At 55.7% G+C, this 49,309-nt stretch carries 50 protein-coding genes (1 of these 50 running past the window's edge); 20 read left to right on the plus strand and 30 right to left on the minus strand.

Features of this window, described 5'->3' with window-relative positions; all coding sequences use genetic code 11:
* Positions 1 to 933, plus strand: the 3' portion of a protein-coding gene (locus tag GOW93_RS15910; protein ID WP_170386437.1) for a tyrosine-type recombinase/integrase. It extends 123 nt beyond the left edge of the window; only the last 933 of its 1,056 coding nucleotides appear in the window; its start codon lies off the left edge, out of view; its stop codon occupies positions 931 to 933.
* 25 nt (positions 934 to 958) lie between these two features.
* On the opposite strand, the gene GOW93_RS15915 is transcribed toward GOW93_RS15910, so the two are convergent.
* Both GOW93_RS15915 and GOW93_RS15920 read right to left on the minus strand, forming a co-directional pair.
* Positions 959 to 2,026 (minus strand): ParB/RepB/Spo0J family partition protein, encoded by a 1,068-nt coding sequence (locus GOW93_RS15915; RefSeq protein ID WP_170386440.1) that lies wholly within the window; start codon positions 2,024 to 2,026, stop codon positions 959 to 961.
* On the minus strand, positions 2,019 to 3,404 hold the full coding sequence (locus GOW93_RS15920) for an AAA family ATPase (RefSeq protein ID WP_170386444.1): 1,386 nt from the start codon (positions 3,402 to 3,404) through the stop codon (positions 2,019 to 2,021). The genes GOW93_RS15915 and GOW93_RS15920 overlap by 8 nt, the downstream gene beginning before the upstream one ends.
* Before the next feature lie 580 nt (positions 3,405 to 3,984).
* Between GOW93_RS15920 and GOW93_RS15925 the strand changes: the two genes are divergently transcribed.
* Positions 3,985 to 5,256, plus strand: coding sequence for a replication initiation protein (locus GOW93_RS15925; protein ID WP_170386447.1), 1,272 nt, complete (start codon positions 3,985 to 3,987; stop codon positions 5,254 to 5,256).
* A 509-nt stretch (positions 5,257 to 5,765) separates the two neighbouring features.
* Positions 5,766 to 6,992: an ATP-binding protein gene (locus GOW93_RS15930; protein ID WP_170386450.1), complete on the plus strand. Its 1,227-nt coding sequence runs from the start codon at positions 5,766 to 5,768 to the stop codon at positions 6,990 to 6,992.
* 407 nt (positions 6,993 to 7,399) lie between these two features.
* Here GOW93_RS15930 and GOW93_RS15935 read toward each other — a convergent pair whose 3' ends face one another.
* From GOW93_RS15935 to GOW93_RS15965, 7 genes are all read right to left on the minus strand, one after another.
* Entirely contained in the window at positions 7,400 to 9,400 is a 2,001-nt protein-coding gene (locus tag GOW93_RS15935) for a cation:proton antiporter domain-containing protein (protein WP_170386453.1), read from the minus strand.
* A gap of 3 nt (positions 9,401 to 9,403) precedes the next feature.
* The gene (locus GOW93_RS15940; protein WP_170386455.1) at positions 9,404 to 10,012 is read right to left on the minus strand and encodes an NAD(P)H-dependent oxidoreductase; all 609 of its coding nucleotides are present in this window, start codon (positions 10,010 to 10,012) and stop codon (positions 9,404 to 9,406) included.
* Positions 10,013 to 10,176: 164 nt separating this feature from the next.
* Positions 10,177 to 11,028 carry a 2OG-Fe(II) oxygenase family protein gene (locus GOW93_RS15945; RefSeq protein ID WP_217354805.1) on the minus strand — a complete coding sequence of 284 codons (852 nt, stop codon included), beginning with the start codon at positions 11,026 to 11,028 and terminating at the stop codon, positions 10,177 to 10,179.
* Between the two features lie 201 nt (positions 11,029 to 11,229).
* Positions 11,230 to 11,637, minus strand: a complete 408-nt coding sequence (locus GOW93_RS15950) for a nuclear transport factor 2 family protein (protein WP_170386461.1) — start codon at positions 11,635 to 11,637, stop codon at positions 11,230 to 11,232.
* Positions 11,637 to 12,482, minus strand: a complete 846-nt coding sequence (locus tag GOW93_RS15955; protein ID WP_170386464.1) for an enoyl-CoA hydratase/isomerase family protein — start codon at positions 12,480 to 12,482, stop codon at positions 11,637 to 11,639. Before GOW93_RS15955 ends, GOW93_RS15950 begins: the two co-directional genes overlap by 1 nt.
* A 205-nt stretch (positions 12,483 to 12,687) precedes the next feature.
* Complete coding sequence (locus GOW93_RS15960) at positions 12,688 to 13,989, minus strand: adenylate/guanylate cyclase domain-containing protein (RefSeq protein ID WP_170386467.1); 1,302 nt, start codon at positions 13,987 to 13,989, stop codon at positions 12,688 to 12,690.
* Positions 13,990 to 14,095: 106 nt separating this feature from the next.
* Positions 14,096 to 15,082: a zinc-dependent alcohol dehydrogenase family protein gene (locus GOW93_RS15965; protein WP_170386469.1), complete on the minus strand. Its 987-nt coding sequence runs from the start codon at positions 15,080 to 15,082 to the stop codon at positions 14,096 to 14,098.
* A gap of 324 nt (positions 15,083 to 15,406) precedes the next feature.
* Between GOW93_RS15965 and GOW93_RS15970 the strand changes: the two genes are divergently transcribed.
* From GOW93_RS15970 to lpdA, 11 genes are all read left to right on the plus strand, one after another.
* Positions 15,407 to 16,393, plus strand: a complete 987-nt coding sequence (locus tag GOW93_RS15970; protein ID WP_170386471.1) for a thiamine pyrophosphate-dependent dehydrogenase E1 component subunit alpha — start codon at positions 15,407 to 15,409, stop codon at positions 16,391 to 16,393.
* Between the two features lie 16 nt (positions 16,394 to 16,409).
* Positions 16,410 to 17,429 (plus strand): alpha-ketoacid dehydrogenase subunit beta, encoded by a 1,020-nt coding sequence (locus tag GOW93_RS15975; RefSeq protein ID WP_170386474.1) that lies wholly within the window; start codon positions 16,410 to 16,412, stop codon positions 17,427 to 17,429.
* Positions 17,430 to 17,500: 71 nt separating this feature from the next.
* Complete coding sequence (locus GOW93_RS15980; protein ID WP_170334855.1) at positions 17,501 to 17,734, plus strand: biotin/lipoyl-containing protein; 234 nt, start codon at positions 17,501 to 17,503, stop codon at positions 17,732 to 17,734.
* The gene (locus GOW93_RS15985) at positions 17,731 to 18,411 is read left to right on the plus strand and encodes a 2-oxo acid dehydrogenase subunit E2 (protein WP_170386478.1); all 681 of its coding nucleotides are present in this window, start codon (positions 17,731 to 17,733) and stop codon (positions 18,409 to 18,411) included. The genes GOW93_RS15980 and GOW93_RS15985 overlap by 4 nt, the downstream gene beginning before the upstream one ends.
* Positions 18,408 to 19,118 carry a lipoyl protein ligase domain-containing protein gene (locus GOW93_RS15990; protein ID WP_170386481.1) on the plus strand — a complete coding sequence of 237 codons (711 nt, stop codon included), beginning with the start codon at positions 18,408 to 18,410 and terminating at the stop codon, positions 19,116 to 19,118. The genes GOW93_RS15985 and GOW93_RS15990 overlap by 4 nt, the downstream gene beginning before the upstream one ends.
* A gap of 53 nt (positions 19,119 to 19,171) precedes the next feature.
* The gene (locus GOW93_RS15995; protein WP_170386483.1) at positions 19,172 to 19,534 is read left to right on the plus strand and encodes a putative quinol monooxygenase; all 363 of its coding nucleotides are present in this window, start codon (positions 19,172 to 19,174) and stop codon (positions 19,532 to 19,534) included.
* Between the two features lie 97 nt (positions 19,535 to 19,631).
* A complete protein-coding gene (locus GOW93_RS16000; protein WP_170386486.1) occupies positions 19,632 to 20,225 on the plus strand; it encodes a gluconate 2-dehydrogenase subunit 3 family protein in 594 nt (197 codons plus the stop codon).
* Positions 20,226 to 20,244: 19 nt separating this feature from the next.
* A complete protein-coding gene (locus GOW93_RS16005) occupies positions 20,245 to 21,825 on the plus strand; it encodes a GMC family oxidoreductase (RefSeq protein ID WP_170386488.1) in 1,581 nt (526 codons plus the stop codon).
* A 123-nt stretch (positions 21,826 to 21,948) separates the two neighbouring features.
* On the plus strand, positions 21,949 to 22,539 hold the full coding sequence (locus GOW93_RS16010) for a VOC family protein (RefSeq protein ID WP_170386491.1): 591 nt from the start codon (positions 21,949 to 21,951) through the stop codon (positions 22,537 to 22,539).
* 65 nt (positions 22,540 to 22,604) lie between these two features.
* Positions 22,605 to 23,879: a HupE/UreJ family protein gene (locus GOW93_RS16015; RefSeq protein WP_170386494.1), complete on the plus strand. Its 1,275-nt coding sequence runs from the start codon at positions 22,605 to 22,607 to the stop codon at positions 23,877 to 23,879.
* 23 nt (positions 23,880 to 23,902) lie between these two features.
* The gene (gene lpdA, locus GOW93_RS16020; protein WP_170386497.1) at positions 23,903 to 25,297 is read left to right on the plus strand and encodes a dihydrolipoyl dehydrogenase; all 1,395 of its coding nucleotides are present in this window, start codon (positions 23,903 to 23,905) and stop codon (positions 25,295 to 25,297) included.
* 51 nt (positions 25,298 to 25,348) lie between these two features.
* Here the strand turns inward: lpdA and GOW93_RS16025 are convergent, their stop codons facing one another.
* From GOW93_RS16025 to GOW93_RS16035, 3 genes are all read right to left on the minus strand, one after another.
* Positions 25,349 to 27,232 (minus strand): sigma-54-dependent Fis family transcriptional regulator, encoded by a 1,884-nt coding sequence (locus tag GOW93_RS16025; RefSeq protein WP_170386499.1) that lies wholly within the window; start codon positions 27,230 to 27,232, stop codon positions 25,349 to 25,351.
* 92 nt (positions 27,233 to 27,324) lie between these two features.
* Positions 27,325 to 28,266, minus strand: coding sequence for an SDR family NAD(P)-dependent oxidoreductase (locus GOW93_RS16030; RefSeq protein WP_254443623.1), 942 nt, complete (start codon positions 28,264 to 28,266; stop codon positions 27,325 to 27,327).
* Entirely contained in the window at positions 28,253 to 29,032 is a 780-nt protein-coding gene (locus GOW93_RS16035) for a CmcJ/NvfI family oxidoreductase (protein WP_170386502.1), read from the minus strand. Before GOW93_RS16035 ends, GOW93_RS16030 begins: the two co-directional genes overlap by 14 nt.
* Positions 29,033 to 29,191: 159 nt before the next feature.
* Here GOW93_RS16035 and GOW93_RS16040 point away from each other — a divergent pair, with 159 nt between their 5' ends.
* Positions 29,192 to 30,100: a LysR family transcriptional regulator gene (locus GOW93_RS16040; RefSeq protein ID WP_170386593.1), complete on the plus strand. Its 909-nt coding sequence runs from the start codon at positions 29,192 to 29,194 to the stop codon at positions 30,098 to 30,100.
* Positions 30,101 to 30,612: 512 nt separating this feature from the next.
* On the opposite strand, the gene GOW93_RS16045 is transcribed toward GOW93_RS16040, so the two are convergent.
* The 11 genes from GOW93_RS16045 to GOW93_RS16095 all read right to left on the minus strand — a co-directional run bounded on the left by GOW93_RS16045 (position 30,613) and on the right by GOW93_RS16095 (position 39,587).
* Complete coding sequence (locus GOW93_RS16045; protein ID WP_170386505.1) at positions 30,613 to 31,008, minus strand: methylglyoxal synthase; 396 nt, start codon at positions 31,006 to 31,008, stop codon at positions 30,613 to 30,615.
* A complete protein-coding gene (locus GOW93_RS16050; RefSeq protein WP_170386507.1) occupies positions 30,986 to 31,513 on the minus strand; it encodes a 2,4'-dihydroxyacetophenone dioxygenase family protein in 528 nt (175 codons plus the stop codon). Before GOW93_RS16050 ends, GOW93_RS16045 begins: the two co-directional genes overlap by 23 nt.
* Before the next feature lie 12 nt (positions 31,514 to 31,525).
* The gene (locus GOW93_RS16055; RefSeq protein WP_170386510.1) at positions 31,526 to 32,230 is read right to left on the minus strand and encodes an SDR family NAD(P)-dependent oxidoreductase; all 705 of its coding nucleotides are present in this window, start codon (positions 32,228 to 32,230) and stop codon (positions 31,526 to 31,528) included.
* A gap of 3 nt (positions 32,231 to 32,233) precedes the next feature.
* Complete coding sequence (locus GOW93_RS16060) at positions 32,234 to 33,151, minus strand: sugar kinase (protein WP_170386512.1); 918 nt, start codon at positions 33,149 to 33,151, stop codon at positions 32,234 to 32,236.
* Between the two features lie 61 nt (positions 33,152 to 33,212).
* Entirely contained in the window at positions 33,213 to 34,403 is a 1,191-nt protein-coding gene (locus GOW93_RS16065) for an L-dopachrome tautomerase-related protein (protein WP_170386515.1), read from the minus strand.
* 67 nt (positions 34,404 to 34,470) lie between these two features.
* Positions 34,471 to 35,121 (minus strand): RraA family protein, encoded by a 651-nt coding sequence (locus tag GOW93_RS16070; RefSeq protein WP_170386518.1) that lies wholly within the window; start codon positions 35,119 to 35,121, stop codon positions 34,471 to 34,473.
* Positions 35,118 to 35,777: a bifunctional 4-hydroxy-2-oxoglutarate aldolase/2-dehydro-3-deoxy-phosphogluconate aldolase gene (locus GOW93_RS16075; RefSeq protein ID WP_170386522.1), complete on the minus strand. Its 660-nt coding sequence runs from the start codon at positions 35,775 to 35,777 to the stop codon at positions 35,118 to 35,120. The genes GOW93_RS16070 and GOW93_RS16075 overlap by 4 nt, the downstream gene beginning before the upstream one ends.
* Positions 35,771 to 36,739: a C-terminal binding protein gene (locus tag GOW93_RS16080; protein WP_170386524.1), complete on the minus strand. Its 969-nt coding sequence runs from the start codon at positions 36,737 to 36,739 to the stop codon at positions 35,771 to 35,773. Before GOW93_RS16080 ends, GOW93_RS16075 begins: the two co-directional genes overlap by 7 nt.
* 21 nt (positions 36,740 to 36,760) lie before the next feature.
* Entirely contained in the window at positions 36,761 to 37,771 is a 1,011-nt protein-coding gene (locus tag GOW93_RS16085) for a DctP family TRAP transporter solute-binding subunit (RefSeq protein ID WP_217354807.1), read from the minus strand.
* Positions 37,772 to 37,790: 19 nt separating this feature from the next.
* Positions 37,791 to 39,077, minus strand: coding sequence for a TRAP transporter large permease (locus GOW93_RS16090; RefSeq protein ID WP_170386526.1), 1,287 nt, complete (start codon positions 39,075 to 39,077; stop codon positions 37,791 to 37,793).
* A 3-nt stretch (positions 39,078 to 39,080) separates the two neighbouring features.
* Positions 39,081 to 39,587: a TRAP transporter small permease gene (locus tag GOW93_RS16095; RefSeq protein WP_170386529.1), complete on the minus strand. Its 507-nt coding sequence runs from the start codon at positions 39,585 to 39,587 to the stop codon at positions 39,081 to 39,083.
* A gap of 124 nt (positions 39,588 to 39,711) precedes the next feature.
* Here GOW93_RS16095 and GOW93_RS16100 point away from each other — a divergent pair, with 124 nt between their 5' ends.
* Entirely contained in the window at positions 39,712 to 40,392 is a 681-nt protein-coding gene (locus tag GOW93_RS16100; RefSeq protein ID WP_170386532.1) for a GntR family transcriptional regulator, read from the plus strand.
* Between the two features lie 483 nt (positions 40,393 to 40,875).
* Here GOW93_RS16100 and GOW93_RS16105 read toward each other — a convergent pair whose 3' ends face one another.
* Together GOW93_RS16105 and GOW93_RS16110 are read right to left on the minus strand one after the other, a co-directional pair.
* A complete protein-coding gene (locus tag GOW93_RS16105; protein ID WP_170386535.1) occupies positions 40,876 to 41,616 on the minus strand; it encodes an SDR family oxidoreductase in 741 nt (246 codons plus the stop codon).
* Between the two features lie 29 nt (positions 41,617 to 41,645).
* Positions 41,646 to 42,641 (minus strand): quinone oxidoreductase family protein, encoded by a 996-nt coding sequence (locus GOW93_RS16110; protein WP_170386537.1) that lies wholly within the window; start codon positions 42,639 to 42,641, stop codon positions 41,646 to 41,648.
* Positions 42,642 to 42,732: 91 nt separating this feature from the next.
* Between GOW93_RS16110 and GOW93_RS16115 the strand changes: the two genes are divergently transcribed.
* Positions 42,733 to 43,569 carry a LysR family transcriptional regulator gene (locus GOW93_RS16115; RefSeq protein WP_170386540.1) on the plus strand — a complete coding sequence of 279 codons (837 nt, stop codon included), beginning with the start codon at positions 42,733 to 42,735 and terminating at the stop codon, positions 43,567 to 43,569.
* Between the two features lie 2 nt (positions 43,570 to 43,571).
* On the opposite strand, the gene GOW93_RS16120 is transcribed toward GOW93_RS16115, so the two are convergent.
* From GOW93_RS16120 to GOW93_RS16140, 5 genes are all read right to left on the minus strand, one after another.
* A complete protein-coding gene (locus GOW93_RS16120) occupies positions 43,572 to 44,264 on the minus strand; it encodes an SDR family oxidoreductase (RefSeq protein WP_170386543.1) in 693 nt (230 codons plus the stop codon).
* Between the two features lie 10 nt (positions 44,265 to 44,274).
* The gene (locus GOW93_RS16125) at positions 44,275 to 44,784 is read right to left on the minus strand and encodes a nuclear transport factor 2 family protein (protein WP_170386546.1); all 510 of its coding nucleotides are present in this window, start codon (positions 44,782 to 44,784) and stop codon (positions 44,275 to 44,277) included.
* Between the two features lie 60 nt (positions 44,785 to 44,844).
* Positions 44,845 to 45,798, minus strand: coding sequence for an alpha/beta hydrolase (locus GOW93_RS16130; RefSeq protein WP_170386550.1), 954 nt, complete (start codon positions 45,796 to 45,798; stop codon positions 44,845 to 44,847).
* Between the two features lie 113 nt (positions 45,799 to 45,911).
* Positions 45,912 to 46,799, minus strand: a complete 888-nt coding sequence (locus GOW93_RS16135) for an AraC family transcriptional regulator (protein ID WP_170386553.1) — start codon at positions 46,797 to 46,799, stop codon at positions 45,912 to 45,914.
* A gap of 51 nt (positions 46,800 to 46,850) precedes the next feature.
* Positions 46,851 to 47,747, minus strand: coding sequence for a LysR family transcriptional regulator (locus GOW93_RS16140; protein WP_170386556.1), 897 nt, complete (start codon positions 47,745 to 47,747; stop codon positions 46,851 to 46,853).
* Positions 47,748 to 47,888: 141 nt separating this feature from the next.
* Here GOW93_RS16140 and GOW93_RS16145 point away from each other — a divergent pair, with 141 nt between their 5' ends.
* The 3 genes from GOW93_RS16145 to GOW93_RS16155 are packed head-to-tail and all read left to right on the plus strand — an operon-like array spanning position 47,889 to position 49,257.
* The gene (locus GOW93_RS16145; protein ID WP_170386559.1) at positions 47,889 to 48,383 is read left to right on the plus strand and encodes a nuclear transport factor 2 family protein; all 495 of its coding nucleotides are present in this window, start codon (positions 47,889 to 47,891) and stop codon (positions 48,381 to 48,383) included.
* 20 nt (positions 48,384 to 48,403) lie between these two features.
* A complete protein-coding gene (locus GOW93_RS16150) occupies positions 48,404 to 48,796 on the plus strand; it encodes a nuclear transport factor 2 family protein (RefSeq protein WP_170386562.1) in 393 nt (130 codons plus the stop codon).
* The gene (locus tag GOW93_RS16155; protein WP_170386565.1) at positions 48,793 to 49,257 is read left to right on the plus strand and encodes an NAD(P)H-dependent oxidoreductase; all 465 of its coding nucleotides are present in this window, start codon (positions 48,793 to 48,795) and stop codon (positions 49,255 to 49,257) included. Before GOW93_RS16150 ends, GOW93_RS16155 begins: the two co-directional genes overlap by 4 nt.
* The last annotated feature ends 52 nt before the right edge of the window (positions 49,258 to 49,309 follow it).

Here is a 49,309-nt window from a genome sequence, read left to right on the forward strand (position 1 = left end):
GACCTGCTCTACATCACCGCATGGAAAGCAGCCCGGCTCAATGCAGCGCCGGACTGGCCGGAATTCGAGGCCACCGCCCTTGCCTTCATTCTCGATCACGCCCGCGATCTGAATGATGCGCCAAAAACGGATGTAGCGCGTGAAACCGCAGAAACGCTGATTGCCCAGGGGCTGCGCAAGTCCCTCGCCTGCCCTGCCCCCTCCACGCTGGACCGGCGCATCGCCTCCTGGCTGGCCTTCCACCGGATGAAGAACCTCGCCAGCCCGTTTGATGCGCCGCAGGTGAAACAGGCCCGCGCCAAGGCCCGCCGCGCCGCAGCCCGGCCCCCGGCCCCTAAATCCGCCCATCCGATCACCCGCGATATTCTCGAGCAGCTGCTGGCCACCTGCCGCGGCTCGCGCCGGGATTGCCGCGACCGGGCTTTGCTGATGCTGGGTTGGGCCTCAGGCGGTCGACGGCGGTCAGAGATCACCGGGCTGATGCGCGAGGATGTCAGCCTGGAAACGTTCGAAAAAGAAGGTCTGGTCTGGCTCTCGCTGCTGGAGACCAAGACTACCCAGAAGGGCGAGACCCCGCGGCTGGTACTGAAGGGCCGCGCAGCCCAGGCTTTGGTGCATTGGATTGATGTTGGCGAAATCAGCAAAGGCCCGCTGTTCCGGCCAATCTCCAAGGCGGATCGGGTATTGGCCCGCCACCTCTCTCCGGATGCGATCTATCAGATCGTAAAACACCGGCTGAAGCTTGCCGGGCTACCCGAGGGATTTGCCTCGCCGCACGGTTTGCGCTCCGGCTTCCTGACCCAGGCCGCGTTGGACGGTGCGCCGATCCAGGCCGCCATGCGCCTGTCGCTGCACCGCTCCCTCGCGCAGGCGCAGAAATATTACGATGACGTCGACATCGCCGAAAACCCGGCAACGCATCTGTTGGGGTGAAAGAAGGCGTGGTTTCGCGGCGAAACTAGCCAATCTGATCCGCAAGTTGTTCTAACAGTGTCTGGACAGTTTTGCGGTCGAGACTACGGCCCTCCAACCGAATGCGCACTTCCCCAGGCGCGACTTCGGCGCTTAGCGCTCCTCCCTTTGGAAGTGACACAGGATCAATGCGCTCAACCTGTTGCGGGCGGCCTCCCCGCGCTTTGTCGCGCGGCTTGTCGAGCGTAGCCTTCACAGTACTTTCCAGAAGCTTCCACTCGGATCGGGCATCGAGAGTCTCCGCCCGATCCAACACCTCACGCAATTGCGTTTGAGCGCCGTTGCGTAAACCTGCGGCCAGTTGGAGACCAGCTTTTTCTGTCAATTCAGTCGGATACTGAAGCAGATCACCCAATGCTTCGTGAACCATTGCAAAGCTGCGCACCTTGGATCGCTTGGCCTTGGAGGCGGTCGAGAACAGTGTATTGACCGCGTCTTCGACCGAGTTGAAAACCCCCTGCCCTACAGCCAGCACAGCTATGCGCCCCCTCTCGTAATGGCTTAGGTTGGAGCGGAGCTCATTCTCTTCCACCATTGAGACATAGGCCGCCTGCCCTGCCCCGGCATCACGCACAAACGCCGGAATTTCCACAAACTGGGGATCGGTCATGGACAGGCGTCGAAAGGCCTCATACCTGCGATACCCGGAGATCAGGCCATAGCCGTCCTTCAGTCTTGTCACTTCGATCGGCGCGCGCAGCCCGTGCTCGCGTACAGAATCGATCAGTTCACCCAGTGCCTCTTCTTCGACATCCAGCCGGTCACGCCGGATATAATCCGGCTCGATCTGGTTCAGCGGTATCTTCTGCGCCACCAGCCCGTCGCTCCGGGCCGCGCGCCAACGTTCTGCGTCGCCTTGATCTAGCGCCAATGCTGCGCGGTCGGTGACTGCGGCCATTCCGGACAATGCCGCGGCCTCGCCGGCAACCTGGGCTATTGGCGGCGTGGTTGCACTGGTTTCAAACGGGTTGGTTTGCGGTTTCGCAGCGAAACCTGCCTCGAACTCCTGCAGCTCGGACGCATCCGGTGCGGTCAGTCTTCTGCGTTTAGCCATTTGCCTGTTCCTCCATCTGCGCGTCGCGCCACCAACAGCCGATCAGCAATTCCTTGAACTCGGCATAGGTTCTGTCGAATGTTTCACGGCCGCGCACATAGGTTTCGCGGTTGAACTCGCGATAGTCCGCCTCGTAGATCCCGTTGACCTGTTCGCCCGCCTGCCCGACCAGCGCGGTGTAATCCTGACGGTAGGCGTTCATGAAATCCCCGAAATAAGCCTGGATGACATTGGCCATATCGGTCTGCTGGCTGGCATCGAAGCGGGTAATGATCGCTCGCACTACATCCCATTCGAACTTCATTTCCGGTAAACCCGCAGCCCGTTGCGCCGCGTTTTCACCGTCTTCGATACTGGCGAAGGTCGAATAGAGCATGTCAAAGAATCGACCTGTCGAGTCGAACTCCAGAAAAGACGCTCCCAAAGGGACCAGCAGAATATCAGCAGCCGCAAGGGCGTTGATGGTCAGGTAGCCGAGGGCAGGGGGCGTATCCAGGAATATGACGTCGTACTCTTCCAGAACGCCGTCATCGTTCAGGAAATTGGTCAGCCCGTCCCACAGGGGCCAGCTGCGCAACCCCATGCGCCAAACGGGGATCTGGAATTCGGCCCAATAGAGGTTCAGCTGCGCGCCAATCAGGTCGATATTCGGCCAGTGGGTTTTCTGGATCACGTCCTGTGGCAGGGTGGTCAACGCCTCGCGCAGGGTTTCGTCCAGCAGAATCTCCGGTTGATCCGCAGCCACCCGAACTGTGTTCTCCTGCTGCACTGCACGGGCGTAATCCTTGGCAATCAGGGGGAACACGGTTTGCCATTCATCCGCAACCTTGCCACCCAAAATCGAGGTCATCGAGCCCTGGCTGTCCAGATCAATCACCAGCACCTTGTACCCGTCCAATGCGGCGGACATCGCCAGATGCGCGGCGGTGCTGGTCTTGCCGACGCCGCCCTTGAAATTGGCAACCGAGACCACCTTGGCGGGCAGCCCCTCAGGGCGATAGGGCAGGTATTCCTTGGTGCTGACCCCTTCGTTGGCGAAATACTGACGCAGTGCCAGAACCTCTTCCAGGGTAAACCACTTGGACCCGCCTTCGCCCTCGCCCTGTGGCAGGTCAGGGTTGGCTTTCAGCACGCGTCGGAGATGCGCCGGGGCGACCGGGATGAGGTATCTGGTGATCTCCCAAGTGGAAAACCTGCGCAGCCGTTTTTCACCGTCTGGGGCGTAGCCCCGCCGAGCCAGATCATCGCGGCCCTTGGCGCAAAACGCAGCCGCTTTTGCGAATCGCTGGGTGCCGATAGGGTCAGGCAAACGGCTGGCTGCGGCCTTGGGATCGAGGTTCAGATACGGGGGCAGGCTTGGTTGCGTTGGTTTGTTCACTGTCGATGCCTCAGAAAATGTTCGCCTTATCAGCGTATATTCCCCAATCTAACGTACATTGTTAGGTTCGGCTATCCTTGATCGCATATCTGAGGGAATTTCAGGGCCTTCTAAGTTGGTTTCGCGGCGAAACCAATCAAATTCCAAAAAAAACACTGCAACAAAGAGTTTGGATTCTTTAGAGTCTTTAAGAACTTTGGGTTTAGTTATTCATCCAAAAACAAATGGTTGTCTTTGTTTGGGTACCAGAATACAGGCCCATAGGCACCCAGATGCAGGATGAAAGGAACCCGTCTGCGGGATCAATGGGATCCGTCAACAGGAACAAAGGACCCGATTCTCGGGAAGACTCTGCGGGGCTAGAATGGAGTCTAATTCGATGGTTTTTTCGCCCGGTTAACTCGTTTTGGCTCGGGTATCTGCGCTGTGGAGCAGCCCGCAAAAAGATAAACGGGCCGTTCTGCCGTTAAAGGTACCTGTCTACGGGATGCGGTATGCCCTGTAGTTGGGCACCCAATAGGAATTGAAATGCGGGTACCTTTCGTGGCACAAATACACAAACGAGCAGTCAGGCAGGGCAATGCCAGAACCCCAGGTCAATATGGATCAGCTCTCGGGTGCGCTGCGCCGCGAGACGGTTAAGAAGAATGTCGCCGCTATTCATATCAGCGGCAAACTCACATTGTTACAGCGCAAGCTGTCCAATGTTCTACTGCTGAATGCCTATGACACGTTAACTTCGGCCACGACCCATACGATCGATGCCCGAACGCTGGCGATGATGGTAGGCTATAACTCCAACGATTTCGACACGCTTCGGTCCAGCTTGCGTGCTTTGGCCGAAACCGTGGCCGAATGGGACATGCTGGATGAAGAGGGACGGCAGGAATGGGGGGTGTCGTCGCTTCTCAGCTTTGCCAAGCTCAAGAACGGCATCTGTGAATACGCGTATTCTCCGGCGCTGGCGCAAAAGTTGTTTGACCCGAAAATCTACGCGCTGATCAACGTGCATATTCAGCGCAATTTCAGCTCGGGGCACGGGTTGGCGCTCTACGAAAACTGCTATCGTTTTGTGCGCACCGGATCGACCGGCTGGTGGACGCTGGATGTATTTCGCAAGCTGATGGGTGTGGATGGCAGCGACTATTACAGCAGCTTCAAACATCTGAACGCCAAGATCATCAAACCGGCTGTGACCGAGGTGAACAAAAGCTCGGACATCGTGATCGAGCCTGAATTTCGAAAAAAGGGCAGGGCGGTCACCGATCTTCGCTTTCGTATTCGCGAGAACCCGCAGATGGCGATGTTCCAGATCGACGACGGCGACGGGGTGCGCAACCTGCCGGTTTACAAAACGCTGCGGAAGCAAGGCGTCGCGGATCGTCTGGCAAGGCAGTGGATCGCAGAGCATGGCGAGGACTATGTGCAGCAAAAGCTCGACTATATGAACGAGCGGCAGCGGGATGTTAAGTCGGCGGTCGGGTATCTGTCTGCGGCCTTGCGCGATGATTACCAGGCGCCTGACAAGCCCGAGCAGGTTGAGCCTAGCCCTGAATCTCTTGAAGCGGCCCGGAAACGGGCAGAGACTCTGGCGCGCGAAGATCAGGCCTATGAGGCCCGTGCGGTAGAGCGCACCGAGCGGGCTCGGAAGCTGGCTGTTGTCGAAGATCTGGTTTCGCGGCGAAACCCGACCCAGCGCGATGCGGACAAGAGGTTGTTTCTGTCTGGCCTAACCGACGATCTGGATCGCGAACACTTCCGCGCACATGGGTGGAGGTCAGGATTAAACGCAACGGCGATCTTTGCGTTTTGGGAAGAACTGGAACCTGGTGTATTCGAAAATCATGGATAGATTGAAACAACCTTGAAACGCGGGCTGCGTTTCAAGGTGGTAACAAAGTCAATGGTCAAAAGAATGCAACGGAACCGCTCCTAACTACGCTTTGCAAAGGATCAGGGACATTACGATTGGCTTATGGAGAATGTCGCAAAGTATCTTCGATTTGACCAAACCGGGTATGCGATGAAATCAGCACGTGGCCCAGCTATACGCTTCATGGTTCTGGGAAATGTCTTTCAGCGCGCCGAGAAGAAATGGTCTCATGGCTCTTGTGTGATTTCTCTTTTGGCAAAGATGGAAAGTGGTGAAATGAGACCAACGGCCTTGTTGGCAACAAAGGCCAATGTGAAAAAATCTCGACCTGTCTACTGAAAGAAACCACTAAAAAAGTTCACTTGTTGTGATGGTAAAGCTCAAGCAGTGCTTTCAGTTTTCAGGGTCTTCGATTTCAGTTGGTCGGATATTGACTTTCAATTGGTCGATCCCTTACTTTCAATCGGACGAAGAGAAGTCTCTCAAACATGTATCCAAGATTTGCTAAAACCAGAATAGAAGAAGCGTTGTCCGACACGCGTGTTGTTCTGATCTCCGGACCTCGGCAGTCTGGCAAAACAACTCTGGCAACAGAAATCGCCTCTGACAAAGTTCCCTTTTTGACATTGGACGATGCGACCGTATTGCAATCAGCTATAGATGATCCGGTCGGTTTTGTTCGCGGGCTGGACCGGGCGGTTATCGACGAGATTCAGCGAGCACCCGACCTCCTTCTGGCAATCAAGAAAACGGTGGATGATGACAAAAGGGCAGGGAGGTTTCTGCTGACCGGTTCCGCCAACCTAATGACCATTCCGAAGGTTGCGGACTCTCTTGCCGGGCGAATGGAAATTGTCCGTCTCCTACCTCTCAGCCAGACGGAAATCCTAGAAACGAAATCGGGTTTTATCGACCGGGCATTCGAAGCCAAAGCCCCTGTCGTAGACAAGCCGGTCATTGGGGATGAACTTGTTGAGACAGTTCTTTCTGGTGGCTACCCCGAGGCTCTTGGACGGAAACGATGGGGGCGAAAGCAGGATTGGTACCATGATTATCTTGATGCGATTGTACAACGAGACGTTCGCGATGTGGCCCAGATCGAACAGCTCGCAATCATGCCAAAACTACTGGGAGTTCTGGCGGAGCATTCTGGTCAACTGGTCAATTACTCGGGGATCGGTGCTGCCATAGGTCTGAATCACGTGACCACTCAGAAATACGTACGAGTGTTTGAAAACCTCTTTCTCGTGCACAGTTTGCAGCCGTGGTTCACCAATCGCCTGAAGCGCCTGACCAAATCCCCCAAATTGCATTTCTTGGATGCAGGCCTTCTAGCAGCCATGCGCAGCATTTCTCCGGACACTGTCAAAAAGGACAAAACACCCTTCGGGTCGATCCTGGAAACATTTGTGTTCAGCGAGTTGCGTAAGATAGGCACCTGGAGTGAACAACGTTGCACGCTTTCGCATTTCCGCGACAAAGACAGAAACGAGGTAGATATCGTTCTTGAAAACAGGCGTGGCGAGATCGTTGGGATCGAGGTGAAGTCATCTGCAACAGTTACCTCCAGCGACTTTTCCGGGATGCGTAGATTGGCAGAGGCGTGTGGTAACAAATTCATCCAGGGGCTCGTTCTCTACGACCACGATCAGGTTGTACCCTTCGCAGACAACATGTTTGCGACTCCAATTTCCAGCCTGTGGGCAACGAGTTGATGACAGGTACAGCCAAGGAAGGGCAGGGGGCTTAAACCATCGATATCTCTGCTCTCGACAGTTAGTATTCTACACAAAGGGCGGAAACCGGTCATTCGCTGCGATGGAGAGTCGGCATTCTTGGGAACGGGAAAGCAGACCTTCAACATGATTTGTGAACTCGCACTTGCCGATGAAAACGCACTCCAACGTCGTCAATATTTTTGACGCGTTTTGAAGCGTGCGCTGTGATCCGCTGAAACCCAATATCAGAACGCTCGATCAATCTATGCTATTCGGGAAGTCGAGAGCGGCGTCCACGCAAACGGCCAAGTTCCAATTTGGACCGCCCCAAGTCCAACTTAAGGGCTCAACAAAACGATATGCGGTGTGATTGAGACCCGCTGGTTCCCATTCTACAGAATATTTTATTGATACGAAGCCTTCTCAGTTTTCACATGATTTGCCTTAACTGCCTCGACGTCTTTCCCAGACGGCGGCAACCAACCGGATTCTGTTCGATCACCGTAAGCATCGCCTTTACCGAAAATCTGCGCATCGCGTTCCTCCATCAACACCCGTGATTTCTCGATATAGGCGGCGTTTTCGTGCAACGGGATACCCGGGTCATAGACTTCAGCCATCTCTTGAAGAATGTGCCGGTCATCCTCTGAAAATTGCCGAGCGAGCAGTTCAGCTTCAAACGGGTGCATGCCCAAGGTTTCAAACGCCGATCGCCCGGTGCGCACAGAGGAGTCAAACGTCTCGCGGATGATTTCTTTAACGCCGGCCGCATAGAGGTCGTAGACATGCTGACGGTCTATCGCTCGTGCGATGATTTTTACATTCGGATAGTTATGGCGTACGTGGTGGACCAGAGAATTGATCTGCTCTTTTCCGTCAATCGCTACCACCAGCATCCGTGCTTTAGATATTCCTGCCGCATGCAACAAGTCTGGCCTGGTGGCATCACCGAAAAACACTTTGAAACCAAACGAACGGAGCAGTTCGAGATGTGACGCGCTGTAGTCGAGAACGGTTGTTGTATACCCCGCCGCTCGAAGCATTCGATTGACAACCCCACCAAAACGCCCGTGACCGACAATGATCACTTCTCCTTCCTCATCAATTGCGTCTGCTTCTCGTTCCTGTACCTGGGCTGAACGGGGTAGGATGAGTTTGTCGTAGATGATGAACAAAGCCGGAGTAAGCAGCATGGACAGCGCGACAACCAACAGCAGTTGATCCGCGATTGGTTTCGGGATGACATGGCTTGCGACGGTGAAGGACAGCAAAACGAACCCGAATTCTCCAGCTTGAGCAAGCCCCAATCCAAAGAGCCACTTGTCGGTTCCTTTGATCCGGAAGGTGTGAGCCAGAGCAAACAGAACCCCGGCTTTCAAAAGGATCACGCCAAGCGTCAATGCCAAGATGGTCACGAAGTTCTCGCCAAGCAGCGCAAAATCAATTCCTGCGCCGACGGTGATAAAGAATAACCCCAGGAGCAGCCCTCGGAATGGGTCAATGTTCGATTCCAACTCGTGTCTGTATTCGCTGTTCGCAAGAACCACACCGGCTAAGAAGGTCCCAAGCGCTGGGGACAAACCGACGACGATCATCAAAAGCGCAATTCCGATAACGAAGAGAAGAGCGGTCGCCACAAAAAGCTCACGCAGGCCAGCCATCGCGATGAAGCGAAAGATCGGACGGGTCAGGAATGTGCCACCGAGAACGATGGCGGCGACTGCTCCGATCGTTACGGATGCAACTTGCCAACCGGCCAGACCGTCCACGAGGCTGAGGCTTGCGTGATCATCGTCTCCGTGCCCATCGGATGCATGCGCGTCTCCAGTATGTGCCACTTCAGCCCCGTGACCTGAGGTGGAGACGACACCGTGCGAAAAATCAGAGAGTTCCGGTAATGCGAGAAGAGGGATAAATGCCAACATCGGAATGACTGCGATATCCTGAAAAAGCAGGACGGAGAAGCTTGACTGACCTCCCTCCGTTTTCATCAGCCCTTTTTCGTTCAGGGTCTGCAAGACAATCGCCGTCGAGGACAAAGCGAGGACCATGCCGATAGCAAGAGAAACCGTCCAGGGCTGCCCAAAGAAAAGCGCGACGACCATCACAAGACCGGTTGTCGCAGCAACCTGAAGTCCGCCTAAACCAAGCAGCTTGGATCGCATGGCCCAGAGCATTTTGGGCTCAAGCTCCAACCCGACAAGGAACAGCATCATCACGACGCCGAATTCAGCGAAATGCTGGATCGAGATTACATCTACGCCGAGTGCCACCAGCAAAGGGCTGATCGCAATGCCAGCGATCAGGTAACCCAAGACTGACCCCAGACCCAAACGTGTAGCAATGGGGACAGCGACAACACCAGCTGTCAGAAAGACGAACGCGAGGAGCAAAAAATCGTTCATGGGTCAGGCCTTCTCTCGCATGGGCAGATCGGAAAATGTCATGGTGTCTTGCTGCTCAGCCTTCGCGAAATCAAATGTCTCGTCCTGAAGCGCGCTCAACAGTTTCGTGTAGCCGCTTGTGTGGTTTACGATGGCACCTTTCTCATCCGCCTGTAGAGCGGAAAACAGCACATAAGGCGGCACGAAAGTCATCCCGCAGAGCCGGGCGGTTTGCTCAAGCGGGTACAGAAATGAGCGGATAGGATAGTTTTGATACCCCGCGGAGGTATAGGCCTCTTCAGACCCGCCAGTGGTAATCGCAAGCACCATTGACTTGCCTGTCAGATTGTCGCCGCCGTGACCATATGCAAACCCGTGTTGCAGAACGAGATCCTGCCACTCTTTCAGAAGGCTCGGCGTCGAGTACCAATACAGCGGAAACTGAAACACGATCACGTCGTGATCCAGCAAGCGACGCTGTTCCCGTTCGACATCTATATCGTGGCGAGGGTACTCGGCGTACAGATCGACAAAGGTTATGCCTTCGAGGGTCTTTGCAGCTTTTACCATTGCCGAGTTTGCCCGGCTATGGCGCTGCCCGGGATGGGCGAAATACACGATCACTCTGGACATCTTAGCCCTCTCTTCGGTTTTGACTTCGGTGGATTAAACGGAGTCAATCCTGGTTGTCGCGGCTCGTCAGCTGCACCGCAACCAGGCACAATTTTGTAACCTGGTAACGCTGTGCAGACTGACGAGGCTTGTTTCGCACCGATGAAGTTGATTCAACGACTCTGCTAAAACGGTGCAAAATTGTCGGACGAGGCCGCTGGCACGGTCCAACGCTGACGCGCGTCTATTTCCTTGTGCTCCGCCACTTGAGGTGGGATCCGACCGTTTTCACCGTAGAGCCAGAGCACAAAGTTGTAGCGCTCGCCGCTGGTGATCGGTTCGGACGCATGGGGGACACTGCCGTGGTGTATCAAAGCAGTCCCCGGCTCAAATGTAAGCTTGCTGACCTGACGCGTTTCATTGTCAAAAAAGCTGACAGCAGAACCTGAAAAATCCTCGCCCGGCAGGTTCAGATTGATGTTGAGCGTCACAGCGGACGCGTCGGTATGCGGGCGCAGCGAGGTATCTTTGTTTTCTTGCCAGCGGATCGAGAACCCAAAGGTCTGTGTGTCATAGCCGACAACATCGGGGAACAGCAGACGAGAAACCGGCCTCATATAGCTGTCCATCAGCTCTTTATAAAAAGCTTGGAAACTTGGGGCCGCAAGATACCCTTCCGAACGCGGATCAAGCAGCGCGCCGCCCCGGTTCAGCACGATCCCATAGGGAGGACGTAGTGGAATTTCCGCGCTGGATACCTCGTCCAGGTAATCCCTGAGAGCGGCGAGCCGTTGCGGGTCGAAGAACTGTGTCGCGTAAACACCAGGAAATACTTCCTTCCAAAGTTCTCGAACCGCTGCCTCTTTGGTTGGGTCATCCCATGCTTGCTCGACAGCTGATCGCAATTGTGGATCAAAAAGGGACGAGTCGAGCACGTGTTCTCGTCCCTCTGAACTGTCCCAATCAGTCCAGGCGTCTTTGAACAAGTCCCGGTTCCTGGTCCAGAATTGTTGAACAGAAGGTGCGCGTTGCAGCATCTCGTCTCGTGTAGGTCGCTCAATTGTACGAGCGCGTTCCAGTGAAGTGACTGACATGATTACATTAGTCTCCGTTTGTGGGAGGCTGCGCCGCCTACAGCGCCGCAGCAGCAAGTGAAGTTGTCTTAAATCGCGGGCACCGAGTCCGGTGCCTAACGACGTCTGGATTTGGAAAACGCCCGTCAGTTGCGCAGATTTTGGTCAGATGTCGTCGATCAGGACCTGCTTGAGATGCAGCGTGTCCATGTACTCGCGGATTGCAGTGATCTTTCCGTCCTTCAACGTCACCAAGAAATGGTAGAAGTTGTTGTAGACAGTTCCGTTCACTTTGGTCCCGTAGGACTCCATTTCCATCGCGACCCGATCACCCTCGACAGTCCAGCCTGTTGGCGTAAGCTGAAGGCCACTGGGCATTCTTTCACGCATCTTTTTGATAAGCTCGGCTATTCCTTTTCGATCCATCCGTGTATCCACAGGTGGGTTGCTTTTGAGGCCCATCGCTTGCCAAACGACTTCCGCGTCCAGCAAGGCCAGTGCACCCTCCACATCGGTTTCAGAAAACCGCTCAAAAAAGCATTGAACGGTTTCTTTGTTCTGGGTGGCGGACATCAGTTGATGTCCTGAACCTTCATCACTAGTTCGCCCCAGTTGCGCTGGTTTTCGATGTCATGCTCAAGCCCCTGTTCATCTGCGATAGCAAAGCGTTTGACCGCAGGGGTTTCGCTGGTTGCCTGATACAGCCAATAGGCTTCGGCTTTCAGAGCTTCATCAATTGGCTTGTCGATGGACTCGTAGACCATTTGTTTGCAGGCATTGATCGACTCCGCCGGGAACTGTGCGATGCGTTTGGCCAGCGCGTCGACAAATGGTCCGATCTCGTCGGGTTCCAGCGCCTTGTTGATGGTGCCGAACCGTTCCGCGTCATCCGCATCATAGTCCTGCGCGCTGAGGATGATTTCCAGTGCGCGACCCAGACCCGTTTGACGGGCCATGCGTGATGCACCGCCGCCGCAAGGCAGGATGCCCATGCCGACTTCCATTTGCATAAACTTGAACTTACCGCGTGCTGCAAATCGCATGTCCAGCGCCAGGGCCAACTCGTGACCGCCACCACGGGCGAAGCCTTCCAGTTTAGCGATGGTTGCCTGTGGTACGCGGCTGATCCTTTCGCAGACGGCTTGCAAGTCCAGCAACTGGGCTTCATCGCGCGACACAGCCTCGGTCGACATGTCTTTCAAAAGTTCAGTGTCGTAGTGGCAGACCCAGATTTCCGGATTGGCAGATTCAAAGACCACAACTTTTACGCTGCGATCCCTCTCCAGCCGCATCGCGAGGCTGTTCAGATCAGCCAGCATTTCCTGACCCTGAACGTTGACGGACCCGAAATCAAACGTGACGGTGGCGATCGCGTTCTCAACCTTCACGTTGAATGTGGTGAAGTTCTCATACTTCATTTTGGTTCCTCATTTCCTGTTTCGAACCGTTCGGACAAGAACGGTTTTGGAGGTTGGCGTTTCCGTTAGGGCGAAGCGGTTCTTGAGGAGCACCTCACCCGAAGCGCAATCTACTGACTGAAAAATTTAAATAAATGAACGCAAACGGATTTCAGTTTTTATTATACTTATATAATCATCCTGAAATTACGGTCATTACCGGGCTTCAAACCATTGAATGCAATGAAAACAGTTGCTCTGTTTTGTTGAATCCTTTGAGACATCGTGTACCCAGAGACTCGACCTCGTCATCAAGAAGGCATGCGACCTCTGAAGAGAAAAGCAGGTCTCGTTTCAGGTGTTTGCAGCAGCCCTCGATGCGGCTTGCCAGATTTACGGCCTCGCCAATGACGGTAAAATCCAAGCGCTGCGCCGCACCGATGTTTCCAAAGAAGACTTCACCCAAGTGCAAACCAATGCCCGCATGTAGCGGAGTCCAAGCCGTTTCACTACGCATGCGTTCGTTTAGTAAATACAGCTCGGACTGTGCCTGTCGCGCGGCTTCAACAGCTGCTTGAGCGGCGCTTTGAGGCGTTTCAAAAGAAGCAATTGGAAACACGGCGAGCATACCGTCACCAATGAATTTCAAGACGTCGCCGCCATGCCGGTTCACTGCATCTGCCATTGCTGAAAAGTAGTGATCGAGCACCGAAGCGACGGATTGATTGTCCATGTCTTCCGAGAGCGTAGAAAAACCACGCATATCAGAGCTCCATACAACTGCCCTGATCGGAACGCCCGTTCCCCGCCTGATCGTCCCGCTTGAAACGCGCTCGCCTGCTTCCCATCCAAGATAGGTATGGGAGATGTTCTTCGTAATTCGCTCTGCGACGTGTCGATCTACATGCAAACCGAACAGCTTGATCAGGAGGGTCAAACTTTCCAGTTGTTCCCTTTCGAACCCGCCTTGCTGTCGCGTAGCCAGTGTGATCGCGTTAAATCTGCCGCAACTCGCGGACATCGGAAGCGCCACATATTCCGAGAAGCCCTCCTTACCAAGACTCTTCATGAGAGGGCTTGCCGCTTCGCCTTCATCATTTTCAAGAGGCACCCGAACCGTTCGGCCGTACTCCATCACGTTGAAAAGAGGGTTTTTTCTGTAGCCATCAGAATACAGGGCGTCCTCCCCAATTTGAATCTCATCGCAAAACCCGTCGGTTGTGCTCCAGTTCCACGCATATCCAAAGGCTTGCGGATGCAGCGTTCCAACATTGAGGCTCAGACGACCAACCCCCAACCCAGCCTGCACCAACCGTTCCGCAAACTCCTTTGTGAGGTCGATGGTGTCCTTAGTCAGAACTGCTGTGTTCAACAGCCAATCTCTGACGTCTTTCGGGGTGCATTGTTGATTAAGATTCAGGTCAAACCGGCTGCGCCTCAGCAGAATAACACCGGAAGCATAGGTCCGCGGTGCAGGATCCAGAAGGTTGAAGTGAGCGTCAGAGTATTGCTGAGTAGCCGCATGCATCGCAAATTAGTTCCTTGAGTTCTCAAGCTGGATTCGGAGAAAGAAAAGCGGGCAGCGACACATATCGAATGCGCGCTGCCCGACACGTTGGTTTTGGTGCAGTACTTCAGAGTTCGACAACGACCTTGCCGATGGCTTGGCCACTGGTCAGGCGATCATAGGCATCACCGACCTGTTCAAACCCGAAGCGCTGGTCATCAAGCAGTGGCCTCAATGCGCCTGCGTCTACGATTTCGGCCAGCTTGGCCAGGATCGCGCCATGCTCCTCGCGCTTGTGGTCGTGGATCATCGGGATCAGCATGAAGATGATGTGCAGTGACAAACCTTTAAAATGTGCTGGAGTAAGATCCAACTCGACCAGAGCAACGGTTGAGGCGATGTTGCCGTTCAGCGCTGCTGCCTCGAAGGAGTTGGTCATGTTTGGCCCGCCAACCGAGTCAAAGATGGTCTCGAAACCTGCACCGGCAGTGTGTTCCTCGACAAAGTCTGCGACCTTCTCCTTCATGAAATCGATTGCCGTCGCACCGTAGCTTTCGATCACTTCGAGTTGCGACGCTCCGGTCCCAGTTGCGAAAACCTCTGCACCGAAGTGTTTCGCAAGTTGAACGGCCAAATGACCGACCCCACCTGCGCCACCTTGCACCAGAACTTTCTGACCGGCTTGCGCTCTCGCGCGTGTTAAGCCCTCATAGGCAGTAATGCCGACCAGCGGGATTGCAGCGGCTTCTCGCATCGAAAGTGATTTGGGTTTGTGTGCAATAAGGCGCGCGTCAGCGACCATGTATTCAGCCAGTGCACCCTGCAACTCCAGCAGACCGCCAGCACATCCGTAAACCTCGTCGCCAACTTCGAAGCCACTCACGTCGTCCCCGACGGCCTCAACAGTCCCGGCAAAGTCCATACCCAGAACAGCGGGCAATTCGGGCGACAGAGGGAGATCCGTGCCCATCGCGCGGATCATAGTATCCACAGTGTTCACGCTGGTGGCTGCAACGCGCACGACAACATGGCCGGGCTTGGCAGTAGGCGTCTCAATCTCAGCGAGTTCGAACTTTGCGTTCTCGCCGTACTCAACAAGGGTCATTGCTTTCATTGGGCATCTCCGGATGGATGTTTGACGGCTCATACGTAGATTGAGTACCCAGCCGGATAAATTGACCTAATTCGGAGTTCAGTTTTCCGATTCTGAGAATAATCTGGGTGAATCTCCCATATCGATTTTGGTACGCAGCCACATGCGGTGGTGGCGATTGCTTGAAGGGTGTTGTCTCAAACTGTCTCAAACTGTCTCGCAGTGAGACAGTTAAGCAATTGGCGAGATGTAGAGCCAACGAGTTCCTTGCCGCATTCAGCTCTTCTCGCCAGCCTTCCCAACGAAACATGAGCGACATCATGATCGCATGCTTGGGAGGAGCGCATGACACCAACTCGCGAAGAACAGCATTGGATGTATCGCAATATGGTCACGAGCCGCCGGTTCGAAGAAACCATTGCGGGCATCTATTTCGAGGGTAAAACGCCCGTTTTTAATATGGCTAACGGACCAATACCTGGAGAAATGCATCTCAGCGACGGTCAGGAGCCGGTCGCCGTTGGCGTATGTGCGCACCTTAATTCCGATGACGTCGTAACAGCGACGCATCGCCCGCACCATCAAGCGATCGCCAAGGGTGTCGACCTCGACAAAATGGCAGCCGAAATCTTTGGGAAAAAGACGGGCCTGTCCGGTGGGCGCGGCGGTCACATGCACATCTTTGATGCCGACGTGAACTTTGCCTGCTCCGGGATCATCGCCCAAGGCATGGGGCCAGCTGTAGGCGCGGCTCTTTCCCGGAAGATGCAAAACAAACCCGGAGTTGCGGTCGCGTTTGTTGGCGAAGGCGCAGTCAACCAGGGCGGATGGCATGAAGCCATGAACTTGGCCGCCGTTTGGAATCTGCCCTTTGTCTGCGTGATCGAGGACAATGCATGGGGCATCTCCGTTTCCAAAGAAGCCTCAACAGCAGTAACGAACAATGCAGATCGCGCTGCGGCTTACGGCATCCCCGGAAAACGCATCGAAGGTAATGATCCATTCGCGATCTATGACGCAGCCGGAGAAGCCATATCGCGCGCACGCGCTGGCGAAGGTCCAACCCTTCTGGAAATTGAGACATATCGCCTGGCAGGGCATTTCATGGGAGATGCCGAAGGCTATCGGCCAGAAGGCGAAAAGGACGCGCTTTTCGAAAAGGATCCTATTCCGAAGATGAGGGCCAAAATGCTTGCCGATCGCGTAGCCACCGAAGCTGAGCTCGACGCAATCGAAGCTGAAAGCGCGGCACGCGTTGAGGCTGCAATCAAATTCGCACGGGAAAGCGAAGAGCCAGCACCTGAAGATGCGCTGACAGCGGTCTTTGCCTGAGCTGGAGGGAGGAAAAATGAATAAACCAAACGAAAGAAAGCTAACCATCGCCCGAGCTATGGCCGAGGCGATGCAGCAGGAAATGCAAATTGACCCTTCCGTATTCGTAATGGGTGAAGATATCGGTGCACTGGGCGGGGTTTACGGCAATACGCGCGGCCTCTTGGACGAGTTTGGCGCCGAACGGGTTCGCGACACTCCAATCTCGGAAACAGCGTTTATTGGTGCCGCAGTTGGTGCAGCCCAGGACGGGATGCGGCCGGTCGTAGAATTGATGTTCGTGGACTTCTTCGGCGTTTGCTTTGACGCGATCTACAATCTAATGGCCAAGAACATCTACTTCTCGGGCGGCAATTTCAAAGTACCGATGGTGCTGATGACTTCGACCGGCGGCGGCTACTCGGACGCTGGTCAGCACTCGCAATGTGTCTACGGCACCTTTGCCCATTTACCGGGTATGAAAGTCGTGGCTCCTTCTAACGCTTACGACGCCAAAGGGCTGATGACGGCAGCAATGCGTGACGATAGCCCCGTGGTCTACATGTACCACAAAAGCCTTCAAGGCATGGGGTGGTTAGGTACCGAGGCCGGAGCAACAGTTCATGTTCCCGAGGAAAGTTACACCGTTGAAATCGGCAAGGCCAAAGTGGTTCGCGAAGGTTCAGATGTCACCATTGTTAGCCTTGGAATGGGCGTTCACAACGCATTGAAGGCGGCTGCCAAGCTGGAAGCGCAAGGCGTCAGTGCCGAAGTTGTGGACCTCGTCAGCCTCGTGCCGCTGGACCGAGAAACGATTCGCGCCTCGGTGGCCAAGACCGGCCGACTGATCGTCGTTGACGAAGACTACATGAGTTATGGCGTCTCCGGTGAAATCATCGCGACAGTTACAGAGCATGACATCTCGGTGCTGAAAGCTGCGCCCAAGCGGATCGCGTTCCCGGATGTGCCGATCCCGTTCTCTCGCGTCATGGAGCAACACTGCTTGCCGAACCCGGACAAGATCGTCGCAGCCTGGAACGACATAAAAGCCGCCTGATCCACACACCAGTGGAAACCATCAAGCACGGGGCAGCACATTGCGGCCCCGAACAAGGAAGGAGTGCCTAAATGGCAACTGATATCACTATCCCTTCGGATCTATGGGACGAGGACGAGGAAACCGTCATCACAAGCTGGCTGGTTGATGATGGATCTACTGTCGAAGAAGGTGCCCTGATCGCCGAAATTATGACGGCCAAGGTTCAGTATGAAATCCTTGCCCCGGCATCTGGGACCGTAAGCATCAAAGAAGAGGCCGATGCTGTCGTCGCCAAAGGCGCCGTGATCGGATCGATAGAATGAGCGGCGAAGTGAAAACTGTCCCGCTCAAGGGTGTGCGCGGGATGATCGCTGACGCGATGGTGAAAAGCCTGCAGACAGCCGCTCAGCTGACGCATCAGGGCAGCGCCGACGCAACCGCTCTTTTGGCGGAAAAGGCCCGGTTGGCCGAGGCAGGAACCAAGGCTTCGGTTGAAGATCTTCTGATGTCAGCCGTTATACGCGCTTTGAAAAAAAACCCAGACGCCAACGGCAGAGTAGAGGGAAAAGACGTCAAACTTTTCAGCGCAATCGATCTGTCGGTTGCGATCGCCTTGCCAGGCAACTTGTTAGTTGCACCAGCGATCTTTGGCGCGGGTGAAATGGATGTTTCTGAACTTAGGGCGGCACGACAAGACCTTGCCGCTCGGGCGAAGACCAACAAGCTCAGCGTTACAGAAATGACTGGCGGCACGTTCACTGTCAGTAATCTTGGATTGACCAGGGTCGAGCACTTCACGCCCATCGTCAATGCCCCGCAAATCTGCATTCTGGGTATCGGGCGCCTTACTGACAGGGCGGTTCGAAGCGAAGATGGCGGCATCGAACTGCGTCCGCATGTGGGCCTGTCTTTAACTTTTGACCATCGTGCCCTCGACGGGGCCCCGGCGGGCGACCTTCTGACTTCGATATGCGAAGAAATTGAAGGAATGGGCAAATGACCGGCCTTCTACGGCAGTTTTCAAGCCCGGCCGAGGGGTTGGCTTTTGAAGCCGAGCTTTTTGCCACACGTAAATCCGCTGTGGGCCTCTGGACCTGTGAGAACGACGCGCTGGTCTGTCCGGCATCGTATCGCAAGTGCCCCGGTTTCAAGGAAGCTGCATCGAATTCGCTGAAGCGTGGTTGGCCAGTCTTCACTCGGCCAACCGGGGGCGGCGCTGTTCCGCAAGGGTCCGGGATCGTTAATTTGGCAATCGCGTTCACCGCGCCGCGCGGCTTCACGATCAATGATGGCTATAGACTGATCACCGGCATCATCCGCGAAGGGCTCGGTTCCACAGGAAATAGGCTGGCAACGGGTCCAACGCCGACCAGCTTTTGCGACGGCGACTGGAACCTTTCTCTTGGCGGCAAGAAGGTCGTGGGTACGGCGCAGCGCTGGAAGCCGCTTGGTGAAACCAACACCCGGATTTTGGCGCATGCCCTGATCCTGACCCGAGGCTCAGTTGAGCCCGGCGCTCGGGCAGTTGACGCCTTTAATGCTGATCTCGGATTAGGCGCGGTCTCCGGTGCCGCCCACACGAGTTTGGAGCTTGCCAGCGACAAGGCTATGCGGGCCCCTCGCGCCCTCGTTCAAGACCTGCACACAGCTTCAGTTGCAGCTCTGCGAACCATTCACTTCGAAGCACAGAACTCTGCCGCAGCATGAGCAAAGACATGAGCCGCAAGAGGAGAGCGGCTTGTATGGAAAGGGAGGAAACTATGTCCAACGAAACGATCCACATTCACTTGAAAGTTGGTGTGCCCTCGGAAAACGGCACCAAGTTCGAAGACCTCATGACTGAACTCGTCGCGAGAACTCAAAACGAACCGGGCACGCTGGTTTACGAATGGTACCGAACTGAAGGCGAAAATACCTGGCACATAATTGAAAGATATGCGGACGCTGAGAATGGCGATCTGCATGTGAAAGGGTTTGCCGAAAACTACGCCGGTCGGTTTTTCGAGTTGATCGACGGGTGCGAAGCCATCGTATCGGAAAATGCGACGCCATACATCCGCGGCATCCTGGAGGGTATCGCGCCCCTCTACGTCTTTCAGAAGGGCGGGTTTCACCGCTTCTGATCCACGCAGAGTTATCTCGATGAGCCCCCATCCAATCATCAGCAGGCCGTTTAGCAGGTCCAAGTGAACGGGCTCAAAATCCAAAATGGAGGAGAATATGGATTTCGAAACCGAAAATCTCAAAACATCAAAGACGGAAAAAGATCGGCTAAGTCGCCGCAGCTTTCTGGTTAAATCAATCTTGGCTGGGGTGAGTGCAACAGCGATTGTAGGGACTGCGGGCGACGCCTTTGCTGCAACGCTGAACGAAGATCAGGCAATCACCTTGCTTCAAATCGTTCAAGATATCTTCCCACACCCGGATTTTTTGCCGCTGAGCATCTATCAAGATGTTTTGACGGGCGTTCTGACCGAGGCTGATACTTCGGAGGAAACGGCGAAACTTCTATCTGACGGTTTGCAGAAACTTAATGCGCGATCTGCCGATCTCCATGGCACTGCCTATGCAGATGTGGATGCTTACGTAAAACGGGAAGCGCTGTTGCGCATCATTCAGGACAGCGATTTTTTCCAGAAACTCCGGTGGGCCACCTGGAGCGGCATCTACATCAATCCCGAAGCTTGGCCGCAATTCGGCTATGAGGGCTCTTCTTGGGAAGAAGGCGGCTACATCGACCGTGGCTATAGCGATGCGACTTGGATTCCGCCCGGCCCGACGCTCGAGGAGCGTTTGAAGGCTGTCGGCAGGTAAGAAAGCAGGAGGAAGCATAATGGCTACCCAATTTGACTTGGACGACGACAGCGTTGTCGTCATCATTGGTTCGGGTGCTGGCGGCGGAACGCTGGCCAATGAGCTTGCGCAAAAAGGTATCTCTTCAGTTGTTCTGGAGGCTGGCGGCGTTTTCGAGTTTGACGACATCGAAAACGATGAATGGGGCATGTTCCTCAAGCTGACCGATTTCGACAAACGATATTCGGGCGGCGGCTGGCATGGGGCTCAGAACCACCCGACATTGCCGAACTGGCTGGTCAAGGGTCTTGGCGGCTCGACGGTTCATTGGGCGGGTGTTTCGCTGCGCTTTTATGAGCACGAGTTCAAAATGCGCACTGTGAACGGCGCCATACAAAACGCCAATGTAGAAGACTGGCCAATCACATTGGAAGAGCTGGAGCCGTACTACGATCGCGCCGAAATCAAGATGGGCGTAACAGGCAAGGCGACCGGCATGCCGCATCTTCCCTGGAACAACGACTTCCGTGTTCTTGCCGAAGGCGCACGCCGTGTTGGCTATACGAAAATCCAATCCGGGCCGATGGCGATCAACTCAGAAGACTATGATGGCCGACCGGCCTGTCAACAAATTGGGTTTTGCATGCAGGGTTGCAAGATCGGCGCGAAATGGTCGACAGACATCACGGAAATTCCGGCCGCCGTGGAAACGGGCAAATGTGAAGTTCGCACCAATTGTATGGTGTTGAAGATCGAGCACGACGACACCGGCAAAGCCACAGGTGTGGTTTATGCCGATAAAGACGGCAACCATCATGTTCAAAAGGCCCGTATCGTCGCTGTCGCTGGCAACTCGATTGAGACCCCACGCCTGCTTTTGAACTCGGCATCGCCAATGTTCCCGGACGGCATGGCCAACTCTTCCGGTCAGGTAGGAAAAAACTACATGGTTCACGTCAATGGTGGCGTCTACAGCGAGATGCCGGAACGTGTACATATCCACCGCGGGACCCAGGTGGCTGGTATCGTTGCCGACGAAGTCCCCAACAATCCCGATCGTGGTTTCACAGGAGGGTATCACCTCGAGAAACTGACTCTTGGTCTTCCGGTTATGTCGCTCTTTCTGAAACGCGGGAACGGAGCCTGGGGCAAGGATCTGGCTGAAGCGCTGGAGAAATATGACTATCTGTCCGGCGTGTACATTGTGGGTGAAGATCTGGCTCAAGAGCAGAACCGCATCACGCTGCATGACACTGAAAAAGACCAGCATGGTCTACCGGTGCCAATCGTAAACCGCACGCCACATAACAACGATGAACGTATGCTGAAGCATGCCTATGGAGTGATGGATAAAATCCATGATGCCGTTGGCGCGAAGGTGACACACCATTTGGCCAAATACCCGGCAAGCCACAACATGGGCACGGCCCGGATGCATGAGGACCCTGACAAGGGTGTCGTGAACAAATGGGGTCAGGCCCACGATGTTCCGAACCTGTTCATTTCGGACGGCAGCGTATTCACCTCATCCGGCGCGGCCAACCCCACATTGACCATCGTCGCACTGGTCATCCGCCAGGCAGAGTACATCGCGCAAGAGATGAACGCCCAAAACATCTGACGCCATAAGCGCCTCTCCCCGGTGCGGTCAGGCTTTCGGGCCTGGCTGCATTGGAGGCGCTCGGTCTTGCGCGGAAACGGGGTTCACTTGCCCCGAAACAGCATCAATCCAAAGGAGGAGAATATGTTCAAGAAACTCAGTAAACTCGCGTGTGCCACAGCACTGGCACTTGGCTTACCCGCAGTCGCACTTGCCGAACTGCCAGGCATGCGCGGAACTCAACACATCGGGATCACCGTGCCCGATGTGGACGAAGCCGTCGAATTCTTGGTCGACATCGTGGGGTGCGAGGCGTTTTTTTCGTTCGGTCCGTTTGGTCCGTTCGAAGATGACTGGATGACAAAAAATCTGAACGTGAACCCGCGCGCGGTCATCGAAGTCATCACAATGGTGCGTTGTGGCAACGGTCCGGCTTTTGAAGTGTTCAAATACACATCTCCGGACCAGAACCCGAACCCACCAAAGAACAGCGACATTGGTGGGTATCACATCGCCTTCTACGTTGATGATATCAACGAAGCGACCCAGTACCTGCGTGAAAACGGTGTACAGGTCTTGGAAAGCCCCCACCCGCTGACGGGGACTCTGTTGGAGGGGATGGACTGGGTCTATTTTCTGACACCTTGGGGCATGCAGATGGAAATCGTCAGCGCGCCCGACGGCATTCTGGACGAAAAGCAAAACAACCGGAATTTCTGGGACCCGCGCTCCTGAAGATAACCCAAAAACGAAAACGGGTTGCGGCACCCCAAGCCGCGACCCTTCTTTAGGAGGCGAAAATGGCTTGGTTGAGCCCCCCAAATAATACGCGAAACACGCCGATCCTTATCGGTGTGGCTGTTCTCTTACTGGCGCTCTGCTGGTGGCCACAGCGAGGATACGCTCACTTCAGCTATTCCGACCCGCGGATCATCCATATTGTTGACGACGGCGAAGACCAAGCACTCGTTCTCATTCGGATGCCCGCTCCGTTGGCTCTGCTTCCTGACGATTGGCAAGGGCAAAGCGAAACTCGTGTACCCCCGTTTGGTATCACCGATGGCGCTGACATTTTTCTGGATGCGCATGCCGTTGAAAACAACACGTCTGAGCTTCGGGACATATTGTACCGGTCGGTGTCCATTTGGATCAATGGACGCAGATCAAATACGAAAGTTGAGCAATTTCGGTTCTGGGCCGATACTGAGAGGCCCTCATTTGGAACTGTCAAATCTGCGACGGCAGCGTTTCAAGAGGCTGCCCACACAGATCTGGCAGCATTATCATATTTCAACCTCACAGTAGATGTCGCGCTCTCGGTCCCATCCGGATCTCTTAATCAGGATCTGCGCGTTACTTCAGATCTTGGTAAGAACTTTCAGGTGATGGACAGGTTTGGAACTGTCGTGAAGCTGCATCGCAGCGACACAGTCGAGACACAAGCGATGATTGGAGTGCTGGATGTCTCGTATCCGGCGACTTCAAACAAATGGATCGTTATGCGCGATGCGGCATTAATCGGCGCAGAACACATTTACTTTGGGCTTGATCACCTGGCCATAATTGTCCTTATCGCCATTGCCGCACAAAGCTGGCGCCAAGCTCTGGGGATGGCTTCGGCCTTCACCATCGGACATATGATCACGCTTGCTGCCGGCCTCTACGGCATCGCGCCCGCAACGATCTGGTTCATACCGTTGGTGGAATTTAGCATTGCGCTCTCGATCGTTGTCGCTGGCGCATTTATTTGCTTTCAGATCAGGCATCCGCTGAGTTGGTTGGCGCTGTTCGTCATTGGACTGGTCCATGGCTACGGGTTTGCCGCCTCTGCGTCTCAGGCGATGTTTGCAGGTCAGTTTAATTTCCTCGACCTGTTAGCATTCGCCTTTGGGTTGGAAGCTTGCCAATTCGCGATTTATGCCATGATCTTGCCGATCATCCTGCTGGCAGATCGCCAGTTCCCAATGGTGCACGACACGTGGCGCAGAGGTGTGGCTCTGCTCATCGCGGTGTTTGCCGCGTCGGCTACATTCACCCGCTTTACCGAAACTACAGGTGCTTTTGGCCTGGTTTAGGCCGTTCATCACGGAGATCCAAAATGACTGAAACAAAATTCGATATGATCGTGATCGGAGCAGGCCCGGGCGGTTATGTTGCTGCAATCCGTGCAGCCCAATTGGGGTTGGATGTCGTTTGTATCGAGCGTGAACACCTCGGTGGCATTTGCCTGAACTGGGGCTGCATTCCCACAAAAGCACTGCTCCGCTCAAGCGAAGTGCTACACTTGGCGCAAAATGCAAAAGACTTTGGCCTGAAGATTGAAGACCCGGAACACGATCTCGAAGCAATTGTCGCGCGGTCGCGGAGAGTCGCCAAACAGCTTTCAAACGGCGTTGGCTATTTGTTCAAGAAGAACAAGGTGTCGTCCATTATGGGTGAAGCGCGCTTGGCCGGAAATGGCGTAGTTATTGTGAAATCCAAAGAAGGAGAGCAGACACTGCGATCGGACAATATCGTTCTGGCAACCGGTGCACGCGCCAGAGAACTTCCTGGGCTTGAAGCGGATGGGAACCGCGTCTGGTCCTATAAACATGCTCTGCAACCCCCTCACGAACCAAACAAGCTGCTGGTCATCGGTTCCGGTGCGATCGGCATTGAATTTGCAAGTTTTTACAACGCTATCGGAGCAGAAACGACCGTAGTGGAAGTAATGGATCGTATTTTGCCTGTCGAAGACGCCGAGATATCGACCTATGCCAAGAAAAGCTTCAGCAAACAGGGCATGAAGTTTTTTGAGGGCTCGAAAGTTACGCAGCTTGAACGCCACAGCGACCGCGTTGTCGCTCATATCGAAAAGGACGGCGAGGTAACGGTTCAGGAGTTTGACACCGTGATTTCAGCTGTTGGCATCACCGGTAACGTTGAGAACCTTGGTCTCGAAGAGATTGGCGTTGAGATCGACCGAAATCACGTCGTCACAGACGAGTATTGCCGCACCAACATACCCGGAATCTATGCTATCGGAGATGTCGCAGGGGCTCCTTGGCTTGCTCACAAGGCAAGTCACGAGGGCGTCATGGTCGCGGAACTCATCGCTGGACTTGAAGGTCACCCCGTCAAGCCGGAGAGTATTGCAGGTTGCACGTATTGCCACCCTCAGATCGCGAGCGTTGGGATGACCGAAGCGCAAGCGATCGAAGCCGGTTTTGAAATAAAAGTCGGGCGGTTTCCTTACCAGGGCAACGGCAAAGCCATTGCCTTGGGCGACGCGCAGGGGATGATCAAAACCGTCTTTGATGCCAAAACCGAGCGACTGCTTGGCGCGCATATGGTCGGGGCCGAAGTGACCGAACTGATTCAAGGATACGTCGTCGGGCAAAAGCTCAATGCAACAGGTCCAGACTTGATGGAAACTGTATTTCCGCACCCTACGCTTAGCGAAATGATGCATGAAAGCGCTCTCGACGCTTTCGGTAGAGTCATCCACAAATAGTTTCGCTCAACCGCTTGTCGGCAACATTACTTGTTACCGACCTTGCTCATGCTAACGGGGTCGCGCGATGCCATATTGTTTCATCTTTCGATGAATGGTTGCGCGGCCCATTCCTATGTTGCGCGCTGCTCTCGAGACGTTCCATCGGGCACCGATCAGCGCATCCTGAATGAGTGTCTGCTCATCATAGGTCGAATTTGACCGGTCGGAATAACTCTGTCTTGTCTCTAAGGCCTTGTGTGTTTCTGACACAGATATGGTGCGTTCCGGCAGGTCCAGCCGGGAGATACGACGGCCGTCCCCTTCCATAAGCGCTTGCTGCAGGGCGTTTTTTAGCTCTCGGACATTGCCTGGCCAATCAGAACAGGAGATCAAGCTTTTTGCTTCTTCTGTTATTTGAACTGCCTCTCCTGCCAACTGCCGAGCGATCTCGCCAGCCAAGGCCTCAACCCGTTCACGCTGCCGAAGAGGAGGAAGGTGAACAATCGTATTTGCCATCAGAAAATAGAGATCATCCCGGAACACCCCGTCCTGAACGGCAGCGCGAAGCGGCTGACGGCATGTCGCGATAATTCTGGGTGTCAGCTCCGAAATCTGTTCTTCGAGCAGCAACCCGTCTGCCTCAATTTCACCCATCAGCATCCTGAGGCGAGCCTGCGCGAACTCTGGCAGTTCGTCTACGTTCTCAAAAACCAGAACAATATGCTCCTGATCTGCTACTCCAAAGGAACCCGCAATACGCGCTTGTTCAAGCAAGGTCTGAAAGTAAAGTTTGTCCTGTTCAGATTCCCCCAGGGACGCGCAATCCACGGTCGTTACACGTGTCGTGTCGAACTTGTTAGCTTCAAGGATCGCCGCAATGAGGGCAGTCTTGCCGGTACCGGACTCACCTTCGATCAAGAACGGTAATCCCTTTCTGAAGTGTGCCTGGGCCCTCGTACAGAGCGCAGACATCCGATCGCTTCCAATCGAAAGCTGGCGCAACGAAGCGGCCAATCGGATACGTTTCGGTCTTTGCGAAGCTGTAGTCTTTGGGTTTTTCCATGACACAGGAGAAGTGCGCTTGTCTCTCTTAGTCAGCGCCGAGAAATTTAGAACTGGCCCATTCATGGACCGAACACTCATAACTCTTTCGGGGACGGTTTCCATAGCCTTTGAATCAGTACCGAACACCAATTCAAAGGCCTTCCCTCTTAGTGCCGCGGGAGTCTTTTCACCTACGAGGCGGTGTGTCCCCGCGGTAGCGCCCAAGATAATCCCGGCTTCGTTCAACGCCACAAGTTCATCCCGCTTCAGCAAGTCGCGCCCATCAGCTGAGGAAACAGATATGATCAAACTATCTGCAAACTGCTTTTCGAATAGTATGCGTTGGATTCTGTCTGCTGCGGTACCCAAAAGCTGAGACGCAAAGAGGTAATCTGACGAGTTATTGCGATCCAACATAGCCAAGCTGATTGCACCGAGTGTGTGGTTTTCTGCGTCAAAAAGAGGGGCAGCTGTGCAGGCGAATGGACGCAATGAAGAAAAGTAGTGGTTTCCTCCGCTAACGGTGAAGGCATCTCTCTCAGATAACGCCATGCTGACACCATTAGTTCCTGCAATTCGCTCATCCCAACAGGAACCGACGGCGATGCCGTTTTCTTCAAAAACGGACCGGCCCTGGTCGGTGCCTTCCAGACGAACCGAAACTCCATCGGTATCCGTGACAACAAGGCAATGACCGGCATTGGCGGCTATTTGAGCGAGTTGGCTAATTATCCCTTGGCGGCCGCCGGAACGTTCTACCAATTCCTCTAACCGAGGAGCCACTTCAGATGATTGTAGGCGAAGGATGGGGCGAGCTGCATCCCGAACAAGCTTGTATTTAAGCTCACAGCGCTCCCAAGATTCACTGATGGCACTTCCAAAGTGTAAGGAATTACCGGTTTCCACCATATGTCCTCCCCGTGCCACCAGCTTACAGCATTGAGAGCTATTTCGACAAAAAAACGTCGAAGCTCCCGCGGTTTTCCCGCCTGTCCGAGAGTTTACTGCAAGGTGGCTGTGGCCTCTTGGATAGCTTTCATCACAGATTTTCTATGGCCTTCATTCATTGCGGCTGCATGAGGTCGCGCCAACCGTCCCGAGTCGTTGTCGAAGTACTTGCCGGAAGCATCGGCAAAATCGGGGTCCAGTGCGACACGGCAAAGGATGTCCGCGCCTATGCTCATATCATTCCCTGCGACGCCAAACCCCTCTTTCACCATCTTGGAGGCAAGCAGTGAGCCGGGATTCACCGCAATGACAGACGGGCCATTTGGCAGCGCTATTGCCAGTTCCTGAGACCAGATGGTGATTGCCAGTTTGCTCTGGGCATAGGCCCCAAAATCGTCCAGCGAACCATGACCGACCATCGCCTTTGCATCGACTGGGGCTTGTGCGGCCGACGACAGGTTAACTATTCGGCCATCTTGCGGGATGATCGGCAAGAGCCGTTGCGTCAGTACCCACGGCGCGAATGTATTGACCACAAAGCGAACGTCGAAGCCATCCGGTGTTCGTGTGGTGGGTGTCTTGTAGACGCCAGCATTGTTAATCAGGACATCGATGCGGTCATGCAGCTCAAGAATCTCCGTCGACAGCGCTTCGACATCACTCAGCTTTGAAAAGTCGGCGACATAGCTTTCTGAATGGCCGCCGACTTCCGTTGCAGCCATCTCAAGTTTTGCTTGGTTTCGACCATGTAGCAGAATTCTATGACCTTGTGCCGAGAGGGTTTTGGCAGTCAAGAGACCGAGGCCGTCTGTTGATCCAGTGATAAGAATTGTTTTGGACATGGTTAATTCCTTTGTTCGCAAGCCAGGCTTCGGATGGTTGAGGATGGACTGCCCTTTGAAGTTAGCATTCATCCGGTCTCGAATAGCCGAACGATCCTGAAGCTCGCTTAAACTATGTGTCTGGTTTTTCAGTAGCTTATCAGAAGCGAACAACAGTTCGGCTCTCGAGGCTCTTTCGAATTGAGTGGATACTTGGATCCTCGATCAAATCGACTGCACTGTGACCCACTGAAGGCAATCCTTGGTTGTCGTAGATATTGAACAGGACAATCTCATCCGGGGTCATTCTTGACTGATAAACCCATTCATGTGCGTCGCTCGCCGCCAGCCCCATGATATGACCGCGCCGATCAGGGTAAATCAGATCGATCAGAATCCAGTCTTCATTCGTGACGCTGGATGGGCGAACAAAACCAAGCGGCGCGCTATTGATCGGGTTTTCGACCGGTCGCCAGATATTGATGAAGGCGTAGTGCCCCGTGCTCCATTCTGCGGCCTGGTCCGATCCAAGAATGTCGACCAGTCGCTTCTCCGCCCCTTCGGTGCTGTAGTCGCTATGCACATTCCGGGCAGGTTTACGGTCGGAGGCAGGGTCATCGGCTCTCAGTGTGTGGTCGAAGACAACGACCTCTTTGGCACCCAGATGCTGGGCAAGCAGCTCGGTCAGTTCATGGTCATAAACCCGTTGCCAATCGTTTCTATTGTCAAATGAGGTGACTTTGCTGGGTGATGTGACAAACGAGACGCCGTCCATTGCAAAAGAAATTGCATCCTCCGACCCCCGAAGATCTCGGAGTGGAATTTCCGTTGCAACAAGCTCTGGTGAGATCAGATTTCCTGCGACACCTCCGGCATCGATTTGAAACGCCTGCCTCGACGCACTGTGGACGTGATAATTGACGATTGCAGTACCCGGCATGGCGTTCTCCTTTTTTTACAACAATTTCGATCCGCGACCTGGCAGGCGATTTGCGTTCGCGTCGCGACCCTGTTGCGGCTTACCTTGAAGATACGCATTGAAGAAGGAATAAAAATGAGACATTCAAAGATAGATAATTCGGGTTTAGGATATAATGCGATGGATACAGAAAGCCTTCGCCTGTTTGTTCTTGCAGCTGAAAAGCTCAATATTAGCGCAGCAGGGCGCGAACTCGGTTTTGCACCGGCTGTAGCAAGCGCCCGACTTGCCAAGCTCGAACATACATTGGGTGCTGACTTGCTGCACCGCTCGACCCGAAAAGTTGCTTTATCGTTGGAAGGCGCTGAGTTTCTGCCCTACGCCCGCGAAATTCTGGCGCAGGAGAGTGCTGGACGCGCTGCATTGGGGCAGGGACAATCTCAACCCACAGGAACACTGCGCTTTACCGCGCCCAGCACTTTTGCCCAGCTATACATCGCGCCTATCCTGCCAGAATTCGTCGCGCAATTCCCCGGGATTAACCTCGACCTTCGTCTGTCCGACAGCCAATTCAACCTGATTGAGGGTAGCTACGATTTGGCCATTCGGAACTCAGCGCTCGAAGATACCAGTCTCAAAGGCCGCAAGCTCGCTGACGACAATCGCGTACTTTGTGCATCCCCTCGATATTTGGCCGAGCGTGGGGAACCGGCATTGCCTTCCGATCTGGTGGATCACGATTTGATCGCATTCAGAGATCAGGAGCCGCGTCCTCTCACCAGTACTGACGGCTCATCAGGAGAATTTGATCCCCGCGCGGCCCGCTGTCAGCTAACTTTTGACGATGGGCTCAGCCAAAAACTCGCCACTATGGCTGGAGCAGGTATTTCAATGAATTCGCTCTGGAGCGTCCACCATGAACTGGCGGAAGGCAGTCTTGTTCAAGTCTTGCCAAACTATCGGGTGACTGACGCATCTGTGTTGTGGCTTGTCTATCCGAAAGCAAATGTCTTGTCCGCTAAGGTTCGGGTTCTCATTGATTTCTTGTTGGACCGGATCGGAAAGCAGCCAAGTTGGGAAATGTCCTGAGTTTTGGATTAGTATCTTGTCTGACCTGGAAGTTGAACTCGGGTTGCTGATCGACGAAATCGCCACCATTGCCCTGATCTAAACTCAGGGAGATTGTTTGATGCCCGTGGCATATCCTGCTCTTATCCTTGGTGGCCGCATGATCGATGCTCCTCTGCTTAGAAGAGCGCGGAACACTCTTCGTCTCGCCGGTAGGAACTTCTGACGTCGGTTGTGTTCGCGTTTTGGCGGTGCGAACAACGTTCAATTTGGGGTAACTCAATGTCCGCTTCGGGGAAGCTGCATAGTGGCGATGAAGGTTATGATGAACGGCAGGTTTGGGCCGACAGCCGTCGATTGCTCGGATACAGTGTTTGTCAGTATTGTTCCCGATGCAGTCGAAACCGCGTAAGCATGGGCGTAACAGCAGACCTTAGGATCATACTTGTTAGAAATTGGTAGAGCTCTTTTCGCATATGCATTGAAGTTCATAAAGCATTCGGAAAACTGCCAGTCACTCCATACCGAATTCTCTACTGAATAATTCCGTTCAAAACAAAATCCGCTGTGCTTGGACTGCTTGCGAAAGGTAGGTCGTAAACAATCGCAAGGCGGCTCAGAGCTTTGACATCCACATCATGGGGCATCGGTGACATTGGATCTATGAAGAAGAAAAGGCCATCGAGCTTACCCTCACAAATCATTGCGCCAAGTTGCTGATCGCCTCCCAACGGACCGCTTTTGAGTGCGGTCAGTTGAAGCTCGGGCAGGGCTGCGTTTATACACCCGCCAGTGGTACCTGTGGCAAAGAGGCTGGCTTGACGTAGAGTTTTGGAATGCCTTGTGGCCCATTCCACCATCAGGTCTTTCTTGGCGTCATGGGCAACCAGGGCCAGTTTCAGCGGTCTACCTGATGAATTGCTCGACATAGTCCGCTCCCAAACCAACCTCCTCATAGTGCTTACGGCACATGTCGATTTTAGTGAAGACGTCCTCGTAACCCATGGTTTTGCCCCATGGGTCAACATAGAGCATAACTCCGTTGACCTGGAAATAGGTGATCATTTCATCGACGTCATCGGGTACAATTAGAGTGTGGGTCTCGCCCGGCGGTTCGAATACATAACCGCCTTCCTCCGCGACCCAGTCATGTTCCAGATAGTGCCAGCGGCCTTTGAGAACAAAACCATGAACGGGCTGCGGATGCCGATGCCGCGAAAGAACCCCGGATTGCCGGACGCGCAGCAGGTTCATCCAGTACCCCTGCGACCGGTTCAGGCACAACGGCCGGAATGAGACATTTTCGGTTTGCGGCACCCAAACGCGCTCATCCACAGCTACAGCGTCAGGGATGACGATTTCCTCCTGCGCGTCCTTTGGAAAGGGCAGTTGGTAGGGCATTCTGGGATCGTCGTCTTGTCCTTGCACTGGCATCAGATGCCCTCCTCACATTGCAGAATAGCCGCCGTCCACAGGATAGACGGAACCGGTTACGAAAGCTGCCTCATCCGACAGCAGCCACGCGGCCAGCGCCCCCACTTCCGCGGGCTTGCCCCAGCGGTCCAGCGGCGTACGGCTCAGGATCGGCTGGTTGCGGGCCGGATCGGCGCGCAGGGCCTCGGTCATTTCGGTTTCGATCCAGCCGGGGGCCACGGCATTGACGCGCACGCCGTCTGCGGCCCATTTCCCGGCCAGTGCCTTGGTTAACTGGGCCACCCCACCTTTGCTGGCGGAATAGGCCGGAACCAACGGGCCACCAAAATAGCTGAGCATCGAGGCCGTATTGACGATGGCGCCGCCTGTTGATGCCAACAGTGGCTGGGCTGCCAAACAGCAACGCATGGTCCCTGTCAGGTTGATGTCGACCACTGTCTCAAAGGTCTCAATCTCGTATTCAGCCTCGCGCACCAGAATGCCCGCGCAATTGACCAAACCGTCCAGCCGTTCGATCCCGGCAAAGAATTCGGTCACGGCCTGAGTATCGCGCACGTCCAACTGCGCGCAGGTGTCATCGGGATGTTGCGCCGCATATTCCGACACTTCTTCCGAACCAACCCCTGATGCTGTCACCCGCCATCCTTTATTGCGCAACGTGTCCGCAATGCCGGCACCGATCCCGCGGGTTCCACCAATGACCACGGCGTGCTTCATCAGTCAGTCGCCTTCTGCCAGAAATGCCTCGACCGCGTCTTTGCGCGGCATTGGGGCAACTGCGCCATACCCTTGGGTCGAAAGGGCGGCGGCGGCGTTGGCATAACGGGCAGCGGTGAATGGATCATCTCCAGCAACAATACGCGCGAGGAACGCGCCGTCAAACGTATCGCCCGCAGCGGTGGCGTCGACAGCATCTACCCTGCGGCCTTTGACGCGCTCTCTTTTGCTGGGCGTGGCGACCAAGGTGCCTTCGGCTCCGAGGGTCAAGGCCACGATGTTTGCTCCGAGGTTCAGATAGAAATCCGCAATCGCATTGGGATCAGACAGCCCCGTCAACTGCTCTGCGTCATCCAGCCCCGGCAGGGCTATGTCACATTGCGCCATGGCAGCATGGGTCACGGCCCTCGCGCGCTCAATCGGCCAGAGTTTCAGGCGCAGATTGGTGTCGTAGGACACGAGGCCTCCGGCATCTTTCACGATCTGGATGGCGCGAAACACAGCATCAGCCGCGACATCCGATATCGCCTGACTGATGCCCGAAACATGCAGGATCTTGGCCGATTGCAGCGCGGCCACCGGCAGATCGTCCGGCCCCATCCGGCTGCTAGCAGAGCCAGCGCGGAAATAACTGAACTCGTGCCCGTTCGCGCCATGGGTCACGAAATAGACCCCGGTATGAGCATCCGCGACCTGACGCACGGTCGAGGTATCAACCCCCTCGGCCTGCCACAGGTCCATGAAAGAATTGCCGAACGTATCCGCGCCGATATGCGTCACATATCCAACGGATGCCCCCTGTCGCGCGGCGGCGATAGCGCAGTTCGAGGTGTCACCGCCATGTCCGGGCAGGTAGTTCCCGTCAGGCTGCTGGTTGAACTCCAGCATCGGTTCGCCAAGGCACAGAATATCGGGGGTCATGGTCATCTCATCTTTGCTAAAAGGGTCAGCCCGCTAGGGCTGACCAAGGTGTGTGGGAGGATTATTCGGCCGTATAGCTTTGGCCGACACCCGGAATCTTCCAAATGCGGAAGTTCGGGATTTCGGGGTCTTCAAAGTTCATGTCGCCGTCGACCCAGATATGCAGGTGGTTCGAAACCACATACATCTCGCCATCCGGACCCCAGGCCAGCGTGTCGGGCCAGTTCATTTCCGGGTGGTGGACGAAACGGCTGACCTGACGGGTGGATTCATCAAACTTCATGATCCCGTCCAAGGAAAGCGCGGTCATGTAGATGTTGCCTGCGTTATCGGCGGTCATCCCGTCAGTGTTCGAGGGCAACACAGCGGCAAATTCAACCGCGTTTTCTATGACCGTCTCGTTGGCTTCGAAATCGCGCAGAACCTCGGTCGGCAGGCTGTAAAGGTGATTGCCGGTCAGGTTCGTCCAATAGAGCGTCTGCTTGTCGCCAGACAGCGCAATGCCATCGGCACCAGTGCGCATCCCACCCTCTTTCAACACAGGACGGTCGTCGATGTTGAAGAAGAAATTTGGCTCATCATTGGTGAACCGGTGCTGATCCAGAATACGACGGACCGAGTTGGTGTTGCTGTCATAGACGATCAGACCACCGTGCAGCGGATCGCAGAAAATGCCGCTATCTGCGATATAGGCAAAGCCGGTGTCGTTATCGACAGCCAGATCATTCAGGAAGGAACACTGACGATCTGCCTCCTCTGCGGTGAAAACATACCGCTGGATTTCCTTGTTCTCTTTCAGGTCCCACAACACCAGCTTGGCATCGCCGTCTTCGAACGGAGGGCCCGCCACGTGGCCCTGATCCAGAATCCACATCACGTCGTTGCGGTCGATCTCAAAACCCAGCACGGCTTTCAGACCATCGGGGTTCGACATGCTGTTCATTTCCTCAGAGGGAAACGCCTCCAGCTCCCACGTATCACCGTTCTTGACCAGCTTGGAAACGGTCGAGGGGATCTCGGCCCCGCCCCAGCGCGCGGTTGAGACATAGATGTTCCCCTGGCTGTCGACTTTGGTGCCCTGAACCAGCGCCTTGCCGTAAATCTCGCTGCCTTCCCAAGCAGATTTTGTCGCCTCATCCTTGACGGCATAGGGCAGACTGTTCCATTCCGCGACTACCTCGGGCCCGTTCGCGAGCGCCGGGGTGGCCAGAACGGCGGTAAGGGCCACCGTGTTGAGCATTCGTTTCAGCATGTATTCCTCCCTTGCTGATGTCTGGTGTTCCGCAGGCTGCTGCAACAGCCTGCGGAACGTTTACTTTTTAGATGCGGCCGTATTTCGCCAGACCTTCGCGAAGCGAGCCGCTTTCGATGATCAGACGCGCCTGTTCGGCTTCACGCTCATCAATCTCACGCGCCATCTCTAGAACCGCTTCGGCATGTTCGCGGGGTACGGAAACTGCGCCGTCGATATCGGCGACGATGATATCGCCGGGATGCACAATCACTCCGCCCATGTCGACTTCGACATTCGACGCAAGCGTACGGATGCGGCCCAACGTGGTCCCCGGGCTGACGCAACGGGAATAGACCGGGAAGTCGTAGTCACGCTTGATCTCGACCAGATCACGCACACCGCCGTCCAGAACCGCGCCTTCGTGTTTGTTTGCCACGGCACCGGCAGTCATCAGACCACCCCACAGCGCCACATCGGTGGTGCCATTGGTCGAGATCACAATGACAGACCCGGCCTCGGATTCGTCGATGGCGTCCAGCGCGTGCTGCGGCGGCAGGAATTCGTCGGTGGGGCCTTCCAGAATCGTCACGGCCGGGCCAACGATTTTCTTTTCGTTGATCCGGGGCTTGATCGAGGCGGGCAGAAAGCCGGTCTTGCCCGCTACCTTGTCCACGGCATCCGCGACGGATGCGGTGGCCACGTCGCGAAACCCGGCAACGAGTTCTTGGGTGTTCATGAGAGTATCCTCTTACGTTGGGAAGATTGAAAGGATGCGGCCGTGAGGGCTGCGTTGATCTGTGCGCGAGCCATGCTGATATCGCCGGTCTCAAGCGCTTGGGCGGGCAGCAGGTTTCCACCCATACCGACACAAAGAGCGCCAGCATCGAGATAGGATTGCGCGGTGTCCGGAGACACCCCGCCGGTCGGCATCAGGGCGAGGCCGGGGAAAACGGATTTGACGGCTTTTAGAAAGCTGGGCCCGCCAGCGGCATCAGCGGGGAAAATCTTGACCACTGCAGCGCCGTTTTCCGCATGGTGATGAACCTCGCCCGGTGTCATTGCGCCGGGCAGATATGGCACTTTCGCATCCCCGGCTTCCCGCGCGGCAGCATCGCTCCAACACGGCGAGACAACGAATTCGGCACCGGCCGCCATTACTTTTTCAGCCTGTCCAGCGCTGAGAACAGTCCCAGCGCCAGTGCAGATCTCGGGGTAGCGTGTGCGCAGTTCGGCGATCAATGCAGCGGCATCCGGAACCGTTGTCGTAATCTCCAATGCGCGTATTCCAGCATCGGCCAACAGGTCGCAGGCCGTCAAAGCGATCTCGGGGTCGCGGTGGCGGATCACGGGAACAATTTGTGCAGATCGCAGGGTGCTGATCAGATCTACCATTTGTTCACCCAGTGATCGGGGTACTCATCGTTGAGAACCCTGGCGACCTCGCGCGCAGCGTTTCGCTGCAGCACAGCGACGGACCGCTCTGAATACCAGGCAGCATGATCAGAAACGATCGTGTTGGGGCTGTGCAAAAGGGGGTTGTCGGGGTCGACCGGTTCCTGTTCAAACACGTCAATACCAGCGCCGAAGATGCGGCCATTATTGAGGGCCTCGGCCAATGCCGCTTCGTCCACCAAACCGCCGCGCGAGACGTTGATAACGATCGAACTTGGCTTCATCAGAGCGATATGATCGGTGTCCAATATGTGCCGTGTTTCGGGTGTCAGAGGGGCATGCAGGCTGATAACATCAGACGCTTTGCAAAGCTCGGCCAGTTCCACTTTTTGCACGTCCGCTGCTTGGGCCGCGTCATCGGTCAAATATGGGTCAAACACCAGAACGGATGAGAAGCCCAAGGCCCGAAACTTCTGAGCCGCCTGCAATCCAATCTTGCCGCATCCGATAAGGCCGAGAGTTGCCTTTTCCCGACTTGGGATCAGAGCTGCTTGTCCAATACCCCATTGGCCTTGTCGTACCTCGACGTCTCGCGATGGTATACGCCGCTGTACTGCCAGGTACAGCGCCAGCGCGTGTTCACTGACTTCTGTCTCGGCGCCATAGTCTGGCACATTAGCAACATATATGCCGCGCGACTGAGCGTATTCCATGTCGATGTTGTCGACGCCCACTCCGTAGCGGACGACGACTTTCAAGTTTGGACAGGCGTCGATCACGGCCGCATCCACGGTGCGTTCCCGCACCAGGATGGCGACAGGGTCCAGCGCCCGTAAAGCCGGGACCGCCTCAGCCTCCGGCTCAACCGGCGCGATCTGAACGTCCTGCTCGGCCAGCACCGAGGCTTCGGTGTCATAAGCGGCATAGCCGGGTTCAAGGATTGCGATGGTTTGGCGGGTCATGTGGCGGTCTCTCGGCATGGATTACTGAGCCTTGTAGGCTTCAACAGCGGCGTCGAGACGATCAGGCCACTCTTCGCCAATTTCGCTGACAATGTACTCACGCACGGCAGGCTGAGCGGCGGCGCGGAACTTGGCCTTTTGCTCGGGGCTGACGGGCACCACTTCCATGCCTTTTTCTGATAGAATCGCGGTCGCATTCGCGTCCTGCGCGGCTGTCATGCCACGATGAATCGTCTTCGAGATTTCAACGCACTGTTCAACGGCTTTCTTTTCGTCATCGATCAGGCTCTCAAAGAACATGTCTGACATCAGATAGGCGTGCCAGCTGAACACATGCCCATCCAGCGAGACGTATTTCTGATGCTGGTAGAGCGAAGCGTTGACGATGTTAGTCACGCCGTTTTCCTGCCCGTCCACAACGCCCTGCTGCAGGGCGCCGGGCAGTTCCGGCCACGGCACAGGTGTCGCCGACGCGCCAAGGCTTTCGACCAGAGTCACCCAAACCGGCGCAGTCATGACGCGCATCTTCAGGCCTTCCATATCGGCGGGCTCGGCCACCGGCTTGACGTTGTTGGTGAAGTTGCGCACGCCGTTGTCAGCCACACCAAAGTTGCGGATACCGGTCTGCGCCAGCATGTCTTCGGCCAGAGCATCACCGAACTCACCATCCATGACCGACCACGCCATCGCCTGATCGTCAAACAGGTAAGGCATCGCCAGAACCGAGAACGGTTTGTAAACAGCCGAGATCGGTCCGTCGTGGATGGCTGCCATCTGAACGGTGCCTAGCTGCAGGCCTTCCATGATCTCAGAGCCACCACCCAGCTGCGACGCCGGGAAGATCTGAACGTCGATGGAGCCCGAGGTTTTGCCCTCGACACAAGCTTCAAACGCCAGGGCCGCGGCATGTTTGGGCGAGCTTAGGTCAGCGGCCTGAAAATGCGCATATTTCAGTTCCTTGGCCGAGGCTGCACTTGCGGCGGTCATCGCAATAACAGCCGTGGCCGTCATCAGTTTCGACATGGTTTTCATGAGGTTCCTCCCTTTCATGTCAGTTCGCAAATCCAAAGAAGTTGGGGATGAAGGTGCTAACGCCCGGCACAAGAATGACCAGTAGCAGCACCACGAGTTCAGCCAGCAGCAGCGGCAGAACCGCTTTTGACAGGCGTTCGATTTTCAATTGCCCGACCGTGGCGATCACGAACAGCACCGGGCCAACCGGTGGCGTGATCATCCCGATGGTCAGGTTGAGCACCAGCATCATGCCGAACTGCAGCGGGTCGATCCCCGCAGAGTAGGCAATTGGTCCAAGTATCGGCGTCAGGATGATTAGCGCAGGCAGGGTGTCGATGAAGAAACCGCAGATCAAAGCGAAGGCCGCCAGAATGAATAGTATACCCAAACGGTTGTCGGTGATCTGGGTGATCAGCTTAGCCAGCTCTTGCGGGATTTGTAGATAGGTCAGCAACCAGGCAAAGATCGACGCCATCGCCACGATCAGGAAGACCGACGACGTCACTACGGCGGCCCGCACAAACGCGGCATAGAGCGTGCGGAAAGTGAATGCGCGTAGCAAGAAGCCGAGGAACAGGGCATAGGCCGAAGCCACTGCGCCTGCCTCGGTAGGGGTGAACACACCGAACAGAATGCCGCCCAGAATGATTGCTGGCATGATCAGGGCCGGAACGGCCGACAGGGTTGCACTGCGGAGCTCAGTCATAGTGGCGCGATGTTTACGCCCGCGGTAGCCGTTGCGGGTGGACACGATATGGTTCGCGATGGCCAGCGCAACGCCCAGCAGAACCCCAGGCACAATTCCGGCCAGAAACAGCCCCGCGACCGTCACGCCATTGGTCGAGATCGCAAAAATCACGGCCAGAATGGACGGCGGGATGATAGGACCGATAGTGGCCGTCGCGGCAGACAGGGCACCAGCATAATTCTTCTCATACCCAGCCTCACGCATCATCCGCATAACGATGGCAGAAGGCCCTGCGGCATCCGCCAGGGCAGAGCCGCTGATTCCCGCAAACAACATCGACACAAGGATGTTCACATGCCCCAGCCCACCACGCACATGCCCAACCAGAGCGTTGGCAAAGCGCAACAAAGCGTTTGTTAGCCCGCAGACCGTCATCAGCTCAGACGCGAGAATGAAGAACGGCACCGCCATCAGGGGGAAACTGTCGATCCCAGCAAACATGCGTTGGGTTGCGACCAGTGGGTTCAACGAACCGTCGATAAAAATCGCCGACAGGCCGGCGATCCCCATCGTGAAGGCTACGGGAACACCCAGAAACAGCGTCGCGAAGAACAGGATGATCAGGGTTTTTGCCACGGCTCAGACCTCAGCCTCGTCGCTTTTGGCGCTGGGGCCGTGTTCAAATTCTTGGCTTACGAAACGTTTGGCGAAAAAGGCCAACTGAATCAGGAACAACGCGCACCCGACCGGGATAGCGAGATAGGGGATGCCGCGCGAAATGCCGGTGGACATGGTTTCCTTGTTCCAGCCGAATTCAACAAACCGGATGCCCAGCCAAAGCATCGTCGCCATGAAGCCGAACATAACGATGACGATGCCCCAGCGCAGCAGGCGGGCCAGAGCGTCTGGCAACAGATCGGGGATGGTCGTGATTGCAACCAGCCGCCCTTCTCGAAGGGCAAGACCTGCCCCACAAAACGCACCGAGTATCATCAGGTGGCGGGCGACCTCTTCAACCCAGGCAAAAGATGCGCCGAAACCGTAGCGCCCAACCACGTTGGCAAAGACGATTGCGAAAACTGCAGCTAGGGCCCCGGCGACCAGCGCCCGGTTCAGTGCAACGATCCATGTTTCAAGAATTTGCAAAGACGCCCCTCCCAATGTCGTCTCTTTGTCGAAATCAAAACTGGCATACAGTATGCCACTGTGTCAACACTAACACATTGTATGCCAGATGCAGGGCTGCTACTGTCGAACTGAGGAGCGCGACATGAGCCCATTCAACAGACCGAAATCATTGACGGAATTGGTGACCGAAAATCTGCGCGAGCGGATTATCAAAGGCGAGTTCGAACTGGGTGAGCAACTGTCTGAGGCTCGAATCGCCAAGAATCTTGAGGTCAGCCGCACCCCTGTTCGTGAGGCAATCAATCGACTTGAAATGGAGGGACTGCTCGTCGTCGAACCGCAACGTGGGTCTTTCGTGTTCAACTTGGAGCCCGAAGAATTGGCAAAGCTCTGCGACGCGCGAGTCTGCCTTGAGACAACCGCCCTAACCTCGGCCATGCAGGCAAACCCGCAAGAGCTTTATGCCGCGCTTAACGATTGCATCGATCGGATGAAAGCGGCGCGAGGGGCGGCGGATGATGCAGAGTACCTGTATCAGGATACTCTTTTCCACCAATGCCTGTTCGATTGTGCGGATAATCGGTTTCTGAATGACGCGTACCAGACGATTGCTCTTAAAATGGCGGCGTTGCGTAGCCGGTTAGGGCACCACCCGGATCACATGGCTAAGTCCTATCGGGAGCACATTGAGTTGCTTCAGTGCGTCGAGAATGGCGATGTTTCAAAAGCGCTGGACGTGCTGAAACTCCACATAGACAGGAAAGAAGGATCCTATTGGAGTGACGCAACTAATGTGGACGGCCGGACCCAGCACGTGAACTGAGCGGTTCTGCCTCCTGCGTAAAACCAAACACGTTGTTTGCAAGTCAGATAACTGCGAAAATTGACCAAGGTCACTGCGGGAAACAGAGGTTGCTACTGAGGTACGCTGACATCTGCCATTCCGAGCCGTTGCTCAACAGCGACGCGATTGGGCATCCTTCGGCCTCTGGGCTGATGTCAGTGAGGTATTTTCAGGTAGAACCGGACCAAATGCCCGCAGCAGTTTTCGAGGAACATCACGTCCTTCTGAGTTTTCAGGCAAACGTGCATAGGGTTCAGAACTGTTTCAAAAACACAGCTGCTGTCTGAATGTTGGCTGGATGTTTGATATCCAGCCTAAGAAACAGCGCTTGCGCTCGTGTTCGGCCCAATTTGGACACCGCCTCCAAACGATTTGCCGGCTTTGATCAAAGCCAGACCAAGCACCTGTTACAAGGGCTGTTTTGGGCAAGCAGTGTTCTTAATGTTGGACTTGGACCAGGCGTCAATCACGCACAAGGTGGCCGCCATCAACATCCAACACGGCGCCGGTCAAAAACCCGTTTGTCATCGCCATGATCACGGCTTGCGCGATGTCCTCGGCCTCTCCGACTCGGCCTACGGGCAGGGTGCCACCAACTTGCGCATACATGCCTTCACGTGCTTTTTCCGACATTTCGGCATAGGCTTCGGTCGCGACCATGCCAGGGCTGATACAATTCACCCGTGCCCGACCAGCCAACTCCAGCGCCAATCCTTTCGCCAGTGCCTCGACTGCGGCATTTACCGCGCCGAGGCCAGTGGTTCCGGCGGATGGGCGACGGCTGAGCACACCGGAAAAGAACGTGATCGAGCCGCCTTCAACCAACACAGGCAACACTTCGCGCGCAGCCAAATAGGGCCCTATAAACTTGGCTTCGAACATGGCGCGCAGATCGTCTGTGGGCAGATCGGTGAACGCACCATGCGCAGCACTTGAAGCTGAGATCACTAGGTGATCCACCGCGCCCAGGGCCCCGAAACATGATCTCACGTCGGCCTCATCAGTTGTATCGACCGGTGCGATCTGCACTCCGCCGCCGATTTCGTCTGCCGCCGCATGCAACTTGGCATCGCTTCGGCTGGCGATATTGATCTTTGCCCCGAGGGCGGCGGCCATCTTTGCCGTTGCCTTCCCCATACCACTGCTACCGCCGACAATGACAATGTGCTTGCCTTTCAGGGCGGTTTCGAAAACCGTACTCATTGTTATGGCTCCTCTTTTTGTTGGATTGGTCAGTCGATGCTCAGCACCAGCTTGCCGGTGGTTTCACCGGCTTCCAGAAGACGGTGCGCCTCGGCGGCTTGAGCGATGGGTAAAGCAGCGACTTGCGGGCGCAGAACGCCCGTCTCAAGCAGATCAAACACTGTGGCCATATCCGCGCTAAACTGATCGGGTCGGTTTCCAAAATATGTGTATATATCGCTGACCCGGACCGAGACGGATTTCTGGAAGTGCTTCGCCAGGTCTTCGGCAAAACTGCCTGTGGGCGGACCGGCAAGAAATCCGAATAGAACGGCGGTGCCCAGAGGCGCCAGCGCATCGAGGTCTGATTTCAGGGACTCACCGGAAATCGGGTTCAGCGTCAGATCCACGCCGCAATCGCCGGTGATTTCCATCACCCGTGCGGTTACATCCTCAGTGCGATAATCGATGACATGATCGGCACCTTGATCTTTGGCATACCCAACCTTGTCGGTGCTGGTCGAGGCGATCACCGTCATGCCCAGATGCTTTGCGATCTGTAGGGCCATAGTCCCTACGCCTCCGGCTGCCGCGTGAACCAGTACGGATTTGCCCACCGCAGCGCCGCCTAGATTGACCAGCATGTGATAGGCGGTCATCCCGTTGACGGGGATTGCCGCGGCGGTTTCGAACTTCACGGTATCGGCCAACCGGGTGACATAGGGTGCTGCAATCACCGAATGCGTACCGTATGCACCAGCGCCAATCGGCCCCATCCACGCCACGCGATCCCCCACAGAGAAACCTTCGACACGCGCACCCAGCGCTTCGACCACTCCGGCCCCTTCGACCCCGGGTACATGAGGCAGATTGGGCATCATCCCCTCAGGCATCTCACCGCGACGGATGATCGTGTCGATAAAATTGACCGCCCCGGCTTTGTTGCGGATCAGGATTTCCCCGGCATCAGGGGAAGGGGTCGCCCTGTTGGTTTTGCGCAAAACGTCCGGTTTGCCGGTCTGGGTGATTTCAACGGCGAAAGGCATGAGCTGTCTCCTTCTGTTGCGCAGAAGATAGAAATCACGTCATCAAATGATAATAGTTGATATTGAGAGATATAATCCCAAAAATAGGATAATGATCTATAACGACCTTGCCCTGTTTACTGTCGTCGCCAACCACCTCAGCTTTTCCAAGGCTGCGGACCGTTTGGGCATACCGCTCAGCCGGGTCAGCCGAAGGATCGCAGAGTTGGAAGACCATCTGGGCGCCAAACTGCTCGAGCGGACAACCCGCCAGGTTCGCCTGACGGAGGAGGGCCGTCGCCTTCTGGACCGATGTCAGAACCCGATCGAGGCGCTGCAAGGTATTGCGGGTTTTACCGACGATACCAGACACCAGAGCATCCGCATCACAGCACCTCCGCTGGCTGCACGCACGACCATTGGCCCTCGGCTGTTGGATTTTGTGGCGCAGAATCCGGATGTGGCACTTGAGATGACGACAACAAATGCCATGCTGGATTTCTTTCGCGACAATATCGATCTGGCCTTTCGGGTCGGCCCACTAACAGATTCCAGTCTTGTCGCGAAACGGCTTTGGTCGGTTCCCTACTGCTTTTGCGCAGGACAAGGGTTCATCCAAGAACACGGGTTGGACGGACCGATATCGCGACAGGACTTTCAAGCTTTACCTGCGCTAACGGCTGGACAGCCCTGGGTGCTTGAGAGTGGGGAAACACTGCATCCGAAGCAGGTCGCGCACAGCTTGTCCGACCTTGATGTCATTGCGCAGGCAGCTCGTCGCGATCTGGGTGTCGCCATGCTGCCTTTGGATATGGTAGTCGATGACTTGCAACGGCTGCAGGTCACGGACACCGCACCTTTGACGCGTGACATGTTCGCCGTCTATCCCAGCCGCCGCCTTTTGCCCGCGCGGGTCAGGAAGCTGATTGATTTCATGACACCCGGCTAAACTCACCAATCAATTGCGACGCCATCGCGAAAGAACCCTCCGGTCGGGCCGCCTGTCGGCAAGGTCGCTGCCCAGACAATGCCCTTGGCGCCCTCGGAGACCGGACGTCCGCCGCCGCCCATATCCGTGGCGACCCAGCCGGGGCACACAGCGTTGACAAGAATACCGTTTGGTTTCAACGCAGCAGCGGTCTTGAGGGTAAGCGCGTTCAGCGCGGCTTTTGACACGCCATAGCCGGGCGTTCCATCGGACATGCTGGTCAGGGACCCTGCACCAGACGACACGTTGACGATCCGAGCATCCATACCGCGTTGCAACAGCGGCACCGCCGCGATTGTGGTCTCCCAAGGACCAAAAAGGTTCGTATCAAACGCCCGGCGTACCCGGTTCATATCGGCGAGGTGGACCTGTTGGTCGGTGTCGTAGTCCACACCCGCGTTGTTCACCAGAATATCAAGGTGGCCGAAGGCTAGTTCAATCTGCCCGAACGCCACAGCGACTGAGCTGGGTTCGGAGACATCTAAACGCACCGCTTGCGCTCCATTGCCGATCTCATCCGCAGCAGCCTGCCCTTTTGCCAGATCGCGCGCTCCCATCAGAACTTTAATCCCGTGGTCCTGCGCCAATTGGCGGGAAACCTCTTTGCCGATGCCGCGATTGGCGCCGGTCACGAGTGCGATGCGCTGACTGGTCATGGATCTTCCCTCAATTTGTCTCGGCAGCGCGCTGTCCGGCAATCGCCACCAGACCACGGTCTCCGGTTTCCCAAAGTGCCGTCATGGTCATCGACGTGACAACCCAACGGTTGTCCGATTTTTCAAGCTCATAGTCATAACGACCACCAAGAACCCACAAGCCATCAGCAAGACGATGGGTTGCGGTGAAATCGGCCTGTGCTGTGGCGGATTTAGCGGACAGAGAGGTGACGGTGTGATTGGTCACCATATGGTGCGTCGCGTCGAAACCGGGCAGAAAGGCGAACCAGCCCGCAACAAGCTCGTCGGCGGGTTGCGTGACCGCGTCTCCGCCCCAAAGGCTGGTGTAATCCGACGTAACGGTATCGGCAAAAGCGCCGCGCACGCGGGTCCAGTCGTGGCGGTCTGCGCCTGCCGCGATATCGGTAATGGCGGTCGAGATATCGGCCTGTTGTTCAGCAAACGCTGCGGTTCCGATCATCGAGACGGCCGCAAGGGTCGATGTGAGTTTTCTACGCATTAGGATGCTCCGAATAGATGTGGGTGGACGCCGAACGATTGCTCGGCGTCCAGACAGGGCTTAGTTGCTCGAACCGGCGCGGAAGTGGTCAGCGACGGTATCCGCCGCACGGGTGACATCCTCGGGGTTGTCGTAGAAATCGAACTGCGTGACATCTTCCAGCCATTGCGCTGTCGCCTCGCCTGCGAAACCGGCAAGGAAGGTCTGTACGCCTTGCGGGATCGCCGCGCTTTCCGAGTGCACAATGGCCAATGGCTTGTCCAAACGCTGCGGATTGTCGGCGGGGTGATAGTTCAGCCAGCCTTCCCAGCCCGCATTGTTCCACTTGTCGTCATATTCCGGGATCGCGCCACGGTCGGCCTCATAGTAGTATCCGCCGATTGGCATCAGAACGCCCTCGGCACCCTCGGGGCCTGCTGCAGGAATGATCTGACCCCCTGCGGCCTCGGCGGCGTGGGACACCTCGATCAGCCCGGCGACACCTTCTGCGCCGCCATAGACTGCCTCGACGATCTCTTCATTCTGCAACCATGGTGCAACCAAGCCCAGCCGCTGAACCAGCGGATTGCCGGAGACCGCATCGACCATGTACCCGGCCGAGGCGCAGATCCCCAGACCGTTGATGTGGTCTGCATCCACTTCGGGCAGGGTCGCGACGAACGCGATGGTGGCTTTGATGTCTGATGTTTTGGCTTCGGGGCTTTCAACAAAGCGCACGTTGTTCGGCAGGTCGCCCGATTTGCCCCAACCACGGAAATCAAAAGTGAAGGCAGCAAAGCCGCGTTCAGCCATTTCTCGGGCATAGTTTGCGGGCATCTGTTCCTGAACCGAGGTCCAGGCACCAGTCACAACAACAGTGGGCAGCGGTTCTGCTCCACGCTCCTCCGGCAGGTACAGAGTGCCCGACAACGTGGCACCTTCGTTCTCGAAGGTTACGGTGCGGGTTTCAACCTGCGCAACGGCAGCTGTCGACGCCATCAGCGCTGCGGCAGTGTTCAGGGCGAGGGTGTTCATAGCGGTATCTCCCAAAATCTGTCTGGATGGGCACAAGCCCGATGACACCTGAGATACGCTGTCGGCGGTGAGGATACTTGCACCGGACTGCTGCGTTTTTGAAAGATCCTGCTTCAGACGGCATTCGCTGCACGGAACTCGCGCGGGGTCTGGCCCACCACCTGCTTGAAACTGCGCGTGAAATGCGCCTGATCCGAAAATCCACAGGCCAAAGCGATATCGCCCAGAGGGCGCGCTGCGTCCTCCATCATCTTCATTGCCTGTTCGACCCGGTAGGCCATCACATATTGCATGGGGGTCGAGCCCAGTGTTTCTTTGAAAACCCGCGCAAAATGCGAGGGGCTCATGCCCGACTCAGCGGCCAGTTGGTCGACGGTGATTGTCTGTTCCAAACGGTTCTGTACATAGGCCAGCACCCGTTGATAGTGCTGAGACGTAAAGCGCGCGGACAGCTCAACCTCTTCAGCGCGACGTTTGCCGTATTTCTGAAGCAGTTTGACTAAAAACACCCGGCTCATGGCTTCGAACATCACGGCTGAAGACATATCATCAGTCGCAAGCGCGTCGCGCAGAATGACGCCAGCAGCACACAAGTCGGGATCAGAAAACTGAGGCTGGTCGTGAAACTGCTCCGGAGCCAGCAGCATGCCAAGCTCAGACTGCGCAAAGTGCTGAACCTTGTCCGGATGTAAGGTAATCACAATTACGTCGGACTGACCGTACCACCGCCAGCCTGACCGCATGCCCGCAGGGGTCACGATGACCTCGTCCTTGCAAAAGGTGAAATCCCGCAGCGTCCCATCCCGCCAATTTTGAACGCGATGCCCCTTTTCCTGTAAGTTCAGAAGGACATGATGCTCCGCAAACACCTCCTCTGGCATCCGATCAGGTTCAGCCCGAAAATACCGCACTGACATCAAACCCGCGGCAGAGGGGCGTTGCATCGCATCACTGTTCAGCAGCGGTTCTGAAGGGTAGATATCGGCGTATCTTAGGGGCAAGGGGCGGCTCCGGCTTGCAATGCTCGATATGTGGGGTCTGCGCGCGCAGGGTCAAACGCTTTGTTGGCGCTTTATGTGGTCGATGAACAGCCTCAGGGGCATCATGGATTTATACTCGCGTGGGAAATACATGAAAATACCGGGGGTGAGGCCCAAGTGGTCCTCAAGAACGGGTGTCAAAGCTCCGGTATCAATCAGCGGGGCGACATAAGCCCTGAAGGTATAGGCTAACCCTAACCCTCTTTTCGCCAGATCGACGGTAGCAGGAAGGGCGTTCGCAATCAGATTGCCTTGCACATCGACGGCATACTCCTCCTCACTTGATTGAAAGCTCCACGGGGCAATCTGGCTCGATGATTGGAACCTGTAGCGGATACAGGTGTGCCCCAGCAGATCACGCGGGGTTTCCGGGATGCCCTGCGCCGCCAGGTAGTCCGGGCTGGCGACAACGGTCACCGGAAGCGGCGGCGTCAACCGCACCGCCACCATGTCCTGCGCCACACGATCCCCCAAACGGAACCCGGCATGGAGTTCCTCGCCCAAGATATCCGACAGCGCATCGGTCAACGACAGTTCCAGCTCGATCTCGGGATACGCAGTGCAAAAACTCTTGAGGATCGGACCAACATAGAGGTGGTAGGCAAACTCCGGCATCGCCAGTTTCAACGTGCCGCGCGCGGCATGGCCGGTGCTGCGCGCGCTTTCGACGGCCTCGGAGAGTTGATCAAAAGCAGGCCCTGCGCCGCGGATCAGGGCGCGACCGGCTTCGGTCAGGCTGATCGAGCGTGTTGTCCGAATGAAAAGCGCAGTGCCCAGTTGGTCTTCCAGCGCTTTCAATTGATGGCTAACGGTCGACGGCTTGATACCCAGCGCCTCGGCCGCAGCACGTAGCGATCCATGGCGCGCGATGGCGGTAAAGACTTCAAGCGTGGCTAGTGGAAGGCGCATAGAGTCCCCGAACAAACTTATTATTCGATATCATACATGAAAGTAGTGCCAACGGAGTGAATTATCACGTCCTACCGGGATTATTATCTTCGTGTCATTGCAGCCCAAAAGGCTGTCATCACGTATTCAGGAGCACACAAGATGAACACTCTGACCAAAGTTGCTGCCCTCACCGCCGCTCTGATCACAGGAGAGACCGCCATGGCCGCATCCCCCGAAGACAATATTAAGGTCGTACAGGATTTCTTTGCCGCCTATGGCGCCAGTGATCTGGACGGCATCGCAGCCGTGATGGACGAGAACGTCAAATGGCACATCCCGGGCCGCCACCCCTTGTCTGGAACCAAGACCGGTCGGGACGAGGTTCTGGCCTTTTTCGAACAACTGGGCACTGCCGGATTTCAGGCCGACCCCATCTATTTCGGCGCAGACGAGACCCATGTGGTCGATATCCACCGTGGCTGGTCGAACGCCGATGGCAAACCGAATGTCGATACGACATGGGCCCTCGTCTACCGGATCGAGAATGGCAAGATCGTCGAAGCCACCAACTTGTCCGCCGATCAGGATGCGGCAAACACGTTTTTCTGGTCCCAATACTCGCTGGCTCCGATCCCTGAGCGACTGGCCAAGTAAACCATCAATAGGTGATTCAAGTGACCGATTACGCCGAAATCCGCAGTTTCATCACCGACTGGTTTGCCCGGTTTGACAGGCTGGATCCGATCGACGCGTTCCTGCCTGACCTCCACCCAGATGTGGATTGGGACATGCCTGACGTCGATACCACACTCAGCGGGCATGATCGCGTGCGTGCTTGGTATCGTGGCGTGCTTGAAACCTTGCAACGTCCAACCGAGCATCACGTTAGCAAGATCGCGATCAAGCCCGGTGCCGTACAGTTCGAAGTTCTGTTTCGCGCCACGACCGTTGCGGGAGAGCACATTGAAGCCCGCGTTCAGGAACACTGGCGCTTCGCAACCCGGCCCGATGGCCACCCGCTGATCACCCACTATTCCGCAACATTCCTGCAAGAGGCAGATACATGAAAGCCCTCGTACTCACCGCTCACCCGAACCTGAGCAAATCGCGCATCAACCGCGCATGGTTCGACGCACTTTCAGAAGCCGCCGACGTGACAACCCGCGATCTGACCGCCATTGGCGGCGGCGAGATGCGGTTTGACGTTGAAGCCGAGCAGGCCCTCTTGCTGGCCCATGACCGGATCGTGTTCCAGTTTCCATTCTACTGGTATTCCGCACCTCCGGTGATGAAAGCCTGGATGGATCAGGTGCTGAACTATGGTTTCGCTTATGGGCCGGGCGGTGATCAACTGAAAGGGCGTGAGTTTCTCATCCTTGTTTCGACTGGAGGCCCCGAGCACAGCTATCACGCAGGTGGTTACAACAACTTTACCATGGCCGAGTTTCTGAAACCGTTCCAACAGACGGCGAACCTGGCCGGAATGACGTATCTAAGGCCGTTCGTGGCCCACGGTATGGCCGTGTGAGAACGGCGGTGAGAAAGTCGACCACGGTAGCGGCGGGATGACCCTGCTGCGG

Source organism: Ruegeria atlantica (genome assembly GCF_013032455.1).
GTDB classification, from domain to species: domain Bacteria; phylum Pseudomonadota; class Alphaproteobacteria; order Rhodobacterales; family Rhodobacteraceae; genus Ruegeria; species Ruegeria atlantica_B.

Bases quoted from the DNA above. Each gene is read 5' to 3' on its own strand.
- GOW93_RS15915 (WP_170386440.1), bottom strand. From the start codon at position 2,026: ATGGCTAAACGCAGAAGACTGACCGCACCGGATGCGTCCGAGCTGCAG.
- GOW93_RS16080 (WP_170386524.1), bottom strand. From the start codon at position 36,739: ATGACCCGCCAAACCATCGCAATCCTTGAACCCGGCTATGCCGCTTAT.
- GOW93_RS16040 (WP_170386593.1), top strand. From the start codon at position 29,192: ATGGATACAGAAAGCCTTCGCCTGTTTGTTCTTGCAGCTGAAAAGCTC.
- GOW93_RS15965 (WP_170386469.1), bottom strand. From the start codon at position 15,082: ATGAAAGCAATGACCCTTGTTGAGTACGGCGAGAACGCAAAGTTCGAA.
- GOW93_RS16120 (WP_170386543.1), bottom strand. From the start codon at position 44,264: ATGACCAGTCAGCGCATCGCACTCGTGACCGGCGCCAATCGCGGCATC.
- GOW93_RS16100 (WP_170386532.1), top strand. From the start codon at position 39,712: ATGAGCCCATTCAACAGACCGAAATCATTGACGGAATTGGTGACCGAA.
- GOW93_RS16115 (WP_170386540.1), top strand. From the start codon at position 42,733: ATGATCTATAACGACCTTGCCCTGTTTACTGTCGTCGCCAACCACCTC.
- GOW93_RS16145 (WP_170386559.1), top strand. From the start codon at position 47,889: ATGAACACTCTGACCAAAGTTGCTGCCCTCACCGCCGCTCTGATCACA.
- GOW93_RS15935 (WP_170386453.1), bottom strand. From the start codon at position 9,400: ATGAACGATTTTTTGCTCCTCGCGTTCGTCTTTCTGACAGCTGGTGTT.
- GOW93_RS15975 (WP_170386474.1), top strand. From the start codon at position 16,410: ATGAATAAACCAAACGAAAGAAAGCTAACCATCGCCCGAGCTATGGCC.
- GOW93_RS16025 (WP_170386499.1), bottom strand. From the start codon at position 27,232: ATGGTGGAAACCGGTAATTCCTTACACTTTGGAAGTGCCATCAGTGAA.
- GOW93_RS16065 (WP_170386515.1), bottom strand. From the start codon at position 34,403: ATGCTGAAACGAATGCTCAACACGGTGGCCCTTACCGCCGTTCTGGCC.
- GOW93_RS15960 (WP_170386467.1), bottom strand. From the start codon at position 13,989: ATGCATGCGGCTACTCAGCAATACTCTGACGCTCACTTCAACCTTCTG.
- GOW93_RS16015 (WP_170386494.1), top strand. From the start codon at position 22,605: ATGGCTTGGTTGAGCCCCCCAAATAATACGCGAAACACGCCGATCCTT.
- GOW93_RS15985 (WP_170386478.1), top strand. From the start codon at position 17,731: ATGAGCGGCGAAGTGAAAACTGTCCCGCTCAAGGGTGTGCGCGGGATG.
- GOW93_RS15925 (WP_170386447.1), top strand. From the start codon at position 3,985: ATGCCAGAACCCCAGGTCAATATGGATCAGCTCTCGGGTGCGCTGCGC.
- GOW93_RS16000 (WP_170386486.1), top strand. From the start codon at position 19,632: ATGGATTTCGAAACCGAAAATCTCAAAACATCAAAGACGGAAAAAGAT.
- GOW93_RS16130 (WP_170386550.1), bottom strand. From the start codon at position 45,798: ATGAACACCCTCGCCCTGAACACTGCCGCAGCGCTGATGGCGTCGACA.
- GOW93_RS16125 (WP_170386546.1), bottom strand. From the start codon at position 44,784: ATGCGTAGAAAACTCACATCGACCCTTGCGGCCGTCTCGATGATCGGA.
- GOW93_RS16060 (WP_170386512.1), bottom strand. From the start codon at position 33,151: ATGACCCCCGATATTCTGTGCCTTGGCGAACCGATGCTGGAGTTCAAC.
- GOW93_RS15980 (WP_170334855.1), top strand. From the start codon at position 17,501: ATGGCAACTGATATCACTATCCCTTCGGATCTATGGGACGAGGACGAG.
- GOW93_RS16050 (WP_170386507.1), bottom strand. From the start codon at position 31,513: ATGCCAGTGCAAGGACAAGACGACGATCCCAGAATGCCCTACCAACTG.
- GOW93_RS16155 (WP_170386565.1), top strand. From the start codon at position 48,793: ATGAAAGCCCTCGTACTCACCGCTCACCCGAACCTGAGCAAATCGCGC.
- GOW93_RS16045 (WP_170386505.1), bottom strand. From the start codon at position 31,008: ATGTCGAGCAATTCATCAGGTAGACCGCTGAAACTGGCCCTGGTTGCC.
- GOW93_RS16085 (WP_217354807.1), bottom strand. From the start codon at position 37,771: ATGAAAACCATGTCGAAACTGATGACGGCCACGGCTGTTATTGCGATG.
- GOW93_RS15970 (WP_170386471.1), top strand. From the start codon at position 15,407: ATGACACCAACTCGCGAAGAACAGCATTGGATGTATCGCAATATGGTC.
- GOW93_RS16075 (WP_170386522.1), bottom strand. From the start codon at position 35,777: ATGGTAGATCTGATCAGCACCCTGCGATCTGCACAAATTGTTCCCGTG.
- GOW93_RS15955 (WP_170386464.1), bottom strand. From the start codon at position 12,482: ATGAAGTATGAGAACTTCACCACATTCAACGTGAAGGTTGAGAACGCG.
- GOW93_RS16140 (WP_170386556.1), bottom strand. From the start codon at position 47,747: ATGCGCCTTCCACTAGCCACGCTTGAAGTCTTTACCGCCATCGCGCGC.
- GOW93_RS16110 (WP_170386537.1), bottom strand. From the start codon at position 42,641: ATGCCTTTCGCCGTTGAAATCACCCAGACCGGCAAACCGGACGTTTTG.
- GOW93_RS16035 (WP_170386502.1), bottom strand. From the start codon at position 29,032: ATGCCGGGTACTGCAATCGTCAATTATCACGTCCACAGTGCGTCGAGG.
- GOW93_RS15995 (WP_170386483.1), top strand. From the start codon at position 19,172: ATGTCCAACGAAACGATCCACATTCACTTGAAAGTTGGTGTGCCCTCG.
- GOW93_RS16005 (WP_170386488.1), top strand. From the start codon at position 20,245: ATGGCTACCCAATTTGACTTGGACGACGACAGCGTTGTCGTCATCATT.
- GOW93_RS15945 (WP_217354805.1), bottom strand. From the start codon at position 11,028: ATGCTGCAACGCGCACCTTCTGTTCAACAATTCTGGACCAGGAACCGG.
- GOW93_RS16055 (WP_170386510.1), bottom strand. From the start codon at position 32,230: ATGAAGCACGCCGTGGTCATTGGTGGAACCCGCGGGATCGGTGCCGGC.
- GOW93_RS15940 (WP_170386455.1), bottom strand. From the start codon at position 10,012: ATGTCCAGAGTGATCGTGTATTTCGCCCATCCCGGGCAGCGCCATAGC.
- GOW93_RS16070 (WP_170386518.1), bottom strand. From the start codon at position 35,121: ATGAACACCCAAGAACTCGTTGCCGGGTTTCGCGACGTGGCCACCGCA.
- GOW93_RS15930 (WP_170386450.1), top strand. From the start codon at position 5,766: ATGTATCCAAGATTTGCTAAAACCAGAATAGAAGAAGCGTTGTCCGAC.
- GOW93_RS15950 (WP_170386461.1), bottom strand. From the start codon at position 11,637: ATGTCCGCCACCCAGAACAAAGAAACCGTTCAATGCTTTTTTGAGCGG.
- GOW93_RS16010 (WP_170386491.1), top strand. From the start codon at position 21,949: ATGTTCAAGAAACTCAGTAAACTCGCGTGTGCCACAGCACTGGCACTT.
- GOW93_RS15990 (WP_170386481.1), top strand. From the start codon at position 18,408: ATGACCGGCCTTCTACGGCAGTTTTCAAGCCCGGCCGAGGGGTTGGCT.
- lpdA (WP_170386497.1), top strand. From the start codon at position 23,903: ATGACTGAAACAAAATTCGATATGATCGTGATCGGAGCAGGCCCGGGC.
- GOW93_RS16105 (WP_170386535.1), bottom strand. From the start codon at position 41,616: ATGAGTACGGTTTTCGAAACCGCCCTGAAAGGCAAGCACATTGTCATT.